The following is a 57,671-nucleotide window of genomic DNA, read 5'->3' on the forward strand; positions in this document are numbered from 1 at the left end:
GAGGTGAACGACGTCCCGGTGCGCAGCAGCCGCTCCGTGGGCGAGATCGTCCGGGCGAACGTCTTCACCCGCTTCAACGCGATCATCGGCGTGCTCTGGCTGATCATGCTGTTCGTGGCGCCGTTCCAGGACAGCCTGTTCGGTTACGTGATCATCGCCAACACCGGGATCGGCATCATCCAGGAGTGGCGGGCCAAGAAGACCCTGGACTCGCTCGCGGTCATCGGCGAGGTGAAGCCGACCGTCCGCAGGGACGGGGTCGCCGCCGAGGTCCGCGCGTCGGAGATCGTGCTCGGGGACCTCATCGAGATCGGGCCGGGCGACAAGGTCGCCGTCGACGGCAGTTGCGCGGAGGCCGACGGACTGGAGATCGACGAGTCGCTGCTCACCGGGGAGGCCGACCCCGTGGTCAAGCACGCCGGCGACCCGGTGATGTCGGGCAGCTTCGTGGTCGCGGGCAGCGGCGCCTTCACCACGACGAAGGTGGGCCGGGAGGCGTACGCGGCACAGCTGGCGGAGGAGGCCTCACGGTTCACGCTGGTCCACTCCGAGCTGCGCAGCGGTATCTCCACGATCCTCAAGTACGTGACGTGGATGATGATCCCGACCGCCATCGGCCTCGTCATCAGCCAGCTCGTCGTCAAACAGCACGGCTTCAAGGACTCCATCGCGCGAACCGTCGGCGGGATCGTGCCGATGGTCCCCGAGGGGCTGGTCCTGCTCACCTCCGTCGCCTTCGCGATCGGCGTCATCCGTCTTGGCCGGAAACAGTGCCTCGTTCAGGAACTCCCCGCCATCGAGGGCCTCGCCCGCATCGACACCGTCTGCCTCGACAAGACCGGAACCCTCACCGAGGGCGGCATGGACGTCACCGAGCTACGGCCGCTGCAGGGCGCCGACGAGTCGTATCTGCGCAGGGTCCTCGGCGCGCTCGGCGAGGCGGATCCCCGGCCGAACGCCTCCCTCCGGGCGATCATCGCCGCCTACCCGGACAGCGAGGAGTGGCGCTGCACCCAGGCACTGCCCTTTTCCTCCGCCCGCAAGTACAGCGGCGCCGGGTTCAGCGAGGGCAACGGCGAGTCCAGCACCTGGCTGCTCGGCGCTCCCGACGTGCTGCTGCCCGCCGGGGACGCGGCGCTCGCCGAGACCGAGCGGCTGAACGAGGCGGGGCTGCGGGTGCTGCTGCTCGCGAAGACCACCAAGGACCTCGACGACCCCGAAGTGGCGGAGGCCGCGCGGCCCGCCGCGCTGGTCGTGCTGGAGCAGCGGCTGCGCCCGGACGCGGCCGTCACCCTGCGCTACTTCGCCGACCAGGACGTCAAGGCCAAGGTCATCTCCGGCGACAACGCGGTGTCGGTGGGCGCGGTGGCCGGCAAGCTCGGGCTCACCGGCGAGGTCGTGGACGCGCGCCGGCTGCCCACCGAGCCTCAGGAGATGGCCGAGTCCCTGGAGAAGGGCACGGTCTTCGGGCGGGTCACCCCGCAGCAGAAGCGGGACATGGTCGGCGCCCTGCAGTCCCGCGGGCACACGGTGGCGATGACCGGCGACGGCGTGAACGACGTCCTGGCCCTGAAGGACGCCGACATCGGGGTGAGCATGGGCTCGGGGTCCGAGGCCACCCGCGCGGTGGCCCAGATCGTGCTGCTCAACAACAGCTTCTCGACACTGCCCTCGGTGGTCGGGGAGGGCCGCCGGGTCATCGGGAACATCACCCGGGTCGCGACGCTCTTCCTGGTGAAGACGGTCTACTCGGTCCTGCTGGCCGTCCTCGTGGTCTGCTGGCAGGTCGAATATCCCTTCCTGCCACGCCACTTGACCCTGCTGTCCACCCTGACGATCGGCATTCCGGCGTTCTTCCTCGCCCTCGCCCCCAACAAGGAGCGTGCCCAGCCCCACTTCGTACGGCGGGTGATGCGGTACTCGATCCCGGGCGGGGTCGTCGCGGGCGTGGCCACCTTCGTGATGTATCTGATCGCGCGCCACTACTACACAGGAGACGGCTCGCTGGAGGCGGAGACGAGCGCCGCGACGCTGACGCTCTTCCTGGTCTCGATGTGGGTGCTCGCGATCATCGCCCGGCCCTACACCTGGTGGCGGATCTGCCTCGTCGCCTCGATGGGCGGGGCGTTCCTGCTGGTGCTCGTGGTGCCGAAGCTGCAGCACTTCTTCGCGCTGAAACTGGTCGGCACGACGATGCCGTGGGTCGCGGTGCTGATCTCGGTGGTGGCGGCGACCGTCCTGGAGTTCCTGTGGAGGTGGGTCGACCGCCGCGTTCCCGCGTAGGGGCTGCTTCAGCCAGTGGAGAAGGGGCCCCTGAGGTGGTCGTTCCCTACGGCTCGTCTTCACACGGGGCCCAAGTGATGGTGGAGTCTGCCGACTCGAAAAAAGATCACCTGGGCCTACGGAAAAGTTGCAGGAGAGACGGATTCCTTGGTCGCCCCTTACCGGCGTCGCGGCGGGGTGGGGACAGACAAAGATCCCCGGCCGCCGGGCCGGGGATCTTCGGTCAACTCAACTCATGGGTCACTGCACGTCGACGTAGTCACCCGTGGCACTGACGGCCGAGGTGGTCGAGGTGCCCGCGAAGCTGTAGCGGAAGGTGCCGTCGACGGTGGCCGTCGTGGTCGTCTTCAGGTTGCCGGAGCTGTCCGTCTTGACCGTCTTGAGGGTGGTGTAGGTGCTGCTGCCCGCCTTGCGGAACTGCAGATTCACCGACTGGGTGCCGTAGCCGTAGTACTTGGCGGCGTCCCAGCTCGCGCGGGTCAGCGCGCCGGTGACCGTGATGGTCTTGCCCTTCTTGACCGGCTCCGGGGCGGCGTTGACCGTCAGCTTGGAGTAGCGCTGGAGGTTCTTGGTGCCCAGGTCGCCCTGCCACTTGACGTTGTTGGTGTTGCCGGTGGCGTCGACGGCGACCGCGCCGACCTTCCAGGCGCCGGCCTCGGCGGAGGTCAGGTCGTCGTAGTCGGCGCCGGGGACCGGACGGAACTGGATCTCGGCCGTGCACTTGAACTCGGTCGAGGTGGAGACGGTGCAGGTGCCGCCCTCGTCGCCGCCGAGGATGTCGGTCGGCGAGGTGATCGAGGTACCGCGGTAGAGCACCGGGCCCGTCTCGATGGAGCTCGGGTTGAGGCCCGACGGGTGCGTCACCGTGTAGGTCGCGCTGACCGTGACCTGCGCCGAGGCACCGACCACGATGTTCTTGCCACTGTTGATCACGACGTTGGAGAAGGTGACGCCGGACACCGGGTTGCCTGCGGCCTGCGCGGCCGGCACGGCGAGAGCGGAGAGGGCCAGGGCGCCGGTGACGGCGGCCACGGTGGCTCGTATGCGCATGTGGGGTTCCCCAAGTGGGAAAGGGGGTCCCGGCGGTGGTCGTTCCTCACGGCTCGTCGTCAGCACGGGACCCAAGTGATCAGTGAGTCTGTTGACTCATGGGTGAGATTAGTGAGAGGTGCGACTGGTTGTACGGGTGGGGTGTGGGAATCGCAGTTTTTAGGTGGGCATTGCTCGCCGATGACGAAGCACGGAGGAACGCCCGGTCCGGGCATTACCGAAGCCCTGGCTCACCCGGCCCAGGGTGAGCCCGGCCCAGGGTGTTCCCGGGACCGGGTGAGCCCGGAACCGAGCGCTCCCGGCCACCGGCGTTCCCGGGGCCGGGCAGTGCTCCTCACGGCGTTGCCCGCGTCACCTGCATGCCGGTCCTGGCCTTCGCGGTTCGCGCCGCTCGGATCGGCGTGATCAGTCGAACCAGCGGTCCCGGGCCAGTTCCTCGGTGCGGGACGGGTCCTCCAGCAGCGCCGCGACCTCGAAGCGGCGCGGCCACTGGCCCGCCGACCAGGCGAGGCCGGCGGCGACGCCCTCCACGGTGGCGGCGTGCAGCACCCCGTCCCGGGTGCGGCGCCAGTCGAGTTCGGTGCCGTCGACCACGAGCTCCTCGTGCTCGACGTACGAGGCGGGGGTCCCGGGGCCCAGCAGGACCCGTACGGACTCCGGTACGTCGTGCTCGGTGCCCTCGGAGGTCACCTCGCCGGTGACGGACTCGCTGAGCCGCCGCACCTGGAACAGCTCGGCGAGCTCGGCGGCCCGTGACGGCGGCACCGGCAGCAGCGGCACCCCGTCGGTGAACGCCAGCAGATCCGGTGAGTCCACGACCATCGCGTCGGCCGCGTCCACGACCCGCACCTCACCGTCCACGACGGCCCGCAGCTCGTCCGGCAACGTCACCCGCTCGGGGTCGAGGTCGGCCAACGCGCCGTAGAGGGCGTGCAGTTGGGTTCCGAAGACCTCGCGGTCCGGGTCGGCGAGCCGGTCGAGCAGTTCGGCGGCGCCGCCGGGCTCGTCGAGCAGGGCGGCCACGGACGTACGGACACCGAGCGCCCGCAGCACCTGTTCGTCGTCGAAGCCGGTCGCGTCGGCCTCGTCGTACAGGCCGCGCAGCAGCGGATCGCCGCCGGCCGCGCGCAGACCGGCCGGGCGGCGCCCGTCGAGCACCGGATGCCCGCGCAGCCACCAGGCCGTGTAGGGCCGGACGATCTCGTGCGTGCCGTCCGGCAGCAGGATGCGCACCTGCTGGGTGATCGCGTCCCGCAGCGGCGGCTGGGCGAGCAGGGCGAGGGCCTCGGGCCACCGCTCGTCGTCCACCAGGTCCAGATCCCGTACGGCGACGATCTCGGTCGCGACGGGCGGCACCGGCGAATCGGGCAGCCGGTCCAGAACGTCCTCGCACCACACGTCCACCGCGTCCAGCAGACCGGCGTCGTCGGGCTCGGCGAAGTCCGCGTCGCGCGGCTCCAGTTCGTCCGGATCGAGCACGATGTCGGTGGCGCGCACCAGGGCGAAGCCGGCGAGGACGCCGCAGGCGGCGAGCGGCTGCTCACCCCAGCGGTCGGCCAACTCGGAGTCGACGAAGGCGAGTTCGTCCTCGCGCATGATCCGGGCGAACGGGCTGCCGGGCAGCACGAGTTCACCGGCGGGCACGAGCTCCCCCTCGTCGTCCGGCAGGGCGAGAGCGCCGAGCCAGGGCTCGTCGCCGGGTTCGAGGGCGGCGTCACGGACCAGCGCGAGGACGGTGTCCGCGAGCTCCTCCGCGTCCGGGGTGTCCTCGTCCCACGCCCCGCCCTCGTCGTCGAGCGAGGCGGCCACCGCGGCCCGCACCTGCGGGGTGGTGAGCACCGCGCGGGGCGAGGCCGGAAGAGCGCCCAGTTTCTCCAGGAGCGGGTGGGCGGCGTCCGGGTGCGCGACCTTGAGGCCGAGGCGGGCGAGCGTGTCGGGGGCCACCAGGGTCCCCTCGGCGGTGGGCAGCAGGATCTGGCGGGGCCCGATGGTCGTACGGCCGTCGGCCAGCGGCACCGGCAGTCCGGACAGCCGGTCCGGGTCGACCCCGGCCAGGCTGTCGTACAGGCGGTGCCACCAGCCCGGGTCCTTCTCCAGACCGGCCAGCCGGTCCACGGCCTCGGTGAGCGGAACCCGGGCGACGCCCAGCGTGCGCAGTTCCACCCGCCGCTCCAGCCCGGCGGGCAGCAGGCTGGGCAGCACCTCGGCGAGCACCCGGACGGTCTCGGCGCCCGCACCCTCCACCACCTCGGCGTCGCGCGGCCGCAGCGTGGTGGGATTCTCGGCGGGGCTGCTCTCGGGCCAGTCGTCCGGGGTGTCTGCGGCCGGCATCCGGTCCGGCAGGGCCGCGGGCGGCAGGAACGCGGTGCGCGGCAGCCGGTCCAGGATCGCCTGGCGCAGCGCGCCGTCCAGCTCGCCCTTGCCGAGCGGACCGGGCACCAGGTCGATGATCCCGGTGTCCACCGGCCGCCAGGAGGCGAGGAGTTCGGCGTAGGCGTCCGCCGCGCGCTCCACCAGGAAGTCGGTCAGCGGGCCGGGGGCGGCGTGCCGCCGGGTGGTGTCGAGCGGGAGGGAGGCGATCAGGAGCGCGGGCACGCCGAGGGCTTCGTCGCTCGGCGTCGGCGCGTGCACGACGGGGCTGGTCCGCGGGCGGGCCGGGGCTCCCTCGGCGTCGACCGGGACGGCCCAGGTCACGGACCAGTGCGGACGCAGCCGCTCCTCGACCGGACGGTCGGCGAGCAGGGCGGGGTCGAGGGGGCCGTGCCGGTCGACGGTGCGGTAGCGGGTCGCGCCGTCGCGGGAGTCGTCGATGACGGCCCCGTGCTCGGCGCTGCCGCGGCGCAGGGTGCGGACCTCCGCGTCGCCGATCTCGACGACCACTTCCTCCAGGCCCGGAAGGGCGAGCAGGAGGGCGTCGTCGATGTTCCGCAGGAGGCGCTCGGCGAGATCCTCGGCCGCGGTGTCGCGCAGCGGCAGGATCACGGCGGTGTCGTACGGGTCCGGGGCGGTGCCCTCGGCCGCGAACGGCAGCCGCAGCAGGGGCACATGGCCGTCCCGGCGGCGGATCTCGTCACCGAGGCCGGGACTGTTCCCGGCGGTACCGGCGGCCAGATCGCGTGCCTCGGCGAGCGCCCAGCGGACGCCGCCCTGGCGCCCGACGACGGCGGGCTCGTCGGTGACGGCGAGGACCGCGGCGAAGCCGACACCGAAACGGCCCACGGCCGTGTCGGCCGCGTCCCGCTTCGCGGAGGCGCGGAGGGTGGCGAGCGACTCGACGCCGGCCGCGTCGAGGGGGGCGCCGGTGTTGGCGGCCACCAGGACGCCGTCGCGGAGGGTGAGGCGCAGACGGCCCGGGATACCGGCGCGGGCCGACGCGTCGGCGGCGTTCTGGGCGAGCTCCACGACGAGCCGGTCGCGGTAGCCGCCGAGGACGAGGTCCTCCTCGGCGTTGGCGTCCTCACGGAACCGGGCCGGGCTGGTCGCCCAGGCGTCCAGTACACCGCGGCGCAGGCGCGCCGTGCCGAACGGGTCCGCACCCTCGGCAGCCGGCCGCACGAACTTACTCACGGGTTCACTCTCCCTCTCGCCTGGCGCGACCGCGAATGCTGCGCCGGGTCGCGGCATGAAGGTACCGCGCGCTCTCCCCGGCTTCCGCCGCCGCCGGCCGCGGTGAGTGCGTGGCCCCCTCCGCCGGAAGACCCCTGCGGGTGCATCGCGGCTGAGCTGCAACCGCTCACGGTCCTACGGCCCCGCCCCGCCCCCTTAGGCCACGGGGGCAGGATTCAGCCCCTCCGGCGTTTGAGGAGCGGGGTCCGGGGCGGAGCCCCAGGGGTGATGGGGGTCCCCCTGGCCGAGCGAAGCCGAGACCTTGGGGGAGGGCAGGGGCGGCGGGGGCGAAAGAAGCTTGTGGCTGTGCCGAGGCGAGGTGAGACGGGTGCCCCCGGGAGAGGTAAGCCCCAGGGCGGGGAGGCCGCCAGGCAGGGACGGCCGCCGCCTCGGGGGCTACGAGTGGCCGAGCTCCGCCGTGGACTCGTCGGCGGTCGCGGGTACGGAGCCCGAGTCGGGGGACGGACGCAGCGGGAACGGATCCACCTGGGTCTCGTCGATCACCGGAAGCGGCGGCCGCGGAGGCTTCGGCATGACCGCGGCCTCGGAGTGCCCACCACACCCGTACGCGAGGGACACCACACGCCCGTCCGCCGGCGAGAACTCATTCGCACAGACACCGAACGCCTGTCCGAGCGAGCCCCCGATGCGATTCAGGAAGCCACAGCTGACGCACGACGCGGGCGCTGCCTGCGCCATCACCGTCTTGGGTCCGTACGACTCCTCCCAGCGGTCGGCCGCGACATGCAGCCCGTACCGGGAGAGCACCCGGGCCCGGCGGAGCCCCAGTTCCTCGGCCACGGCGGCGATCGAGCCCCGGCGCGGGGCCATCGGCAGGTTCGCGGGCGTACCCGCGGTCAACTCCGCGTCCTCCGCCTCCACCAGCTCGGCCATGTCCTCGGAGACCGCGGAGTTCGGCGCGGGCTCGTCCTCGCCGGAGTAGCCCGGCTCCAGCCGGAGATCCTCGGCGTCCGTGGGCAGCAGGTCCCCGGGACCCATGTCGCCCGGGCGCAGCCGCTCGCTCCACGGCACCCACTCCGGGGCCAGCAGCGCGTCCGTGCCGGGCAGCAGCACCGTCTCGTCGAGGGTGACGTTCTTCGCCCGGGAGGCGCGGGCCACGGTCGACGCCCAGCGCCAGCCGCGGTACCCGGGTTCCTTGCACTCGAAGTAGTGCGTGACAACGCGGTCCCCCTCGGAGACCAGCCCGAGGTGCTCGCCGACGATGCCCGGGTGGGCGGCTTCCTCTGCTGCCGCGCGGGCGAGGTCGACCGCCTCGGCGCACAGACGGTCCGGGGTGCGGCTTCGCGTTGTCGCTGCGCTCACAGGTATCGCTTCTCTCCTACGCCGTCTCACGGGTGCGCCATTCCTCCGGCGGGGGTGCGGACGGAGCGGACCGGTGGGCCGCGTCGACGTCCGCGCCCGATCGCACTCGGGCGCACCTACGCCATCCATTCTGCGGGATGACCGAGAGGCGCGCGGCCGAGAACAATCGCCGCAGGCGCGTTACGCACGCTACCTTCTCCTGGCCCCTGGGCCCACACCGGCGGGCGTCTTCGGCTCTCCGCGCCGGGATCTTTGCCGCTCCGCGGGCCGTTCCCCCGCCGCTCCGCGGCGATATCCCCGGCGCTCCGCGCCGAAAGTTTCCCACCCACACCCCGTCTCACTCCGCCGAAAAGTCCTCCACCCCGAACCCGACCCGTCTCGCTCCGCCGAAAAGTCCTCCGCCCCGGGTCGTCCAGGGCCGGCCCATCTCGTTCGCCGAGAAAGTGCACGCCAGGGGCCGACCCGGATCGCACCGCCGAAAAGGGGGCCGGCCGGGGCCCCCGATCGTCCTCACACGCCCCCCACTCGGCCCCCATACGCGCGGTAACCGCACTACGCACCCCGAACTCGGGGCACTATGACGGAGTGGCATCCGCAAGGTCGCCCCAGGGAGCAACCGGTATCGGTGGCGCCAAGGGGAGCAATCGGAACGGCGGATCGGGCCGGGTGACCGGGTCCGTCCGTGCGGTGGGACGTGCCCTGCACTTCCCGGTCACCCGGACGGCGCGCGGCATCCGCAAGGCGACCCACGCGCACGGAGCGGGCGAGTCGGGCCTCGGAAAACTGATCGAACTGCACGCGGTGAACGGCGCGGGCGACGTCATGATCACCGTGGCACTGGCGTCCACCGTGTTCTTCTCCGTGCCGACCGACGAGGCCCGCGGCCGGGTCGCCCTCTACCTGGGCATCACGATGGCGCCCTTCGCCCTCCTCGCCCCCGTGATCGGCCCGCTGCTCGACCGTCTGCCGCACGGCCGGCGGGCCGCGATGGCGGGCTCGATGCTCGCGCGGGCGATGCTGGCGCTGATGCTGGCGGGGGCCGTCGTCAGCGGAACCTTCGAGCTGTATCCCGCCGCGCTCGGCGTACTGGTCGCCTCCAAGGCGTACGGCGTGGTGCGCAGCGCCGTCGTCCCCCGGCTCCTGCCACCCACGTTCTCCCTGGTCAAGGCCAACTCCCGGGTCACTCTGGGCGGGCTCCTGGCCACCGGTGTGGCCGGGCCGATCGCCGCCGTGCTCCAGTCGCTGGGGGCGCGCTATCCGCTCTACGGCGCCTTCGTGATCTTCATCGCGGGCACGTTCCTGTCGTTCTCGCTGCCGCCCAAGGTCGACTCGGCCAAGGGCGAGGACAAGGCGCTGCTCGCCGCCGACCCGGAGCATCTGCACGGCCCGCATCTGAAGAAACCCCCGCGCCCCGGACTGCGGACGGTGGGGACGGCCGTCACCCACGCGCTCGGGGCCAACGCCTCGCTGCGCTGCCTGTCCGGCTTCCTGATCTTCTTCCTCGCCTTCCTGCTGCGCCAGCAGCCGCTCAGCGGCAAGAGCGCGGCGGTCTCGCTGGGCCTGGTGGTCGTCTCGGCGGGCGTGGGCAACGCGCTCGGCACGGCCGTCGGAGCTTGGCTGAAACAGCGCGCTCCGGAGATCATCATCGTGACAGTGGTGGCGTTCGTGCTGGCCGTCGCGATCGCGGCGGCGCTCTTCTACGGCACTCTGTTCGTGGCCTGTCTCGCCGCGGTCGCCGGGTTCGCGCAGGCGCTCGCCAAGCTGTCCCTGGACGCGCTGATCCAGCGCGACGTCCCCGAACTCGTCCGGAGTTCGGCCTTCGCCCGCTCCGAGACGCTGCTCCAGATGGCCTGGGTCCTCGGTGGAGCCATCGGCATCGCGATGCCGCTCAACGGCTCGCTCGGCCTCGCCGTGGCCGCCGGGATCGTCGCCGTCGGGTGGCTGACGACCGTGCGGGGACTGCTCTCCGCGGCACGGCGCGGCGGATCGGTCCGGCAGCGCGTCTCCTGAGCCGCGCGGGGGCCACACACGGCACGCCGCACCCCACGTGGGGGCACGGGTGGGCGCGCCCGATAACCTTCGGCCATGACCTCCCTGCCCCGCGGCAGAGCCGCTAATGGACAACGCGCTGCGCGCCGTCGCCGCGCCGTCGCCACGGTCGGCGCCGTTTCCGCCGGACTCCTCGCCCTGTCCGCCTGTGACAAGCCGACACCGATGGCCACCGTCACGGTCGGCGACCACTCGGTGAGCTCCGAGGCCGACTGCTACAACGACGGCAACGCCGTGAAGACCGCGGACCTGACGAGCTGCCTGCGGTCCAAGGACATCAAGTCCATCGGCGTCGACCCCGACGCGACCGTCCGGTTCGGCGTGGACCCGAAGATCGCCGACAAGGGCTGGACGATCCTGATGAACGGACAGCAGCTCCTGCCCGAGAGCACCAAGAAGACGTACCTGACCATTCCGGGCAGCGTGTTCTTCAACCAGCAGTACGGCGCCACCGGCAGCTCGACGCTCGTCTCCGTCAAGGAGGGCGACAAGACCGTCACCGGCCTGTGGTCGTTCAAGTTCAAGAAGGACTCGGACAACTGATCGCCGCCGGGCCGAAGGTGCTCGTGGCCACCGCCGTCTCCGCGGAGCGGGAAGCGGTGGCCGCGGCGTCGTCCGGCACGGCGCACGAGATACGGCTTCCGGGGGCGACGCTCCACCGGCTCGGTGGGCACGATCTGCTCGCCGCCGGTGTCGGCCCCGGCCTCGCCGCCGCCTCCGTCTCCGCCGCGTTGACCGCCGCCGCCCTGGACGGCGCGCCCTACGGCCTCGTCGTCTGCGCGGGCATCGCCGGCGGCTTCCAGCCCGGCGCGCCCGTGGGTTCGCTCGTGGTCGCCGACGACATCGTGGCGGCGGACCTGGGCGCCCAGGCGCCGGAAGGCTTCCTCCCGGTCACCGAGCTCGGCTTCGGAACCGTCAGCCATCGGCCACCGGAATCACTCGTACGAGCGGTCGCGGCCGCCACCGGTGGAAGCGTCGGAACGGTGCTCACGGTGTCGACCGTGACCGGCAGCGCCGCCCGCGCCGCCGAACTGCGCGCCCGGCATCCGCGGGCCCTCGCCGAGGCGATGGAGGGGTTCGGGGTCGCCGAGGCGGCCGGCGCGCACGGCGTACCGGTGCTGGAGATCCGCGCGGTGTCCAATCCCGTCGGCCCGCGTGACCGCGCCGCGTGGCGCATCGGCGACGCCCTCGCGGCCCTCACCGAGGCCTTCGGGAAGCTGGGGCCCGTCCTGGAGAGTTGGAACCCACATGAGCGCACCCACTGAATCCGCCGAAGCCCTGCGGATCGCCTATTCGCCCTGCCCCAACGACACCTTCGTCTTCGACGCCTGGGCACACGGCCGAATCCCCGGCGCACCCGCGCTGGACGTGACCTTCGCGGACATCGACATCACCAACGGCATGGCCGAGCGCGGCGAGTTCGACGTGCTGAAGGTGTCGTACGCCGTGCTGCCGTACGTCCTCGACAGCTACGCGCTGCTGCCGTGCGGCGGCGCGCTGGGCCGGGGCTGCGGTCCGCTCGTACTGACGAGGGAAGCGGGCGCCGGGGGCACCTCCCCGCTGGAGCCGAGCCGAGAGCCCGGGGGACTGACGGGTCGTACCGTCGCCGTGCCGAGCGAGCGGTCGACGGCGTATCTGCTGTTCCGGCTGTGGGCGGCGGACACGGTTCCCGGCGGAGTCGGCGAGATCGTGGTCATGCCGTTCCACGAGATCATGCCGGCCGTGCGGGACGGGAAGGTCGACGCGGGGCTCGTCATCCACGAGGCGCGTTTCACGTACCGCAACTACGGGCTGCACAAGCTCGCCGACCTGGGCGAGTACTGGGAGCGGACCACGGGGCTGCCGATCCCGCTGGGCGCGATCATCGCGAGGCGGTCGCTGGGGGCGGAGCGGCTCCGGGCGCTCGCCGACGCCGCCCGCACCTCGGTCCGCGCTGCCTGGGACGATCCCGAGGCCTCCCGCGGCTACGTCCTGGAACACGCCCAGGAAATGGACCCGAGCGTCGCGGACCAGCACATCGGCCTGTACGTCAACGAGTTCACGGCCGATCTGGGCGACGACGGATACGCGGCGGTCCGCGGACTGCTCACGCGCGCGGCGGCCGAGGGACTGGTGCCACCCCTCGGCCCGAACGCGCTGGACTTTCCCTGATTTCTCTCCCGGACCTCTCCGAATTCCCCTCGGTCCCCGGCCGGGGACCGCTGACGGACGGTCAGACGTCGAGCTGGTCGGCGACCGCGCGCAGCAGGCCCGCGATCTGCTTGCCGGAGGCCTTGTCGGGGTAGCGGCCCTTCTCCAGGGAAGGCGTGATGTTCTCGAGGAGGGTCGTCAGGTCCTGGACGATGGAGGCCAGTTCGTCCGGCTTGCGGCGCTGGGCGGCCGCGACCGAGGGGGCCGGCTCCAGAAGGGTCACCGAGAGCGCCTGATCGCCGCGCTGACCGGCGACGACACCGAACTCGACACGCTGGCCGGGCTTGAGGGCCTCTACTCCGGCGGGCAGGACCGAGGAATGGACGAAGACGTCGCCGCCGTCGTCACGGGAGAGAAAGCCGAAGCCCTTCTCAGTGTTGAACCACTTGACTTTGCCGGTGGGCACGTCTGTCCTCGTCCTCGTACTCGTCGGAAACTTCTCTGGGAACGGCTCGGGTGGTTGCAGGGGCAACTGCCCGTAAAACGCCTCTGGATAGCACTACAGCGGGTCAGCCGACCCGCCGGTACCAAGGCTAATGGTCCGTCGGCTCGTGACAAGACGTCGCTGGATTGTTCCTTCGCGCAGGGAACTACCCTGGTCGGGTGCGTGACAAAACCCAAGCGAATTCCCCCGAAGCCGGTGACCGGCTGATCCGTGCCGGTGCCATCGTGTTCTTCATCGGAGCGTTGGCCACACTGGTCACCGTGGCACCGCTGTTGCTCGGTACGAAACCTTTTCCGCTCTACATGTTCGGCTTGAGCATGCTCATGGGCATCGGATTCCTGCTGGCCGCGGCGGGCGTGCTCCAGTCCGCCGCGCAGGGACGCCGCCGGGCCCGCGCCGCCCGTTCCTGACGACGGCTGTTCCCGGCGACGGCTGTTCCCGATCCGTTCCCGGCAGCGGCCGTTCCGGCGGACCGGTGCCGGCTCCGCTGTGCCCTCGGCGCCCTCAGCGGTAGTTCTCCAGCCATGCCGGGAACTCCGTGAGATCGCCGAGGACGACGTCCGCGCCCGCCGCGCGCAGTTCCTCGGCGTCGCACGGCCCGGTCGCCACGGCCACGGCGTACGCCTGCGCCGTGCGCGCGCCGCGGACGTCGCCGGTGTGGTCGCCGACGTAGACGCTCGCGCCGTGCTCGCGCAGCGCCACCGCCTTCTGCTCGGCCCACAGGCTGCCGGCGAGTTCGTCCGTGTCGATGCCCAGGTGGTCCAGGTGCAGCCTGGCGTTGGGCTCCCACTTCGCGGTGACGACGACCGTGCGACCGCCCGCCGCCCGCACCGCCGCGACGGCCTCGCGCGCGCCGGGCATCGCGAGCGTGCCGGTGATGGCGTACGTGGGGTACATCCCGCGGTAGAGGTCGGCCATCGCCTGGACCTCCCCGGCCGGGAACCAGTTGGCGAGCTCCTCGTCCAGCGGCGGACCGAGCCGGGTGACCACGAGATCCGAGTCGATGTACGTCCCGGTCCGTGCCGACAGCGCCTCGAAACAGGCGTGGATGCCGGGACGGGAGTCGATCAGGGTCATGTCGAGGTCGAAGCCGACAGTCAGCGCGGTGGAAGTCATATGGGCCATTGTGCCCAGGACACCAGGTGTACGGTCCAGGCATTTTCCGGAGGCCGGTCCAGGCCGTTGCGAGCGCCGGACGTCAGCGGAGGCGCCGGACGTCAGCAGATACGCCGGACGTCAGCGGTTGCGCTGGGAGCGCCAGACCAGGTACAGGGCCGAGGTGACCGCCGCGGCGCGGACGACCCAGGGCCAGGTCTGGGCCATCGCGTCGTTCATGTGCCCCTCGGCGATGGGGGTGCCCCAGCGGCCGTTCGTACGGCCCCAGAGCCAGACGATGCCGGCCGTGGCGGACAGGCCCGGCAGGACGAGGACGGCCCACTTGGACTCCGCGGGGGTCAGCCGGCGCGAGCCGTAGGCGATCAGCCAGCCGAGGCCGAGCGCGAACCAGTTGCCGAGGACGGCGCCGGCGACGAGGAGGGCGGCGGCGAGCAGGAGCAGCGGGTTGGTGTAGCCGCTCAGCCGCGGGAGGCGGCGGCGCGGGAAGCGGCGTGCGACGGTGCCCTCGGCCACCGGCTCGCCCTCGGTGGCCGGTGCCGTTGTCTCCTTGGCCCGGTCCGCCTCTTCCTCGGCTTCGCGGTCCTTGTCCCCCGGGGGCGGCCTGAGCAGGTCGGGGACCTCCACACCGCCGACGAACCCCGGCACGCTGTCGCCGAGCCCGAAAGGGCTGTCGGTCGCGCGCCACCAGTCGGGCCGGGTCGCGCTGTCGCCCAGTTCGTGCGCGCTCGCCAGGTGGGGCGGGGACGGCGCGTCGGCCCCGGCGCTCTCGGCGGGCCGCTCCTGCGCGGGACGGGGGCGGGGGACGACGCGGCGCAGTCCCTTGGGACGCTCCTCCGGCTTGGCGGCGGCGCGCTGGGCGGGCACGGCGGCCCAGGTCCGCGTACCGGCTCCGGTACCGCTGCTGTCGGTGCCCCGTCCGGCCGCCGCGACGATCTCGTCGGGGGTGCCGAGGCGGTCGAGGATGCGGCGGACGGCGGCGGGGCTGTCGACGGTGGTCTTCGCCCGGCGGCGGTCGATCTCGCCCCGCAGTTCCGAGACCAGGCGCATCCGGGTCGCCGACGGCAACTGCCGCTGCTGGGCCAGGTCGCCGACCCGGCTCAGATAGTCGAAGACCAGCTGGTCGCTCTCGATCCCCACGAAGTCCCCTCCGGGGCCGGTGCGTTGAATACCCCGCGGTGACGAAGGTACCGGTTTTCCCGTGTGCGGGAGCGCCCCGCCCGGGGCTCGGGCAGCCGTACGACCGTCCCCGGCCGCCCCGGCCGCGCGGCCGGGGAGAGTTCCACGGGTCGGGGGCCGGGCCCGGGGAGCGTGCCACCCGCTACCGTTGACAGGATGAGCCCCGAGACGACCGCCCCGCGGTCCCTGGCGGAAGCCCTCCGCGCGCGGGACGACGCCTCGCTGTCCGCCCTCCTGCGGTCCCGGCCGGACCTGATCACCCCCGTCCCCACGGATCTCACCCAGCTGGCCACCAGGGCGGGCACCCGGGCGTCGGTCGTCCGTGCCCTGGAGCGTCTGGACCGTTTCACGCTCCAGACGGCGGAGGCGCTGGCGGTGGCGCGGGAACCGGCGACGTACGACGAACTGCTCGGGCTGCTGGCGGGCGACGACAACGACCCCACGGTCACGGCCGCCTTCCCGCACGCGCTCGGGACGCTGCGCGAGCAGGCGCTCCTCTGGGGTGGCGACGACCGCCTGCGGCTCATGCGGACGGCACGCGAGCTGCTCGCGCCGTCGCCGCAGCACCCGTCCCCGACAGGGCTCGGGCCGACGGTCGGCGAGGCCACGGCGGGCATGTCGCCGGGGCGCATCCAGGAGATCGTGGCCGCGGCGGGGTTGGCGTCCACCCATGACTCCGTGTCCGCGGTGGCGTCGCTGAGCGCCCTGTTCAGCGACCGCAGCCGGATGTCGGCGCTGCTCGACGAGGCGCCCGCCGAGGCGGTGGAGGTGCTGTCCCGGCTGGTGTGGGGGCCGCCGTACGGGCAGGTGACGGCCGAACCCGCGGCGCATCTGCGCTGGCTGATCGGACGGGGGCTGCTGCTGCCGACGGGGCCGGGCACGGTCGTACTGCCCCGGGAGGTCGCGCTGCATATGCGGGCGGGCCGCGCGCACCGGGTGACGGAGCCGCTGGCGCCCCCGGTCGAGGTCTCGGCGACACGCCGTCCACAGGCTGTGGACGCCGCCGCGGCCGGCCAGGCGTACACGACGCTGGCGACCGTCGAGGAGCTGCTGAAGGACTGGCACGAGGGCGGTCCCGCGGTGCTGCGCGCGGGCGGGCTGAGTGTGCGGGACCTGAAGCGGACGGCGGTGGCGCTCGATGTCTCCGAGCCGGTCGCCGCGTTCTGGGTGGAACTCGCCTACGCGGCGGGCCTGCTGGCGTCGGACGGCGAGACGGAGGAACGCTACGCGGCCACACCTGCCTACGACGCGTGGCTGGAGCTGCCCGCCGCGGAGCGCTGGGCGCGGCTCGCCTCGGCGTGGCTCTCGGCGACCCGCACGGCTGGTCTGGTCGGCGGACGGGACGCGAAGGACCGTACGCTCTCGGCGCTCGGCCCCGGTCTCGACCGTTCCGCGGCGCCGGAGGTCCGCCACCGCGTCCTCGCCCTCCTCGCCGAGCTTCCCGAGGGCGCCGCGCCCGCCACGGACTCCCTCCTCGCCCGGTTGTACTGGGAACGGCCCTCGCGCAGTGCCCGCCCCGCACCGGACGACCTGCGGGCCCGGCTGGCCCACTGGACGCTGTCCGAGTCCGAGCTGCTCGGGGTGACCGGCCGGGGCGCGCTGTCCGCGCAGGGGCGGGCGCTGCTGGGTCTGCCGGCGACGGCGGACACCAAGGAGGCGGAGCCGTCCGGACCGGGTGACAAGCTGCCCGCCCACAAGCGGCACCACCCCGTGACCGCCCCCGTGCCGCACTCCCCCGCCGAGCGGGCCGCGGCGGCGACACGAGCCGCGGGACTCCTCGCCCCGCTGCTGCCCGAGCCGCTCGACCACGTCCTGCTGCAGGCGGACCTGACGGCGGTCGCGCCCGGTCCCCTGGAACGCCCGCTGGCCGACACCCTCGGGGTGCTCGCGGACGTCGAGTCCAAGGGCGGGGCCACGGTCTACCGCTTCACCCCGGGCTCGGTGCGCCGGGCGCTCGACGCGGGCCGTTCGGCGTCCGACCTGCACGCCTTCCTCGCCGCCCACTCCCGTACGCCGGTCCCGCAGCCGCTGGCCTATCTGATCGACGACATGGCGCGCCGGCACGGCCATCTGCGGATCGGGGCGGCGTCGGCGTACGTCCGCTGCGACGACGAGGCGGTGCTCAACGAGATCCTCGCCGACAAGCGTTCGCAGGAGTTCGGCCTGCGGCGGATCGCGCCGACGGTGCTGGCCGCGCAGAGCGACCCGGCGGGCCTGCTCACCGGCCTCAGGGCGATGGGTTTCGCCCCGGCCGCCGAGTCGGCGGAGGGTGACGTCCTGATCAGCCGGGCGCACGCCCACCGCGCCCCGCCCCGCGCCGCCCCGGAGCCCGTCCCGGACGGCCCGCCGGTCCCCGACGCCACCCTCCTCGGCGCCGCGGTCCGCGCGATCCGGGCCGGGGACCTCGCCTCCACGGCCCCGCGCAAGGAGGACCCGGCCGCCGGCCGTCCCGTCGACGGCGGGCTGCCCCGCACCAGCTCGGCCGAGACCCTCGCGACCATGCAGGCCGCCGTCATGACGGGCGAGGCGGTGTGGATCGGCTACGTCAACGCCGAGGGCGCCGCCAGTCAGCGCGTCATCGCCCCCATCCGGGTCGAGGGCGGCTTCGTCACGGCGTACGACCACACGGCGGACGAGGTCCGCACCTATCCGCTGCACCGGGTCACGGGGGTGGCGGAGCTGGCGGACGACCAGTCGTGATCACCCGCCGGTAGGGCACACTGGACGTTTGGCCGAGCATCCGCGCCGGGTGCCGCCACGCAGAAAGGGACGCGTGTGAACGGACCGCTCATCGTCCAGTCCGACAAAACGCTTCTGCTCGAAGTCGATCATGAGCTGGCCGACGCCTGCCGTCGGGTCATCGCCCCCTTCGCCGAGCTGGAGCGGGCGCCCGAGCACATCCACACCTACCGGGTGACGCCGCTCGGCCTGTGGAACGCGCGGGCCGCCGGGCACGACGCCGAGCAGGTCGTGGACGCGCTGGTGGAGTTCAGCCGCTATCCGGTCCCGCACGCGCTGCTCGTGGACATCGCCGAGACGATGGACCGCTACGGCCGGCTCACGCTGAGCAAGCATCCGGCCCACGGACTCGTCCTCACCACCACCGACCGGCCCGTCCTCGAAGAGGTGCTGCGCTCCAAGCGGGTCGCGCCGCTCGTCGGCAACCGGATCGACCCCGACACCGTGCTCGTGCACCCCTCCGAGCGCGGTCAGATCAAGCAGACCCTGCTGAAGCTGGGCTGGCCGGCCGAGGACCTCGCCGGGTACGTCGACGGCGAGGCGCACGCCATCGAGCTCGACGAGAACGGCTGGGCACTGCGGCCCTACCAGCGGCAGGCCGTGGAGAACTTCTGGCACGGCGGGTCCGGTGTGGTCGTGCTGCCCTGTGGCGCGGGCAAGACGCTCGTCGGGGCCGGTGCCATGGCGCAGGCCAAGGCGACCACCCTCATCCTCGTCACCAACACCGTCTCCGCCCGGCAGTGGAAGCACGAGCTGGTGAAGCGGACCTCGCTGACCGAGGAGGAGATCGGCGAGTACAGCGGCACGCGCAAGGAGATCCGCCCGGTCACCATCGCCACCTACCAGGTGCTGACGACCCGGCGGAAGGGCGTCTACCCGCACCTCGAACTCTTCGACTCCCGCGACTGGGGCCTCATCCTCTACGACGAGGTCCATCTGCTGCCCGCTCCCGTCTTCAAGTTCACCGCCGACCTGCAGGCCCGGCGCCGGCTGGGGCTGACCGCCACGCTGGTACGGGAGGACGGGCGCGAGTCGGACGTCTTCTCGCTCATCGGGCCCAAGCGGTTCGATGCGCCCTGGAAGGAGATCGAGGCGCAGGGTTACATCGCGCCGGCCGACTGTGTCGAGGTGCGGGTGAACCTCACCGACTCCGAGCGGATCGCGTACGCCACCGCCGAGGCCGAGGAGAAGTACCGCTTCTGCGCCACGACGGCGACCAAGCGGAAGGTGACCGAGGCGCTGGTCCGCAGGTTCGCGGGTCAGCAGATCCTCGTGATCGGCCAGTACATCGACCAGCTCGACGAGCTGGGCGAGCATCTGAACGCGCCCGTGATCAAGGGCGAGACCAGCAACGCCCAGCGGGAGAAGCTGTTCGACGCCTTCCGGCAGGGCGAGATCAGCGTGCTCGTCGTGTCGAAGGTCGCCAACTTCTCCATCGACCTGCCGGAGGCCACGGTGGCCATCCAGGTCTCGGGCACCTTCGGCTCCCGCCAGGAGGAGGCCCAGCGTCTTGGCCGCGTCCTGCGCCCGAAGGCCGACGGCCACCAGGCCCACTTCTACTCCGTGGTCGCCCGCGACACGATCGACCAGGACTTCGCCGCCCACCGCCAGCGCTTCCTGGCGGAACAGGGCTACGCCTACCGGATCATGGACGCCGACGAACTCCTGACCGACACGGAATAGCCCCCCCGGCGGGTGGCCGGCCCACTGGCCCCGCGCGGCACGCCGCGGCAGTGAGCCTGCGGCGCCGACCCCGCCTGTGTGCTCTCGGCGTACGGTCCGCCGCGCCCGGACGGTTCCCGCCGGGAGGCGGAGGCACGGGCGCCGGCGTTCTGCGGGGATGCCCGCCCAGCGGCGCTGGGCGGGCCTGCGGGGCACCGACGCGAGGCCCCGGGGGAAGGCACCGGGGTACCGGCCGGGGTGCGGCCCAGCCGCGCTGGACGCGCCTGCGGCCACCGTCGCGAGCGCGGGACGGGCCGACTGCGTACGCGGAAACGCTGCTCACCAGCACCAGCACCAGCACCGGCGCGGGCCCGGCCTGCGGCCCACCGGCGCGAAGCCCTGGAGGCTGCCCCGAGGGGGCCTGCGGGGCATCGGCGCGAAGCACGAAACGGTCACCGGCCCACGGCGGGAGTACGGTTCAGCCGCGCCGGACGGCCTACGGCCCAGACACGCGGCCGCAGGGGCCCCGAAGGCACGCGAGGCATCGATGCGAAGCACGAAACGGTCACCGGCGTGCGGCAAAGTGCGGCCCGTCGGCGCCGGACGAGCCCGCGGCCGACCAGCTCAACCAGCGCGCGATCCGAAACACGCGGACCGGTCCCCGGTACGGCGGGGTGCGGCCCAGCGGTGGGCCGGGCTCCCGCAAGGGGCCTGGAGGACATCGGCGCGAGGCGTGGACGTCCGGGGCCGCGTATCCCCGGGTGCCGGGCACCCGGGGAAAAGGAGCGGGCGTACGCGTCAGCGGCGGCGGACGCCTGCTTCTTCGCCGTATTCGCCGAGCAGGACGACCCCGAGGGCCGCGCGTGCGAACACCTTGACGGCGCGCACGGCGTCGCCGAGGAGATGACGGTGGTTGACGGAGGTGACGGCCGTCGCGCCGCGCGCGACAGGCCCGGGATGGGCAGGACCTTGGGTGAAAGTGGCTGCACTCATATCTCCATGGTGCGCACCGTTGCTCCGAATGGCGTCGGTCTTCGGACCGAACCTCGCCCACCCCCTGGTACGGCTCCGGGCCACCCTGCCTACGCCTCACGACGGACACCGCCCCCTAGGGTTCCCGGGTCCCGACCCTGACAGGCCGGTCAGGTACCGGGAAAACCATTGGCCCCGGCATCCATCCCTGGCCTAGAATCTTCGCTCTTGCCCGCCTCCCTTCACGGAGTGCCGCCGCCCGGACGGAAACCGGACGGCACCTGGAATCACACCGGATTCCGCACGGATTCCGGACAGATTCCCAACGAAATCCGCAGAGATCCACGATCTGCATCACTCCTGAAGCACTCCCGAAGCACTTCCGCAGCAGGTTTCCCCGGAGGCAATTCCCCGTGTCCACCCTGTCCGACGGTCCGTCCGGCGCCCCGTCCGAGTCCGACGATCCCCTGTCCCGCGAGCGCGCCCACCTCGCCCACTCCCGTTCGGCGCTCCGCGCGATGCGCGAGGACGCGGAGAACCTCGACATCCGCGATGTCACCGCGAACTGGGTGAACGCCGAGGTACTGCACCGGCAGATCGGCGAGCGCATCAAGGCCCTCGCCGACCTCAGCCACACCCCGCTGTTCTTCGGACGGCTCGACTACCTGCACGCTCCCGGCTCCGACCTGGCCGAGGGCGCCGAGGGCGAGCGGTTCTACATCGGTCGCCGGCACGTCCACGACGCCGGCGGCGACCCGATGGTCATCGACTGGCGCGCGCCGGTGTCCCAGCCGTTCTACCGGGCCTCGAAGAAGGACCCGATGGACGTCGGCCTGCGCCGCCGCTTCGGCTACACCGGCGGCGACCTCACGGCGTACGAGGACGAGCACCTCTCCGACCCGGCCGAGGCCGCGGCCACCAGCAAACTGCTCCAGCAGGAGATCGAGCGCCCGCGCGTCGGTCCGATGCGCGACATCGTGGCGACCATCCAGCCGGAGCAGGACGAGATCGTACGGTCCGGGCTGTCCGGTTCGGTCTGTGTGCAGGGAGGCCCCGGCACCGGGAAGACCGCCGTCGGCCTGCACCGGGTCGCGTATCTGCTCTACGCGCACCGGGAGCGGCTCGCCCGCACCGGCACCCTGGTCATCGGGCCGAACAAGTCCTTCCTGCACTACATCGAGCAAGTCCTGCCCGCCCTGGGCGAGTTGGAGGTCAGGCAGGCGACCGTCGACGATCTGGTCGCGCATGTCGAGGTGCGCGGCAGCGACGACTCGGTGGCGGCCGTGCTCAAGGGCGACGCCCGGATGGCCCAGGTGCTGCGCCGGGCCGTCCGCTCGCACGTGACCATCCCGACCGAGCCCGTGGTGGTGGTCAGAGGATCACGGCGCTGGCGCGTCCCGGCGTACGAACTGGAGGAGATCGTGCGCGAGTTGCTCGAACGCGACATCCGGTACGGCGCCGCCCACCAGGCCCTTCCGCAGCGGATCGCGCACGCCGTGCTGGTCCAGATGGAGCGCTCGGGCGAGGCGCCGGACGACCGGGTGCAGGACGCCGTGGCCCGCAACGCCGCCGTGAAGGCCGCCGTCAAGGCGATCTGGCCGCCCGTCGACCCCGCGAAACTCGTGCTCCGGCTGCTGACCGACGCGGAGTTCCTCGCCGCGCACGCGGAGGGGCTGTTCGACGAGGGCGAGCAGAAGGAGATCCTCTGGGCGAAGCCGGTGCGCAGCGTGAAGGCCGCCAAGTGGTCGGCCGCCGACGCCGTGCTGATCGACGAGACCACGGACCTGGTCCAGCGCACGCACTCCCTCGGGCACGTGGTGCTCGACGAGGCGCAGGACCTGTCGCCGATGCAGTACCGAGCGGTGGGGCGGCGCTGCACGACGGGTTCGGCGACCGTGCTCGGGGACCTGGCGCAGGGGACGACCCCGTGGGCGACCCGGAGCTGGGAGGAGGCCCTCGGCCATCTGGGCAAGGGGGACGCGGTCGTCGAGGAGCTGACGGCGGGTTTCCGCGTCCCCACGGACGTCATCACCTACGCGTCCCGGCTGCTGCCGTACATCGCGCCCGGCCTCACACCGGTCGCGTCGGTGCGGGAGAACCCGGGTTTCTTCGAGGTGCGCCCGAGCGCGGCGGACGCCGAAGTCCTGGGCGCGGTGGAGGAGTTGCTGGGTCACGAGGGGTCGGTCGGGCTGATCGCCGCCGACGCCCGGATCCCGGTGCTCGCCGAGGCGCTGACGGCGGCCGGGCGGACGTATCTCGGTCCGGGCGAGGAGACGACGGCCGAGACCCGGCTGACCCTGGTGCCGGCCTCGCTCGCCAAGGGCCTGGAGTACGACTACGTGGTCCTGGACGAGCCGGGGGCCGTCGTCGACGGCGAGCCGGACGAGCGCACCGGCCTGCGCCGCCTGTACGTGGCGCTGACCCGTGCGGTCTCGGGTCTGGTCGTGACCCACGCGGCACCGCTCCCGGCCGAACTGGGCTGACCGGGCGGCGGCACCCGGCACGGACGCCGACGGCCCCTGGCATGGATGCCGGGGGCCGTGAACCGCGTTACATGAGGCGCTAACGGAATTCATTCACAGTGCATCGGCCTTCAGTCCGGTGGTGAAGCGAATCTGATGGCTGCGGCATGGAGTGTCACGGATGTTGTCCTGCGGAGCAGGAGAGCGTAAGCCTCACCACAGCTGGCGCGGAGTTTCACGGGGCTCGATCCGGCGAAGCCAGGTGACACCTCACCCCCTTCGGCCCGTTCCGCTCCCCGGTTCAAGAGGGAGTACCAGTAGGGCATACGTTCCCCCTGGTGGCGGGAGGCGCGCGTTCGTACGATCACCGCATGCAGCTTCGCTACGCCTTCAAGCTGTACCCGCAGCCTCGCCAACGTCTCGCGCTGACCAGGGCGTTCGGGTGCGCACGGGTCGTGTACAACGATGCCGTGCGCGCCCGCGAGGACGCCCGTGCGTCGGGCGGGCCGTTCCCGAAGGCCGCGGAACTGTCCCGGAAATTGATCACCGAGGCCAAGCGGACACCCGGACGGTCCTGGCTGGGTGAGGTCTCCGCGGTCGTCCTCCAGCAGTCCCTGCGCGACGCGGAATCCGCGTACCGGAACTTCTTCGCCTCCCTCAAGGGCGAGCGTAAGGGGGCGAAGAATGGTGCGCCTCGCTTCAAGTCCCGCAAGGACAACCGTCAGTCGATCCGTTTCACGGCCAATGCCTGCTGGTCGATCACCGGCTCCGGGAAACTGAACCTTCCCAAGGTCGGGGCGGTGAAGGTGAAGTGGTCGCGCGCCCTGCCCACACGGCCCTCCTCGGTCACCGTGATCAAGGACGCGGCCGGACGGTACTTCGCCTCCTTCGTCATCGACACCGACCCGGCCGCCGACTCCGCCCGCATGCCCGACACCGACCGGACGGTCGGCATCGACCTCGGCCTGACCTCCTTCGCCGTCCTCTCCGACGGCACGAAGATCGACTCCCCGCGGTTCCTGCGCCGGGCGGAGAAGAAACTGAAGAAAACCCAGCGGGAGCTGTCCCGCAAACAGAAAGGATCCAGGAACCGCGAGAAGGCCCGCCTCAAGGTCGCCCGCGCCCACGCGAAAGTGGCCGACGCCCGCCACGAATTCCACCACCAGCTCTCCACGAAACTGATCCGCGACAACCAAGCGATCGGCATGGAGAACCTGGCGGTGAAGGGACTGGCGCGCACCAGGCTGGCCAAGAGCGTGCATGACGCGGGCTGGGCACAGTTCGTACGCATGCTGGAGTACAAGGCCGCCCGGTACGGGCGCACCCTGGTCAAGATCGGCAGGTTCGAGCCGACCTCACAGACCTGCTCCACCTGCGGTGTCAAGGACGGCCCCAAACCTCTGCACATCCGGGAATGGACCTGCACCGCCTGCGGCACCCTCCACGACCGGGACCACAATGCCGCGATCAACATCAGAACGGCCGCCGGACTGGCGGTGACAGCCTGCGGAGCGCCGGTAAGACCAGGACTCGTCCCGGCACAGCGCGAAGAAACAGGAAGCCACGGAAGCTCGCTCGACCCCTGTGCCGCTATGCGGCACAGGGGTCGAGCGAGCAGGCCAGAATCCCCCTCCCTTCAGGAGCGAGAGCAAGTCAATTGAACTTCCTGCTGGTGGCCAGGTAGACCTGCTTGGCGTTCTCGCCGAGGCGCGGCCCGGTGATGAACGTCTTGCGGTCGCTCAGGGAGTTGTTGGAGACCAGGTAGGTCCGGCCGTTGTGGGTCATGAACCAGGGGCCGCCGGAGGCGCCGCCGTTCATGGTGCAGCCGATCATGAACTGGGCGGGCACGTTGCTCGCGAGCACGAACCGCTTCGTGGCGCCGTGGCAGTCGTACATCTTCGAACCGTCGTAGGGCGCCTCGGCCGGGTAGCCGCGGACCTTCATGGTCTTCACCTTGTTGGCGGCCGGGGCGCCGAACCACACCGGCAGAGCCGAACCGAGCTGCTCCTGAAGGGACTTGCCGCCCTTCTCGGGCTTGACGTGGAGCACGGCGTAGTCGTACCCGGAGGCCGCGTTGCCCGTGTGGGCGCCGCCCTTCATCCACTGGGACGAGGTGGTGGCCCAGTCGGCCCACCAGATGCCGTACGGGGAGACGGCCTTGGCGCGCGGGTCGGTGATCTGGCGGTTGCTCAGATTCGCGCCGTTGTTGAACGAGGGGACGAAGGCGATGTTGCGGTACCAGCCGCCGCCCTTGCCGGCGTGCACACAATGGCCCGCGGTCCACACCAGGTTGGACTTGCCGGGGTGCGCCGGGTCGGTGACGACGGCGGCCGAGCAGACCATGCTGCCCTCGGGCGAGGAGAAGAACAGCTTGCCGACCGGCGCCGCGTAGTGGTGGTAGGTCCCCTTGACCTTGGCGGCGGTCTGCTTCTTGACCTTGCCGTCGGGCAGGTAGGAGGTGGCGCCGCTGCCCGAGCCCGAACTGGTGCTGCCCGCCTGGGCGACCGGGATGTTCGCCTTGGCCTCGGCCATCTTCTCGGGCGTCCAGAAGTCCTTGATGTACGGGTTGGCGAAGTCCTGCGCCTTGGACGCCCAGTCGCTGTAGTCCTTCCACCCCCCGTTCTTCCACTTGTCCAGGGCGGCGCCGCTGAGGTCGGTGGGGATGCCGGCGGGCAGTTTGTAGCCGCCGATCGAGGTGGAGCCGTCGTCCTGACCGGTGTCGACACCCTTGCCGGCCTGGGTGGACGACGAGGGCCGGGCGGAGGCCCCGCCGTCGTCCTTCTTGCCGTCACAGGCCGTGGTGGTGATCATGACGGCCGCGATCACGGCCGCGGCTGCCGCGAGCGTGCGGCTGCGTATGGATGGCATGGAGCCTTGTCCCCCTGATGCTGCTGTGCTGCTGTGCCTCTCTCGCCGGCACGCACATCCGTGTGATTGTCATGCCCCGGCCGATCGGGGCATGACCAAATATGCACGCACGAGGTCGGTGCGTGATCGTCACGTGACTCTCACAACACAACAACTACCTGGCGGAGACGCATCCGTGACCTGCCGGACCGGCCGCGCACGACCGGACGTCGGTACGAGGGGACGGCGCCCCACGCGTCGAGAGCGGCGGCGTCCCGCACGTCACGGGGAGCCGGTGACCTACGCGTCGAGAGGAGCGGGGTCCCACGCGTCACGGGGAGCCGGTGACCTACGCGTCGAGGGGAGCCGGCTCCCTACGCGTCGAGAGCGGTCCGCCATTCCCGTACCGCCTCCGCCGAGACCGGTCCCGTCCAGCCTCCCGGACGTGCCGCACCGCCGATGTGGAAGGCGTCGAGGCCCGCGGCGCGCAGCCCCGGCACATGGTCGAGACGCAGGCCGCCGCCGACCATGATCCGCGGCTCGTATCCAGGTTCACCGCGACGGGCGGACTCGGACGCGAGGACGGAGAGCCCGTCGTCGACGCCCGTAGCGGATCCGGCGGTCAGATAGGCGTCGAGGCCGGGCAGGTCCGCGAGCTGCTTGCGCAGGGCGTCACGGTCGGCGGCGCGGTCGATCGCACGGTGGAACGTCCAGCGGCAGCCGTCCAGTCCGTCGACGATCCGCTCCACGGCGGCCAGGTCGGGACCGCCGTGCTCGTCCAGGAAACCGAGTACGAACTCGTCCGCGCCCGCGTCCCGCATGGCACCCGCGACCCGCACGAGCGTGTCGACACCCTGCGTGCCGCCCGCCGCGAAGCCGTCCGACAGGCGCAGCATCACGCGCAGTGCGATGTCGACGGAGGCACGGATCCCGGCGAAGGTCTCCACCGACGGGGTCAACCCGTCGGCCGCCATGTCGGCGACCAGCTCCAGCCGGTCCGCACCGCCGGCCTGAGCGGCGACCGCGTCCTCCACGCCGAGGGCGATCACCTCCAGGACTGCGCTCTTCCGCTCGCTCATCGGACCTCTTCCCTTGGGCCGCTATAGGTCTAGTCCAATCCAAGAGTACGCGGGCGGGAGCGGGGGCGCGAGAAGATCACGGCGAGTGGGGGGCCGTCGAGGGATTTCCCTCCGGCCCCTCCCTGTCCCACCGTTCACCCCGACGGATTCGGCTCTTCGGTTCATCCGGGCAGATTCAGCTCCGCCCATTCCCCGGACGGATTCGGTTTCCTCCGTTCACCGGAACAGATTCAGCTCTTCCTCCCGAGCCCCCACCAGCTCGTACGCCGTCGTCTTCGCGACCGGCCGGCCCGAGCAGAGCCGTACGAGGGTCACGGCGCCGCCGATGTAACGGGCCGGGGGCCGGTCGCCGGGGACGCCGCCCAGGCGCAGGGGGTCGTCGAGATCGTCGAGATCCGCGTGCAGCGGCACATGGTCGCGTTCGCGGCTGACGCGGACCAGGAGCGTGAGGGCGTGCGGGAGTCCCGCTCCCTCGTAGGCGCCCGGTTCCCCGAACGCCTCGCGCACGTCCCCGGCATGGACCCACTCGCCGAGCGCGACCGCGTCGAGAACACCGCCGGCCCGGGCGATCACCGGCCCCGCCTCGGTCATCCCGCGTTCCAGCTCGTCGACGACCCGTGCCGTCGGCCAGTCGACGCGCTCGGCGATGTCGCGGTCGTTGGCTTCCGGCGAGAACACCCCGGGTTCGAACCGGCTCTCGACGACCCGCGTCAGCACGGCCGAGCAGTGCGCCAGCACGTCCCGCACCGTCCACGCCGGACACCCGGCCGTCGGACGCGCGAAGTCGCCCTCGGGCCTGACCCGCAGCAGCGGGATCAGCGCGTCGCGCTCGGTGCGCAGGAGCAGACCGGGCAGTTCCGGGTCCCGTACATCGTGTGCGTCTCCAGGAATCATGACTCCACGCTAAGGGCTGTCCCGTAATCCCCGGCGGGCGCACGACGACAGCTACGGCACCTCGCCGCGTTGTCGGATCGCCCGAATACGCCCAGTATGAGGACGACCCTCCGCCTTGCGATGCACCGCATCTGACGCCGCGCGCTGATCCACCGGGGATTACGGGACAGCCCTTAGGGGCTGCCGTTCGGATAAGGCTGCGGGACGGGGATCGGGCCGCCCCGAGTCAGAGGTGAGCCCGTCAACGGCGCAGTTCGAAGGAGATGTGCCCGGACAGCGCGCGGAGGAAGTCGGGGGCGTCGAAGATCTCGCCGGCGGAGGCGACACCCACCGTCCTGGTGCGTCCCGTGAGGATGCGGTCGACCGCTTCCACCACGAGCGGCGCGGTGACGGCGTAGATGTCCCGGCCCATCGCCACGGCCCGGCGTTCGGCGCCCTGGGAGCGCACGACGACATCGACGACGAAGGTCTGCTCCGAACGCCCGCGCTCGTCGGCCGCACGCGGCGCCGGGGTGTCCGGGGCCGACAGTTCCCCGGCCGCCTCGACGGTCATGTAGGTGCGCACCTCGGGTACGGCGAGGTGGCTGGGTACGGTGACCACGTCGGCCATCGAGAACTCGCCGATGACGGCCCGCGGACCCATCGGGTCCGGGAACGGCCACTCCAGGGTGGGCGGGGCGTCCTGGCGGTACTCCAACTGCCCGCCTGTGTAACGGACGCGCCGGCCGCCGCGCCGCTCCCGGGAGACCACGCCCGCGGCGCGCGTCCCGGCGGTGGGGTGCCAGCCGCTCAGCCCGTACGCGATGTGCGCCTCGTCGGCCGACGTCCACTCGCCCATCGCCGCGGTGGCCAGCAGATCGCCGAAGCCGCCGTAGAAGGCCATGGCGGGGACGATCACGGTTCCCGCGGCGCGGGCGCGCTCCGAGAAGTGCGTGAACGTGTCGAGGTTGGCCTCGATCTCGGCCGCCACGTCCACGTACGGGATTCCGGCGCGCAGGGCCGCCTCGATCACGGGGGCGGCCGTCACGGCGAAGGGCCCGGCGCAGTTGATCACGGCCGCCGCACCGGTCAGCGCGTGGTCGAGCGAGGCCGGATCGCCGACCGACGCCGGGCGGACGTCGAGTCCGGGGTGCGAGGCCGCCAGTTCCTTCAGCTTCTCGGCGTCGCGGCCGGAGAGGACCGGGACGAACCCGCGCTCCAGCAGTTCCGCCACCACGAACCGTCCCGTGTGTCCGTACGCGCCGAACACCGTCACTGCCTGTCCCGACTTCATGGTGATCCCCCGTGCTCGAAGTGAACTGCCTTGATCCGTCACGGACATCCTGTCGAGGGCGGGCGTACCGCACGAGTGTCCGGAACGCCATGCCCCGTACAATTCCGGACATGACCTCTGTCGCCCTGGCCGTCACCGACGGGATGCTGCACTTCGAACTGGCCCTGGCCTGCGAGGTCTTCGGCTCCGCCCCGGCCGCCGTGACGGGCCCGTGGTACGACCTCGCGCTGTGCGGGCCGAAGGCCGTGCGGGCCGGCCGTTTCCGGCTGGAGCCCGACCACGGCCTCGACGAACTCCCGCACGCCGACACCGTGATCGTCCCGGGCTGGGCCGACATCGACCAGGAGCCGCCCGCCGACCTGGTCGACGCGGTGCGGGCGGCGCACGAGGCGGGCGCACGCGTGGCCTCCCTCTGCACCGGCGCGTTCGTCCTGGCCGCCGCCGGCCTGCTGGACGGCAGGCGCGCGACCACGCACTGGGCGCACACCCGGGCCCTGGCCGCCCGCCATCCCCGGGTGACGGTGGACCCGGACGTCCTCTACGTGGACAACGGCAGCGTGCTCACCTCCGCCGGCAAGGCCGCCGCCATGGACCTGTGCCTGCACCTCGTCCGCCTCGACCACGGCTCGTCGGTCGCCAACACCGTCGCCCGCCACCTGGTCGTGTCCCCGCACCGGGACGGCGGCCAGGCCCAGTTCGTCACCACCCCGGTGCCCGCCCCGGACCATCACCCGCTCGCCGACCTGTTCCCCTGGGTGATCAAGCGGCTGGACCGTCCGCTCACCGTCGAGGACCTGGCCCGCCAGGCGCGGATGAGCTCGCGCAACCTGGGCCGCCACTTCAGGTCGGTGACCGGCACCACCCCGCTGCAATGGCTGCTGACCCAACGGATCCGGCACGCCCAGGAGTTGCTGGAGACCACCGACGCCGGTGTCGACACCATCGCGGCGGCCACCGGCATGGGCACCGCCACGACGCTGCGCCGGCACTTCAACCGCACGGTCGGCGTGCCTCCGGACGCCTACCGCCGCACGTTCCGCTCACGAACCCGCCCCGGCCCGGACGACAGCGGGCAACACCACCGCGGGCGCCCCTGAACCGGCATCGGCAAGCCCGTCCCCTTGCCGCCCCCGGCGACCCGAGCAGCCCCACCAGCAGCCCGCAGCCCGCGGACGGTCGCGTACGGACGCGGGGCCCGCCCCGCTGCGGGGACAATGACCCCATGGCAGCAGAGAGCAACCGCCACCCGGCCCACGCCGAGCTGACGAAGCGCTGGGCGGACACCGTGCTGGCCGCGCGTGACGGCGACGGCGGGTCCGGCCCGGCACCGGGGCCCTACGCGGCGAACCTCCTGGACCGCTGGGCCGAACCCCGGCGCCGGTACCACACCACCGACCATCTCCTCGCGGTCCTCGACCACATCGACGTACTGGAGGCGCACGGCGAGCGTGCCGGGGATCCGGCCGCCGTGCGCCTGGCGGCCTGGTTCCACGACGCCGTGTACCTCCCGGACCGCTCGGAGAACGAGGAGCGCTCGGCCCGGCTCGCCGAACGCGCGCTGGCCGAGCTGGGGATCGGCCCGGAGCGTACGGCCGAGGTCGCCCGGCTCGTCCGGCTCACCGTCTCCCACGACCCGGCCGACGACGACACCGACGGCGCCGTCCTGTGCGACGCCGACCTGGCGGTCCTGGCGTCGCCGCCGGCCGCGTACGCCGCCTACACCGCCGCCGTCCGCGAGGAGTACGGGTTCGTCCCCGACGCCGCCTTCCGCGTGGGCCGGGCGGCCGTACTGCGCCAACTCCTCGACCTGCCACGGCTGTTCAGGACGTCGTACGGGGAGCGTGTGTGGGCGGAACCGGCGCGCCGGAACATGGCGGACGAACTGGCGGCACTGACCCGGACGTGAGATCCGCCCGGCCGGCAGCACGTCGGACCCCGGTGACCAACCGTCGCCGGTCCGGGATCCGGGAAACAGGTTCGACGGCGGGCGCCGGACCACGTACCAAGGAGGCATGCCCCCGAGCCGCGGCCCCCTGAAGCCGGACATACCAGCCCCCGCCGGTGCCCGCCCCCGCATGCCCCTGTCCGTCTACATCCTCGCCCTCTCCGTCTTCGCCCTCGGCACCAGCGAGTTCATGCTGTCCGGGCTGCTGCCGCCCATCGCGGACGACATGGGCGTGAGCATCCCGCGGGCGGGCCTGCTGATCTCGGCGTTCGCGATCGGCATGGTCGTCGGTGCGCCACTGCTCGCCGTGGCCACGCTCCGCCTGCCCAGGCGGACCACCCTCGTCGCCCTGATCGCGGTCTTCGGGCTCGGCCAGGTGGCCGGCGCCCTCGCGCCGGGCTACGCCGTGCTCTTCGCGTCACGTGTCGTCAGCGCCCTGGCCTGCGCGGGCTTCTGGGCGGTCGGCGCCTCCGTGGCCATCGCGATGGTGCCGGTGACCTCGCGGGCGCGGGCGCTGGCCGTGATGATCGGCGGGCTCTCGATCGCGAACGTGCTGGGCGTACCCGCGGGCGCCTTCCTCGGCGAGGGTCTCGGCTGGCGGTCCGCCTTCTGGGCCGTAGGGGCAGCCTCCGCCGTCGCGCTCGTCGGCATCGTGACCCTCGTCCCGCCCATTCCGCCCCCGGCCGAGCGCCCGCGGCTCGGCCGGGAACTGCTCGTCTACCGGGACCGGCAGGTCTGGCTGTCCATCGGCACCATCGCCCTCACCGCGGCCGGTGTCTTCTGCGCCTTCAGCTATCTCGCCCCGCTGCTCACCGACGTCGCCCACCTCGACAAGGGCTGGGTCCCGACCGTGCTGGCGCTGTTCGGCGCGGGCGCGCTCATCGGAACGACGGTCGGCGGCCGGTTCTCCGACGCGCACCTGTTCGGGGTGCTGATCAGCGGCATGGTGGCGGACACCGTCGTCCTCGTCGCGTTCGCCCTCCTCGGGCGGTACGCCGTCGCGGCAGTCCTGCTCTCCTTCCTCCTCGGGATCGCCTGCTTCAGCACCGCCCCGGCCCTGAACGCCCGGATGTTCCATGTCGCCGCGGCGGCCCCCACGCTGGCCGGCGCCACCACCACCGCCGCCTTCAACCTGGGCAACACCGCCGGTCCCTGGCTCGGCGGCGCCATCATCGACGCCGGGCTCGGGTACCCGGCCACCGCCTGGGCGGGCGCGGCCCTGAACGCGGCCGCCATCTGCCTCGCCCTCGTGTCCCTGCGGCCGAACCGCCGTACGCCGGGCTCACGGGTCGCGGGCAGGGCGGACTCGACAGACCAGGCAGACCAGGCAGACCAGGCAGACCAGGCAGACCAGGCGAACAATCCCGTACGTTCCGACGCGTGATCCGTCCTATTCTCGGCCGCATGACAGACATGGGTGGGGACCAGGTGGAGGAAGCCGTCGCGAGCTGTGCGGCGCTGCTGCGGGCGGCGGCCGGGCGGGACTGGGACGGCGTACGGGCGGGTCGGCTGGAGTGGAGCTGCCGACGGACCGCCGAGCACATCGCCAGTGATCTCATCACGTACGCCGGGCAGTTGGCCGGGCGGGCCACCACGGCGTACGTGCCGTTCGACATCGCGCTGGACGAGGGCACCGGCAACGCGGGGGTCGTCGACGTGATCGAGGCGACCGGCGGGCTGCTCGCCGCCGCCGTCAGGACGACGCCGCGCGAGGTGCGCGCCTTCCATCCGTACCCGTTCCAAAGCGCGAACCGCGAGGGCTTCGCCGCGATGGGGGTCACCGAGGTCCTGCTGCACACGCACGACATCGCCGAGGGACTCGGTCTGCCGTACAGCCCGCCGGACGAACTGTGCGCCTCGGTCCTCACCCGGATCTTCCCGCACGTCCGGCCCGAACCCGACGCCCCGTGGAGCACGCTCCTGTGGGCCACCGGGCGCGGTGACCTGCCCGGCCGGGAATTGCTCACCCAGTGGCGCTGGAGCAACAACCTGGTGATCGAAGCCGACCGGCTCACACTGCAGGGGGTCACCCCCGCCGCCGCCGCCGATCTGCGCGCGGGCGGCACGGGCGGCTTCGAGTGGATCGAGGGCGGCCCGTTCGAGGGCACCCGGGACGCCGCCGGGATGATCGTCAGCGCGTACGAGGAAGGGGCGCACCGGCCGGAGTGGGGGATGTTCGTGCTCGTGCGGCGCGAGGACGGGCGGGCGGTCGGCGGGATCGGCTTCCACGGCGTGCCCGACGAGGAGGGACGCGCCGAGGTCGGCTACGACCTCGCGGAGAACGCCCGAGGCCGGGGCTACGCGACCGAGGCCCTGTGCGCCCTCTCCGAACAGGCCCTGGCCCGCGACGACGTCAAGCTCCTGTTCGCCGCCATCGACCGGGACAACGCCCCCTCCCAGCGGGTGATCGCCCGCGCCGGATTCACCCGCGTGAGCGAGGACCTGGAGAAGGAGGCCCGCGAACTGCACGGCATGGAGGCGTCATTGCGGCTGTACGCCCGCGAGAGCTGAGCACCCCACGAGGAGGTCCCGCCCGAGCACCCCGAGCCAGGCCCCGCCCGAGCACCCCCGAAAGGTCCCGCCCGGTCACCCAGCCCGGTCACCCCGCGCGCTTACGGCGGCGCAAACCCGCCCCGTGCAGCAGTCGTACGACCTCGCGGCTGCTGACCTCCACCGCTCCCGCGGCGACCGCGTCGGAGTAGCGGTGCGAGGGGATGTCGTAGTGGTCGCGCTCGAAGGCGCGCGGGGGTGCGCCCAACTCCTCGGCGAAAGCGTGGAGTTCGCCGTAGGAGACATCGCTGATCAGGTGGGACCACACCCGGCCGTGCCCCGGCCAGGTGGGCGGATCGATGTAGACGGTCACGAGGGTGGGTTTCCGCCGGTCGCCGAGGCGAGGGAGCCCACCGGGGACACTTTCACGCCCGCCTGGTGGCACACCCAGTGCGGGTCGGGCCCCAACTCGGGCTCGACTTCGAGGGCGTGCGGGTCGCCGGTGGCGCACACCGGGCAGAGCGGCCACCGTCCGTACCGCTCCAGGAGCGCGTCCTGCACGTCCTGGGCGACCAGCCCGGCGACGAATCCGGCGCCCTCCGGCCACTGCTCGACCCACCAGCGGCGCTGCACCACCGAGTCCTCGACCAGGGAGACGACGTCCGCCTCGGCGACCTGGCCCGCGATCAGGTCGGCGAGCACACGGGCGCGCGCCGCGTGCAACGCCTGTTCCAGGGGGCTGAGGGGGTTGTCGGTGGGGTCCATCCCTCAATCTTCGCAGGGAATCCTGACCTTCGGGCAGGGCGGGACCGTGGTCCTCGCCGTCAGTGGTGCTGGGTCATGTGGGTGAGGATCTGTGTGGCGCCGTCGGGGGAGAAGGCGCCGTTGATGCCTTCCGCGGCTCCTTCGGCTGCCTGGATGGAGCGGGGCCGCAGGACGGTTTCGTAGGCGCGGATGGCGTCGTCGATGGTGGGGCTTTCGATGAGGGCGTGGGCGAGGTCGGCTCCGTCGAGCATGGCGAGGTTGGCGCCCATGCCGGAGAAGGGGGACATGAGGTGGGCGGCGTCGCCGAGGAGGGTGACGCCGGGGGTGTGGGTCCAGGTGTGGGGGACGGGCAGGGCGAACAGGGGCCGGTTGGTGTAGCCGGTGTCGGTGGCGGTGATGAGGCCGAGCAGGTCGGGGCTCCAGCCGGTGAACTTCTTCAGGAGGGCCTCGCGGACGGCGGCGGTGTCGGTCAGGTCGAGGCCTGCCTGCTGATGCCAGTCCTGTGCGGTGCGCATGCCGATGTAGACGCGGATGTGTCCGCCGCTGTTGCGCTGGGCGACGAAGCCCTGGTTGTCGTCGAGGGCCATCATGGTGCCGTTGCCGGTGAGTGCGGCGAGGCGGGGGTGGCGGGCGTCGGCGTCGTCGAGTCCGGTCTCGACGAAGGTGACGCCTGTGTAGAGGGGCGTCGCGTCGGACAGGAGGGGGCGGACCCGGGACCATGCGCCGTCGGCTCCGATGACGAGGTCGGCGTCGGTGCTGGTGCCGTCCGCGAAGCGCAGGCGGTGGGTGCCGTCGCCGAGGGCTTCGGTGCGGGTGAGTTTGTGTCCCCAGCGCACGGTGTCGGGTTTGAGTGAGTCGAGGAGGATGTCGCGGAGCTGTCCGCGGTCGATCTCGGGGTTGCCTTCGGCGCCGTCGGCCTCGGGCGGGATCGCGTCGAACAGGATGCGGCCGTCGCGGCCGACCAGGCGCATCTGCTGGCCTTCGGGGCGGGCTCGGGCAAGGAAGTCGTCCCAGAGGCCGGCCGCGCGCAGGGCGTGCTGACCGGAGTCGGGGTGCATGTCGAGGGTGCCGCCCTGGTCGCGGGCGGTGGGGGAAGTGTCCAGGTCGTGGACGGCTGCGGTGATGCCGTGTTGCTGCAGGATGCGGGCGCAGGTCAGGCCGCCGGGGCCGGCGCCGATGATCGCGATGCGGTGGGTGGGCATGGCTGGTCACGCCTTTCGGGCAGAGGGGAGCATGCGGAACGGGCCGGGCTGTGCCACGCGGCGCCGCCGCTCCAGAAGAGCACACCAACTCAATAAGTGCAACGGCACAACTTTTGAAGTTGGGCAATCAAATGTGTAGGGTCGTGGCATGACCAACGCGACGGCCGGCACCCCGGCACCGGCCCCGGCAGGGCGCCGCGAACGCAAGAAGGCCGCCACCCGCCGAGCCCTGGCCGACGCCGCCCTGCGCCTCTTCGTCGAGCGGGGATACGAGCAGGTCGGCATCCGTGAGATCGCGGACGCCGCCGACGTGTCCACCACCACGCTGTTCAAGCACTTCCCGGTCAAGGAAGCCCTCGTCTTCGACGAGGACGCCGACCAGGAAGCCCGTCTGCTCGCCGCCGTACACGAGCGGCCCCAAGGCCGGTCCATCCCCGCGGCCCTGTGCGAGCACGCCCTGCGCCACCGCGCCGCAGCCGTGGACGACGACGCCGGTTTCACCGCGTTCATCGAACTGGTGGACAACACCCCGGCGTTGCGGGACTACGCCCAGCGCATGTGGTTGCGCCACGAAACCGCCCTCGCTCGTGCCATTGCCGAGGAGAGCGGACTTCCGGCCGACGACCCGGCCTGTGCCGCCCTCGCCCACTTCGCCCTCGAAGCACCCCGGATCGCCCGCGGCAGCCAGGATCCCCGCCAGGCCGTCACGCGCGCCTTCGACCTCCTGGAGAAGGGCTGGGGCACGGCCGTCTCCAGAGGGTGAGCGCCTGACGCCCTGTGCGCACCCTTGACCGATACCCCGACGGAAAATATCTTTCATAATGTGACCCATGACGTGAAGGAAATTTTCGCGGGTGAGGCACCGCCCGCCCCCGCCGCCCTCGCGGCCAAGGTGCGCACCCTCGCCCCCTCCATGACGCGCTCCATGCAGCGGGTCGCCGAGGCCGTCGCCGGTGACCCGGCCGGCTGCGCGGCCCTCACGGTCACCGGACTCGCCGAGCTCACCGGCACCAGCGAGGCCACGGTCGTGCGCACGGCCCGCCTCCTCGGCTACCCCGGATACCGGGACCTGCGTCTCGCACTCGCCGGGCTCGCCGCCCAGCAGCAGTCGGGCCGGGCCCCCGCCGTCACCGCCGACATCGCGGTCGACGACCCGATCGCGGACGTCGTGGCGAAGCTCGCGTACGACGAGCAGCAGACCCTCGCGGACACGGCCGCCGCGCTCGACACGGTCCAGCTCGGCCATGCCGTCGCCGCCATAGCCACCGCCCGCCGCATCGACATCTACGGAGTCGGCGCGTCCGGGCTCGTCGCCCAGGATCTCCTGCAGAAGCTCATGCGGATCGGGCTCATAGTCCACGCGCACAGCGACCCGCACCTCGCGGTGACCAACGCGGTGCAGCTGCGCGCCAAGGACGTGGCGATAGCCATCACGCACTCCGGCTCGACCGGCGACGTCATCGAACCGCTCCGGGTCGCCTTCGAGCACGGGGCGACGACGGTGGCGATCACCGGCCGGCCCGGCGGACCGGTCGCGCAGTACGCCGACCACATCCTCACCACCTCGACCGCCCGCGAGAGCGAGCTGCGCCCGGCGGCCATGTCGTCGCGCACCAGTCAGCTCCTGGTGGTGGACTGTCTGTTCGTGGGGGTCGCCCAGCGCACCTACGAGACGGCGGCACCCGCGCTGTCCGCCTCGTACGAGGCCCTGGCGCACCGCCACTCCCCGCGCAGCGGCCGCTAGCCGCGCCGCGCGAACAGACCGGCCGCGCGAACAGACCGGCCTCGCGAACAGACCGGCCTCGCGAACGGACCGGGGACTTGATCCATCGGGGAGACTGCGGTCCGTGGGCGGCTGGTCGCGCCCGCGCGGCGGTGCCGCACGTCGTCCCGGCCCGCACCCCGCCTCCGGGGCGCGGTACGACACCTCACCGGAAAGAGCCGCTCCTCCCATGACCTCCATGCCCAACTACGGCGATCTTCGAGCAGAGTTGGAGACGCTGACCACCGAGGCGTTCCGTCCTGAACTGTCCGAGATCGACCGGTTGCCCACGCTGGAGATCGCGCGGCTCATGAACGGGGAGGACGCGACGGTACCGACGGCCGTCGCGGCGCAGCTCCCGCTCATCGCCGCCGCGATCGACGACATCGCGGAGCGCATGTCCCGCGGCGGGCGCCTCATCTACGCGGGCGCCGGCACCGCCGGCCGCCTCGGCGTCCTGGACGCCTCCGAGTGCCCGCCCACCTTCAACACCGACCCCTCCCAGGTCGTCGGCATGATCGCGGGCGGCCCGAGCGCCATGGTCACCTCGATCGAGGGCGCCGAGGACTCCAGGGAGCTGGCGGCGGCCGACCTGGACGCACTCGCCGTGACGGCCGACGACACGGTGGTCGGTGTCTCCGCCTCGGGCCGCACCCCGTACGCCGTGGGCGCGGTCGAGCACGCCCGCAAGCAGGGCGCGCTCACGGTCGGCCTGTCCTGCAACGCGCACAGCGCGCTCGCGGCCGCCGCCGACCACGGCATCGAGGTCGTGGTCGGCCCCGAACTGCTCACCGGCTCCACCCGTCTGAAGTCCGGCACCGCGCAGAAGCTCGTCCTGAACATGCTCTCGACGATCACGATGATCCGGCTCGGCAAGACGTACGGGAACCTGATGGTCGACGTACGCGCCTCGAACGAGAAGCTGCGGGCCCGCTCCCGCCGGATCGTCGCGCTCGCCACCGGCGCCTCCGACGAGGAGATCGAACGCGCGCTCTCCACCACGGACGGCGAGGTGAAGAACGCCATCCTGACCATCCTGAGCGGTGTGGACGGGCCCACCGCCGCCCGCCTTCTGGAGGAGTCCGAGGGCCATCTGCGCGCCGCGCTGGCGAAGGCGTCCGACTGACCAGCACGCTCGGGGAGTGCGCACACCGGACTCCACCACAGCAGCGGCGATCCTCCCCCTCGTGGGCGGCCCCGCGAACGTCCTGACCGTCGCCCACTGCATGACCCGGCTCCGGCTGGGTCTGCGGGACCCGAGCCTGGTGGACGGGGGCGCCCTGCGGGCCCTGCCCGCCGTCCTCGGCCTGGTCGCGGACGGCGACACCTGCCAGATCGTGCTGGGCCCCGGCACCGTCGCCCGGGTGACGCCGGAGTTCGAGGCGCTGCTGACGACCACGGCCGACCGGCTCGCCCCGCACGACGCCGAAACCACCACGGCGGACCTGCTCGCCCTGCGCGGCGCCGAGCTGAAGGCCGCCCGGACCCGCCGCAACGCCACCCCCCTCAAGCTGCTCCTGCGGCGGATCTCGGACATCTTCGTGCCGCTGATCCCCGCCCTGATCGGCTGCGGGGTGGTCGCGGGCCTCAACGGCCTGCTGGTCAACCTCGGCGTGCTGCCGGGCCTCACCCCGGCCCTGACCGCCATCGCCGCCGGATTCATGGCGCTGATCGCCGTCTTCGTCGGCTACAACACGGCCAAGGAGTTCGGCGGCACCCCGGTCCTGGGCGGCGCGGTGGCCTCGGTCGTCGTCTACGCGGGGGTCTCCAAGGTGACGGTCCTCGGCGTGACGCTCGCCCCCGGCCAGGGCGGTGTCCTGGGCGCCCTGGCCGCGGCGCTCCTCGGGACGTATGTGGAGAAGTGGTGCCGCCGCTGGGTCCCGCCGACCCTGGACGTCCTGGTCACCCCCACCCTCACCGTGCTGCTGACCGGCCTGGTGACGCTGTATGCGCTGATGTACGCGGCCGGTGAGCTCTCCTCCGCCATCGGCACGGCCGCCGCCTGGCTGCTCTCCACCACGGGCGCCTTCGCCGGGCTCGTCCTCGGCGCCCTGTTCCTCCCTCTGGTGATGCTGGGCCTGCACCAGGCCCTCATCCCCATCCACACCACGCTCATCGAGCAGCAGGGCTACACCGTCCTGCTGCCCGTCCTGGCCATGGCGGGCGCGGGCCAGGTCGGCGCCGCCCTCGCGGTCTACGTCCGGCTGCGCCACGACACCTCGCTGCGGACGACGATCAGATCGGCGCTCCCGGCCGGTCTCCTCGGCGTCGGCGAACCCCTGATCTACGGCGTCTCCCTGCCCCTCGGCCGCCCCTTCGTCACCGCCTGCGCGGGCGGAGCGGCGGGCGGCGCCTTCATCGGCTTCTTCTCGATGCTGGGCGACCAGGTCGGCTCGACGGCCATCGGGCCCTCCGGCCTGGCCCTGTTCCCGCTGCTGTCCGGCAACCGGAGCCTCGCCCTCACCGCGGCGATCTACGCGGGCGGCCTGATCACCGGGTACGTCGTCGGGTTCGCGGCCACCTATTTCCTCGGCCTCGGCGGCGTGGCACCGGTCCGCCGGGCGGAACAGGCCGCGGAACAGGCCGCCGCCGTTTAGGACCTGTCCCGGCCGGACTGTCGGTGGCGCGTGCGAGGCTGGGACCATGAACCACGCACAGCTGACCGCCCTCGGCCGCGCCCTGCGGCTGCTCGGGGAGCACGGTGACGCCCTGAACACCGACAGCCCCGACGCCAAGCTGCACGAGGTCAAGGCGGACCTGAAGCGGGCCCTGGACCTGCTCGACGAGACGGTGACGACGACGGCGCCGACCACCCGCTGCTCCGAGCATCCGAACGGCCCGGTGGACGAGAGCGCCCCGGACCGCTGCCTGCTCTGCGAGACCCGCCGCCGCACCGCCCGCCGCACCGAGGTGAACGACGCGTACGGGCACGGCCGGGCGCCCGCCCCGGACGAGCTGCCCGACCGCACGATGACCCGCTACGGGGTCCGCGGCGACCGCCCCCAGCCCCAGCAGCGCTGGCTCCCGGAGGTCTGGAGCGGCCAGGAGTGGCACCTGTGCGGCACCCCCCGGCGCGACCGCCAGGAAGCCGAGCGCTACCTCGCCGCCGAGCGCCGGACCCCCCGCCCCGGCATGGCCTACCGCCTCGTCCACGAGTTCACCGACTACGAGGTGCTCCGCATCTGGGGGACACCCGTGAAGGTGGACATCGAGCCGATGGGGAACTTGTAGGAGGGCAGTCCGGGCTTGCAGGAGGGCAGTCCGGGAGGGACGGAGCCCGTCGGCAGGTCCGCCGGGGAGGGCCCGTCCGGGACTCCAAGAATCCGCTCGGGCCGGTGATCACCCTCGGCGCCGCCGCCTGGGGCACCTTCGTCGGTCACCTCGGCGCCACCGGCTGATCAAAAGAGGGGCGGCACCCGCAGTACAGCGGGTGCCGCCCCTCCAGGTCAGGTCGGCTCAGGTCAGCTGAGCGAACCCAGGGCCGCCGCGTCGTACGGGGCCAGGTCGTCGAAGCGGCCGGCCAGGATCTTCGCGGCCCACTCGGGGTCCTGGAGCAGCGCGCGGCCGACGGCGACGAGGTCGAACTCGTCGCGCTCCATGCGGTCGAGGAGGTCGTCGATGCCCTTGACCGGGGAGCCCTCGCCCGCGAAGGCCTTGATGAAGTCGCCGTCCAGGCCGACCGAGCCGACGGTGATGCTGGGCTTGCCCGTCAGCTTCTTCGTCCAGCCGGCGAGGTTGAGGTCGGAACCGTCGAACTCGGGCACCCAGTAGCGGCGCGTGGAGGCGTGGAAGGAGTCCACTCCGGCGGCGGCGAGCGGGGCGAGGATCGCCTCCAGCTCCTCCGGGGTCTCGGCGATCCGGGCGTCGTAGGCCTGCTGCTTCCACTGCGAGTAGCGGAAGATGACGGGGAACTCGGGCGAGACCGCGGCGCGCACCGCGGCGACGATCTCCGCCGAGAACTTCGTACGGGCCACCGGGTCGCCGCCGTACGCGTCCTCGCGGCGGTTGGTGCCCGCCCAGTGGAACTGGTCGAGCAGGTAGCCGTGGGCGCCGTGCAGTTCGACACCGTCGAAGCCGATGCGCTCGGCGTCCGCGGCGGCCTTGGCGAACGCCTCGATGACGTCGTCGAGGTCCTGCTGGGTCATGCTCTTGCCGGTGACCTCGGCGCCCTCCTTGTAGAGGCCGGAGGGGCCGACGGGCGGGGCGTCCGCGAAGGGCGGCTCGCCCGCCTTGCGGACCATGCCTATGTGCCAGAGCTGCGGGACGATCGTGCCGCCCGCCGCGTGCACGGCGTCGGCGACCTTCGCCCATCCGGCCAGCTGGTCCTCGCCGTGGAAGCGCGGCACCGCGTCGCTCTGTCCGGCCGAGTCGTGGCCGACGTAGGTGCCCTCGGTGACGATCAGGCCGACGCCCGCGGCGGCGCGGCGGGAGTAGTAGCCGACGACGTCCTCCCCCGGTACACCGCCCGGCGAGAACATCCGGGTCATCGGGGCCATGGCGATCCGGTTCGGGACGGTCAGGCCGTTGATCGAGACGGGACGGGAAAGGATCTCGGCTGCGCGGGACGCGGCGTCAGCGGTCACGTGGGGGCTCCTCGAACAGGTGGTCGGTATGACGTCGAGTGGTCGGCGAGGCAGGAGATTCCGTGCGGTATGTGCACATGCATCGACTGCTCTTCAGCGTCAACCGCCGCACCGGGCACGGCATTCCGCGGCGCCGGGAACTGCCGCTGTGATCCGGGCCACGCTCCTTAGGAGGGGACGGGCCACAAGGGACGCCGAAACGCCCGAGGGCGGCACCCCCCGCCGTAGCAGGGAGTGCCGCCCTCGGTAAGGACGCAGATCAACCAGAGGTCGATCAGAAGTCCATGTCACCGCCCGGCATGCCGCCCGGAGCGGCCGCGGAGGCCTTCTCCGGCTTGTCGGCGATGACGGCCTCGGTGGTCAGGAACAGCGCGGCGATGGAGGCGGCGTTCTGCAGAGCAGAGCGGGTCACCTTCGCCGGGTCGATGATGCCTTCGGCGATCATGTCGACGTACTCACCGGTCGCGGCGTTCAGGCCGTGACCGACGGGCAGGTTGCGCACCTTCTCGACGATGACGCCACCCTCGAGACCACCGTTGACGGCGATCTGCTTGAGCGGGGCCTCCAGGGCGAGCCGCACGGCGTTGGCGCCGGTCGCCTCGTCACCCGTGAGCTCGAGCTTCTCGAAGACCGAGGCAGCCTGGAGCAGAGCCACGCCACCACCGGCGACGATGCCCTCCTCGACGGCCGCCTTCGCGTTGCGAACGGCGTCCTCGATGCGGTGCTTGCGCTCCTTGAGCTCGACCTCGGTGGCGGCACCGGCCTTGATGACGGCCACGCCGCCGGCCAGCTTCGCCAGACGCTCCTGGAGCTTCTCGCGGTCGTAGTCCGAGTCCGAGTTCTCGATCTCGGCACGGATCTGGTTCACCCGGCCGGCGACCTGGTCGGCAGCGCCGGAGCCGTCGACGATCGTGGTCTCGTCCTTGGTGATGACGACCTTGCGGGCACGGCCCAGCAGGTCCAGACCCGCGTTCTCCAGCTTGAGGCCGACCTCCTCGGAGATGACCTCGCCGCCCGTGAGGATGGCGATGTCGCCGAGCATGGCCTTGCGGCGGTCACCGAAGCCCGGAGCCTTGACGGCGACGGACTTGAAGGTGCCACGGATCTTGTTGACGACCAGGGTCGACAGGGCCTCGCCCTCGACGTCCTCGGCGATGATCAGCAGCGGCTTGCCGCCCTGCATGACCTTCTCGAGGAGCGGGAGCAGGTCCTTAACGTTCGCGATCTTGGAGTTCGCGATCAGGATGTACGGGTCGTCGAGGACGGCCTCCATACGCTCCATGTCGGTGGCGAAGTACGCCGAGATGTAGCCCTTGTCGAAGCGCATACCCTCGGTGAGCTCCAGCTCCAGACCGAAGGTCTGGGACTCCTCGACGGTGATGACGCCTTCCTTGCCGACCTTGTCCATCGCCTCGGCGATGAGCTCGCCGATCTGGGTGTCGGCGGCGGAGATGGAGGCCGTGGAAGCGATCTGCTCCTTGGTCTCGACATCCTTGGCCTGCTCGAGGAGGGCACCGGAGACGGCCTCGACGGCCTTCTCGATACCGCGCTTGAGAGCCATCGGGTTGGCGCCGGCGGCGACGTTGCGCAGACCCTCGCGCACGAGCGCCTGGGCCAGCACGGTCGCCGTGGTCGTACCGTCGCCGGCGACGTCGTCCGTCTTCTTGGCGACTTCCTTGACCAGCTCGGCGCCGATCTTCTCGTACGGGTCCTCGAGCTCGATCTCCTTGGCGATGGAAACACCATCGTTGGTGATCGTGGGCGCGCCCCACTTCTTCTCGAGGACGACGTTGCGGCCCTTGGGGCCGAGGGTGACCTTGACGGCGTCGGCGAGCTGGTTCATCCCGCGCTCGAGACCGCGCCGTGCCTCCTCGTCGAACGCGATGATCTTGGCCATGTGAAGTGGTCCTCCCGGACGGGGTGGATTTCTCCGGATCGTGCCCGCGCCCGCGACGGACGGCCTGCAAGCCTTGTGGTTCCTTGCCCCACAGGCCTGCGGGCCTCGCTGACCCGATCCAAGTTCTGTCACTCTCACTGGGAGAGTGCTAACGCCAATGATTAGCACTCGACCCCGTCGAGTGCAAGGTGTGCTCGCGAAGCGAGCTCGTTGAGGGGTGGTGGTCGGGTGACGGGCGGGCGCAAGCGCCTCTCGTGAAAACGGGCCCTACGAGCAGCCTCCACACGGATGCTGGGCGTAGGCCCCGCACGGGGCACTCTCGTGCGCGCGGGCGCGCACGAGACAGGGGAACGCCGCCCGGGACGCACGAGGGGCCCGCATCCCTGGTGGGATGCGGGCCCCTCGGCGTGAGTGCGTCGGTGGCCGTTCGCGCCCGGATCAGACGGCGAGTTTGACCATGTCCGCCTGCGGACCCTTCTGGCCCTGCGAGATTTCGAACTCCACTCGCTGACCCTCTTCAAGGGTGCGGTAGCCGTCCATCTGAATCGCGCTGTAGTGCACGAAGACGTCCGCACCACCGTCGACCGCGATGAAGCCGTACCCCTTCTCCGCGTTGAACCACTTGACGGTGCCCTGAGCCATGCCTAACTCCCCTATTACTGGCCCTTGCACAGATCCACACTTCGCGGATCCGGGTCAGACCTCACCCCCCAACGGTTGGGGGTGTGCGCCGGAACGCGTCGACCGCGGCTGAATGTATCTGTCCAACTGCCGTCTGCAACAGGTCAATCGGACGAGAATTCTGGGCATGGCTGATCAACGATATGCGGAGAATCCGCAAGGATCCAGGGCAAGTCGGGCCCCGTAAATGCCATAAACGGCCCATAAAGGGGAGGCGGTTTGGCTACTTCTTGTCGGCCGCCGAACGGGTACTCATATGCGTCCGGCATGAAACCAACATCGAAATCGAAGTCGCTTCCCCAACTGTAGCGCCCTCAACCATACAGAATTGCCCCCTCCGTTTCTCTCACGGAGGGGGCAATTCGATGAACTCAGCGTGTTCGGCATTACCGAGGGTAACGATCAGCCTCCGGCGACCGCCGGAATGATCGAGACGCCCACACCGTCCGGGGTCGCCGTCTCCAGACCCTGCTCGAACCGCACGTCGTCGTCGTTGACGTACACGTTGACGAAGCGGCGCAGCTTGCCCTGGTCGTCCAGAACGCGCGCGGCGATGCCCGTGTGGTTCTTCTCCAGGTCGGTGATGACCTCGGCGAGGGTCGTGCCCTCGGCCGTCACCTCGGCGGCACCACCGGTGTAGGTGCGCAGGATGGTGGGGATGCGGACGTTGACGCTCATGATGCGAGGCCAGCCTCTCGGAAGGAGTCGAGGTTCGGGCGGATGGTCGCGGTCAGTCCGGTGTCGGAGGCCACCGCGTCCAGAGTCTTGAGGCCGTCGCCGGTGTTCAGCACGACCGTGGTGAGGGTCGGGTCGAGGAGACCGTTCTCGATCAGCTTGCGGGTGACACCGACGGTCACGCCGCCGGCCGTCTCCGCGAAGATGCCCTCGGTGCGCGCGAGCAGCTTGATCGCGTCGACGATCTGCTCGTCGTTCACGTCCTCCACCGCACCACCGGTGCGCCGCGCGATGTCGAGCACGTACGGCCCGTCCGCGGGGTTGCCGATGGCGAGCGACTTGGCGATGGTGTCCGGCTTCTGCGGCCGGACGACGTCGTGACCGGCCTTGTAGGCGACGGACACCGGGGAGCAGCCCTCGGCTTGGGCGCCGAAGATCTTGTAGGGCCTGTCCTCGACGAGCCCGAGCTTGATCAGCTCCTGCAGACCCTTGTCGACCTTCGTGAGCTGGGAGCCGGAGGCGATCGGCACGACCAGCTGGTCGGGGAGCTTCCACCCGAGCTGCTCGCAGATCTCGTACGCCAGCGTCTTGGAGCCCTCGGCGTAGTACGGCCGCAGGTTGACGTTGACGAAGCCCCAGCCCTCGCCGGCCGGGTCGCCGATCAGCTCGGAGCAGAAGCGGTTCACGTCGTCGTAGTTGCCCTCGATACCGATGAGCTCGCCGCCGTAGACCGCGGCCATGACGACCTTGCCCTGCTCCAGGTCGTGCGGGATGAACACGCAGGAGCGGAAGCCGGCGCGGGCCGCCGCGGCGCCCACGGCGCCGGCGAGGTTGCCGGTGGAGGAGCAGGAGAGGGTGGTGAAGCCGAAGGCGCGGGCGGCTTCGATGGCCTGGGCGACGACACGGTCCTTGAAGGAGTGCGTCGGGTTGCCGGAGTCGTCCTTGACGAAGAGCTTTCCGGCGTCGACACCGAGCTCGCGGGCCAGGTTGTCGGCCTGGACGAGCTTGGTCCAGCCCGGGTTGATGTTCGGCTTGTCCGCGACGTCCGCGGGGACGGGCAGGAGGGGCGCGTAGCGCCAGATGTTCGCGGGTCCCGCTTCGATGCGCTTACGGAGCTCTTCGGTTTCGTAGGCCGAGAAGTCGTAGGCGATCTCCAGCGGGCCGAAACACTCCTCGCAGGCGAAGACCGGGCCGAGCGGGACACGCTGTCCGCACTCGCGGCAGGAAAGCGCCGCGGCCGGGCCGAGGTCCACCGCTTCGGCGGAGTTCGTGGTACTTGCAACTGTCTGCGCAGCCATGGAGGCGAGGCCCTTTCCTCATCTTCCTCACGACGCACTTCGCCGTGAGACGGATTTGGCACCTTCCCGAGCCGGGAGCCTCGCGACGCGATCGACATCGATCGGTACGAGACCGGCTGGAGGGTTGCCGGGGCTTCATCGGGCCGTATCCCTCTGCCCCTCTGGATGAGCGGTATTTGATTGTTGAACTGTTGAACACGATACGTGCCGATGATCCAGGACATGCGATGGTCATCCGCGTTGTTCAAGACTGTAACCGAAGGCCAGGACAGTTGAGATAGTCGTCCGAACCGCGAGACGACGGCAATCGATCTGCCGCTGGCCGCAGCGGGCACGCCGATGAGAGCGTGTGATCAGACAGTGAGGAGCCGCAGACCGTGCTGAAAGAAGTCGAAAACTGGCTGAGCACACGCTCCTGGTCCGTGACCGACCGCCCGCTCCACAGGCTCATGGCCGCGAAACGCCTCACCGGGTCGACGGTCAGTGTCGTGCTGCCCGCGCTCAACGAGGAGGAGACGGTCGGCGAGATCGTCGCGATCATCCGCCACGACCTGATGCAGCAGGTGCCCCTCGTCGACGAGATCGTCGTCGTCGACTCGGGCTCGACGGACCGCACCTCCGCGGTCGCCGCCGCCGCGGGCGCGCGTGTCGTGCACCGTGACGACATCCTCCCGCGGATTCCGGCCGTGCCCGGCAAGGGCGAGGTGCTGTGGCGGTCGCTGCTCGTGACGAGCGGGGACATCGTCTGTTTCATCGACGCGGACCTCAAGGAGTTCTCGTCCGACTTCGTCTCCGGAATCGTGGGCCCGCTGCTCACCGATCCCGGTGTCGATCTGGTCAAGGCCATGTACGACCGTCCGCTGGGCGGCGCCACCGGCCAGGGCGGCCGGGTCACCGAGCTGATGGCCCGCCCCCTGCTGAACATGCACTGGCCCCAGCTCGCGGGCTTCGTCCAGCCGCTCGGCGGCGAGTACGCGGCCCGCCGTTCGCTGCTCGAACAACTCCCGTTCCCCGTCGGCTACGGCGTCGAACTGGGCATGCTCGTCGACGCCCTGCACCTGGTGGGCCTGGACGCCCTCGCCCAGGTCGACGTCGGGGTCCGCAAACACCGTCACCAGGACGGCCAGGCGCTGGGCCGGATGGCCGCCGCGATCTACCGCACCGCCCAGCTCCGGCTGGCGCGCGGCCACCTGATCCGCCCGGCCCTCACCCAGTTCGAGCGCGGCCGGGACGGTTTCCAGCCGCGCACGTACTCGGTGGACACGGAGGAAAGGCCACCGATGGCCGATATCTCCGAGTACCAGCGGCGCAGGGCCGCGTAGACCAGCCCGACGGGCCGGCGATCGCATACGGCCGAAGGGAACGTTTGAGCGTTTCGACACGGGGCTAGGTTTCGAGGCATGGCTTCAACGCACGGTGCCCACCGGATTCTGGTCGCGTCCAACCGCGGTCCGATCACCTACGAGGTACGGGAGGACGACTCGCTGCACGCCCGGCGCGGCGGCGGCGGTCTCGTCTCCGGACTCTCGGCGATCGGGCCGGACGCGGGCGCCCTCTGGGTGTGCTCGGCCCTCGGCGACGGCGACCGGGAGGCCGTCGCGCGCGGAGTCGGCGAGGACGGCGTGCGGATGCTGGCCATCGACGCCGAGGTGCACGCCGACGCGTACAACGGCATCGCCAACTCCGTGCTGTGGTTCGTCCACCACATGCTCTACCAGACCCCGCTGGAGCCGGTCTTCGACGCGGAGTTCCGGCGCCGGTGGGCGTCGTACCGCACCTACAACCACGCCTTCGCCGAGGCGCTGGCCGAGGAGGCCGCCGAGGGCGCCTCGGTGCTGGTCCAGGACTACCACCTGTGCCTGGTGCCGGGGATGCTCCGCGAGCTGCGCCCCGATCTGCGCATCGGCCACTTCTCCCACACCCCGTGGGCGCCCGAGGACTACTTCCGGATGCTGCCCGACGACATCCGCGCGGAGCTGCTGGACGGCATGCTCGGCGCCGACCGGGTGGCGTTCCTGACCTGGCGGTGGGCGACGGCCTTCATGCGGTGCGCGGGCGAGACCGACCCCGAGCGCTACCGCGTGACCTCGCCCTCGGACACGCCGCCGGCGGTCGAGCACCTGGACGGCGCCCCGCCCCGCCGGACCCTCGTCGGTGTGCACGGCCTCGGCGCGGACGCCGAGTTCCTGCGCGAGCGCTCGCACCGGGCGGACGTCGAGGAGCGGATGGCCGCGCTGCGCGCGGAGATCGGCGAGGGCCGCAGGACCGTCGTGCGCGTCGACCGCACCGAGCTGTCCAAGAACATCGTGCGGGGGCTGCTGGCCTACCGGCAGCTGCTCGACGAGCACCCGGAGTGGCGCGAGCGGGTCGTCCACGTGGCGTTCGCCTATCCCTCGCGGCAGGACCTCGCGGTGTACCGGGACTACACGGCCGAGGTGCAGCGTGTCGCCGACGAGATCAACTCCCGGTACGGGACGCCTGATTGGACCCCGGTGGTGCTGCACGTCAAGGACGACTTCGCGCGCTCGCTCGCCGCGTACCGGCTGGCCGACGTCGCCCTCGTCAACCCCATCAGGGACGGCATGAACCTCGTCGCCAAGGAGGTCCCGGTCGTCTCCGACGAGGGCTGCGTGCTGGTGCTCTCGCGGGAGGCCGGGGCGTACGAGGAACTGGGCGAGGACGCGATCTCCGTGAACCCGTACGACGTGATCGGTACGGCGCGGGCGCTGCACGAGGCGCTGACCATGCAGCCGGGCGAACGGGCCGAGCGCACCAAGCGGCTGGCCGCCGCGGCCACCGCCCTGCCCCCTGCCCAGTGGTTCCTGGACCAGCTGCGCGAGCTGGAGGGCTGAACGACCGGCTGCCGCACGCCGGTTCACCCGCGCGCGGCCGGTGCGATGCCCCGGAGGCCGGTCCCGCTTCGGGTTCGGTCAGTCGAGCCGGGCCGCGAGGGCGGCGAGCAGGCGTACGACTCCGGAGGGACCGTCGACCACCAGGTCGGCGCGTTCGGCGAGTTCGCCGACCTCGGAGCTGCCGCTGCACACCAGGAGTCCGGGGACCCCGTCGGAACGGAGCTTGTCGACGGCGGCGAAGGCGGGCAGGTCGCCCAGGTCGTCACCCGCGTAGAGGACCGCTTCGGCGCCGATCTCCCGGACGTACTCCATGAGGGCGACGCCCTTGTCCATGCCCGGCGGGCGCAGCTCCAGGACCATACGGCCCGGCTCGACGATCAGGCCGTGCCGGCCGGCCAGTTCGGCCAGTGGCTCCCGGAGCGCCTCGAAGGCGGCCTGGGGGTCCTCGGCGCGGCGCGTGTGCACGGCGACCGCGCGGCCCTTCTCCTCGATCCAGGTGCCCTGCCAGGCGCCGATCCGGTCGAGGAACCCCGGCAGTTCGGCGCGGACGGCGGCCACCCCGGGGTGCGGTGCGGGGGCGGTGACCGTGCCGCTCACCGCGTCCCAGCGCTCGGCGCCGTAGTGGCCGAGGACGACGAGGTGCTCCAGTCCGGGGACGCCCGCGAAGCCTCCGTGGCGCACGGCCACACCGGCCGGGCGACCGGTCACCACGGCGACGGAGGCGACCTTGGGGGCGAGTGCCGCGAGGGCGGGGACCGCGTCGGGGTGCGCGCGGGCCCGGTCGGGGTCGGGGACGATGGGGGCGAGGGTTCCGTCGAAGTCGAGTGCGACGACCGTCCGGGTGGGGCGGGTGAGGATCGCTTCCAGAGCGTCGCGCCCGGCGGGGGTCACCGGGGCCGGCGAGAAGTCCTTGGATTCGGGGTGGCTGCCCATGGGGCGACCCTATCCGGGTAGGGGCGGCCGCACCCCTGACTCATGGCCGAGCGGGGGACCCACCGGCCGGAATGCCCCGATCTCACCGCTAGTCCTCGCTTCTGGCCCGTACCTCTGGCCCGCGCCCCTGTCCGCACCGCGCGTACGCACCGCTCGCCCTCACCCCTCGTACGCACCGCGCGTACGCACCGCTCGCCCTCACCCCTCGTACGCACCGCGCGTACGCACCGCGCGTACGCGTTCCTCGTCCGCACCGCCCGCCCTCACCGCTCGTCCCGGCGGGACTCCCGTACCCGGCGCAGTCTGTTCACCGTCACCGGGTCGTGCGCCAGGGCCCTCGGGTCGTTCAGCAGCGCGTTGAGCAGCTGGTAGTAGCGGACCGGGGCGAGGCCCAGCTGTTCGCGTATGGCGCGCTCCTTGGCGCCGGGTCCGGGGAAGCCGCGGCGCTCCAGGGCGAGAATGCTCCGTTCGCGCGCGGGCAGCTCTTCCATGGACAGCACGGTAGTCCCCGGCACCGACAAGCGCCGGGGACGGGCACCGGAACAGGGACCGTGCCCGCGGCGGTCGCATCCTTCTCGGAATGCGGACATAAGGTCTGCACCACGCGAGTGGACTAGACCTCTCCAGGGGTAAAGGGCGACACTGTCCCCCGTGAGACATGTCATCGCCCTCGATGTGGGCGGCACCGGGATGAAGGCAGCCCTCGTCGGGGTGGACGCCGAGCCTTCGACGGGCCGCCCCGACGTGCCGCCGCCGCGGACCCCCGGGCACCCCGCGCTGCTGTACCAGGCCCGCCGGGCGACCGGCCGCGAGCGCGGGCCCGACGCCGTCGTCGAGGACATCCTCGACTTCGCCGCCGAGCTGCGCGCCTACGGCGAGGAGCACTTCGGCGAGAGCGCCCTGGCCGCCGGCGTCGCCGTCCCCGGCATCGTCGACGCCAAGAACGGCATCGCCGTCTACGCCGCCAACCTCGGCTGGCGCGATGTCCCGCTGCGCCGGCTGCTCGGCGAACGGCTCGGCGTCGTGCCCGTAGCGCTCGGGCACGACGTGCGCACCGGCGGGCTCGCGGAGGGCCGGATCGGCGCCGGACAGGGAGCGGACCGCTTCCTCTTCGTCCCGCTGGGCACCGGCATCGCGGGCGCCATCGGCATCGACGGCGTCGTCGAGGAGGGCGCGCACGGCTTCGCGGGCGAGATCGGCCACATCGTCGTACGGCCCGGCGGCACCCCGTGTCCCTGCGGGCAGCGCGGCTGCCTCGAACGGTTCGCCTCCGCGGCGGCCGTCAGCCAGGCCTGGGCCGAGGCGTCCGGCGACCCGGAGGCGGACGCGGCGGACTGCGCCAAGGCCGTCGAGTCGGGCGACCCGAGGGCGCGGGCCGTCTGGCAGGAGGCCGTCGACGCGCTCGCCGACGGCCTGGTCACCGCGCTCACCCTCCTGGACCCGCGCACGCTGATCATCGGTGGCGGGCTCGCCGAGGCGGGGGAAACCTTGTTCACACCCCTGCGGGCCGCGGTCGAGCGACGCGTCACCTTCCAGAAGCTGCCGTCGATCGTCCCCGCGGCCCTCGGGGACACCGCCGGTTGCCTAGGTGCCGGGCTCCTCGCCCGGGACCTCCTGAACACCACTTCTACGACTTCCCGGAGGTAACCACCCGATGGCCCCTAGCAAGGTTCTCGCCGGCGCCCGGGTGGTACTGCCCACCGGGATCGTGCACGACGGCCGCGTGATCATCGACGGTCCGCGGATCGCCGACGCGGGTGCCCCCTCGGCACACCCTGCCGGAGTCCTTGGGGCAGCCCCCGCGGACACGCCCGTGACCGACCTGTCCGGCCACTGGGTGGTTCCCGGCTTCGTCGACATCCACAACCACGGCGGTGGCGGCGCCTCCTTCACCTCGGGAACGGCCGAGGAGGTCCTGCGGGGCATCCACACCCACCGGCTGCACGGCACCACGACCGTCGTCGCCTCGACCGTCACCGGAGACATGCACGGCCTCGCCGAGCGCGCCGGGATGCTCTCCGAGCTGGCCGAACAGGGCGACATCGCGGGCATCCACTTCGAGGGCCCGTTCATCTCGCCGTGCCGCAAGGGCGCGCACTCAGAGGAACTGCTGCGCGACCCGGACCCGGCGGAGGTCCGCAAGCTGATCGACGCGGCGCGCGGCCGGGCCAGCATGGTCACGCTCGCCCCCGAACTGCCGGGCGGCCTCGACTCCGTACGTCTGCTCGCCGAACACGGGGTGATCGCCGCGATCGGGCACACCGACGCGACGTACGAGCAGACGCAGGCGGCCATCGACGCGGGCGCGACCGTGGCGACGCACCTGTTCAACGCGATGCCGGCGCTCGGACACCGCGCGCCGGGCCCCATCGCCGCCCTCCTTGAGGACGAGCGGATCACCGTCGAGCTGATCAACGACGGCACGCATCTGCACCCCGCCTCGCTGGAGCTGGCGTTCCATCACGCGGGTCCCGGCCGGGTCGCGTTCATCACCGACGCGATGGACGCGGCGGGCTTCGGCGACGGCCGCTACATGCTCGGCCCGCTGGAGGTCGAGGTCGCGGACGGCGTCGCCCGGCTGGTGGAGGGCGGTTCGATCGCGGGCTCCACGCTCACCCTCGACCGCGCCTTCCAGCGCGCCGTCACGATCGACAGGCTGCCGGTCGAGCACGTCGTGGCGGCCCTCTGCGTCAATCCCGCCCGTCTGCTCGGCCGGTACGACCGGGTGGGCTCCCTGGAACCGGGCAAGGACGCGGACCTCGTGGTCCTCGACGCCGACTTCGCGCTCAAGGGCGTGATGCGCGGCGGCGAATGGGTGGTCGATCCCCGACTGGGGTGATTCATACCTTTGTTGCCTACGGCGGTCGGCCCGGGGGGACTGGGCCGACCGCCGTTGTGTTTGACATGATCGAGCCTCCGGAAGCACCGGCGGGCGTCCGACCGGCGTCCACATCACACAACTCTTCGGGGGAGGTCGGCCCAGGTGATCCTCACGGTCACGCTGAACACCGCTCTCGACATCACCTATCGGGTGCGGGCACTGCGGCCGCACAGCTCGCACCGGGTGTCCGAGGTCAGCGAACGTCCGGGCGGCAAGGGCCTGAACGTGGGGCGGGTGCTCGCCGCCCTCGGCCACGAGGTGACGGTCACCGGTTTCACGGGCGGCGCCACCGGCCGCACCGTGCGGGACCAACTGGCCGGGACCGCGGGGGTGGTGGACGCGCTCGTCCCGGTGGAGGGACCGACGCGCCGCACGATAGCCGTGGTCGACACTACGACCGGTGACACGACTCAGCTCAACGAACCGGGTCCGGCGATAACCGCCGCCGAGTGGTCGGCCTTCCAGGAGACGTACGAGCATCTGCTGCGCTCCGCCTCGGCGGTGGCCCTGTGCGGCAGCCTGCCACCGGGGGTCCCGGTCGGCGCCTACGCCCAACTCGTCCGCACCGCACGCACCCTGGCCGTCCCGGTACTGCTGGACACCAGCGGCGAGCCGCTGCGCCGTGGAGTCGCCGCCCGCCCCGACATCGTCAAGCCGAACGCCGACGAACTCGCCGAACTCACCGGCTCCCACGAACCACTGCAGGCCACCCGGAACGCCCGGCGGCGCGGCGCCCACGCGGTGGTCGCCTCCCTCGGCGCGGACGGGCTGCTCGCCCACACACCCGAAGGCCACTGGCGCGCCACCCCGCCCGTACGCGCCCACGGCAACCCGGCCGGCGCGGGCGACTCGGCCGTCGCGGGCCTGCTGTCGGGCCTGGTCGAGAAGCTTCCCTGGCCGGCCCGCCTGGCCCGCGCCGTCGCCCTGTCGACGGCGACCGTGGCGGCGCCGACGGCGGGCGAGTTCGACCGCACGCTGTACGAGAGCCTGCTCGACCGGGTCACAGTGACGGCGGAGTCCGCCGCGGCGTAGTCCCCGGGACAGCAGGAAGGCGGCGCCCGGAGCGCGTTCGTGCGCGCCGGTCACCGCCTCGCAGCCGATGGAGCACCAGGAGCCGCAGGGGCCCCGTCCGAGCCCCTGGAAGCCCCGCAGGGCCCTCACGGGGGCTAGTGCTTGACCTGCCCCTTCTTCAGCGAGAACTGGTCGAGCAGCACGTTGCAGCTGTCGCCGTCCCCGCAGGAGAGGGTGACCGTGTTGGTGCCCTTGTTCAGGGAGGGCCAGGCGTAGGTCTTCGTCCAGCCCTTGGCGAAGTCGCCGTCGGCGGCGTGCGCGTAGTTGTCCATGCTCAGCTTGGAGCCGAAGACCTTGCCGTTGACGGTGAGCGTCATCGACTGGTCGGCTCCGGCCGCGCTGTAGCGCGCGAACAGGGTGTAGGCGCCGTCCTCGGGGATCCCGCTGAACGTCCAGGTCACCGAGGAGCCCGGATTGTTCAGGCCCGCCACGTAGACCCCGCCGTCGGACTGGGCGCCCTGGACGTCGGAGGCCGTCGTCACGCCGGTGCCCAGGTTCAGCGCCTTCGCGTCGATCTTGGGGAGCTCCGCGGTCTCGCCGGGTGCCGCCGTCGCCGTCTCGCTCGGGGACGCGCTCTGGGAGGCCGACGGGGTCGAGCCCGCCTGGTCGTCGCCCTTGTTGTCGTCCCCGCCGCCCAGCATGGCGACGCTGATGCCGATCACGACGGCGGCGACCACCGCGATCGCACCGATGAGGAGGCCCTTGGTGTTCGGACCGCGGCCGCGGCCGCCGCCGTCACCGTGACCGGGCATCGGCGTCCGCGCCGTCTGCGCGCCGCCGGGAACGGTCTCGGGGGCTCCGTAGTGCGTGTTCGGCTGGCCGTAGCCGGCCTGCTGCGGCACCTGGCCGTACGGGGTGGTTGCCTGCTGGCCGTAGGTGCTCTGAGCGGTCTGCTGGCCGTACTTGCGCTCGCCGACCGCCCGCACCCGGTTGACCGAGCCCGGGTAGCCGTAGCCGCCGCCTCCAGAGGGCGGCGTGGCTCCGTTGGCCTGACCGTCGGCGTAGAGATAGCCGAACGGGTCGTCGTCCTCGGGCGTGCTCGCGCCGTTGTTGCCGGGCGTCATCCCTTGGTCTCCTCAGCGGGTGCGGTTCTGATGCGGTACACGAATGAATGGCGAGCCTACCCGGTTTCGCTCGACCGAACGGGGGGCCTTCACCGCATCGACCTACTGACCTGCCACTTATCCCGCGCGCCTGTGCTGTTTGGGACGAGAACGTTTCTCGACGTACATCCGTTCGTCAGCGGATTTCAACACCTCGTCCGCCGTCATGCCGCAGTGGGCCCAGCCGATGCCGAAACTCGCGCCCACGCGGACGGCCCGCCCATCGACCCTGATGGGAGGGATGATCGCGTTCCGCAGGCGTACCGCGAGGTCCTGGGCGTCCGCCCGGCCGAGACCGTCGGCGAGCACCACGAACTCGTCGCCGCCGAGCCGGGCCACCGTGTCGCCGTCCCGGACCCCGTGGGTGAGGCGGCGGGCGACCTCGATGAGAACCTCGTCACCCGCGTTGTGCCCGAACCGGTCGTTGATCGACTTGAAGCCGTCGAGGTCGCAGAAGAGCACCGCGAGCCCCTTGGCGCCGTCGTCCGTCTCACCCTCCGGGGCACTGGTGTGCACATGGTGGTCGAAGGCGTCGAACGCCTCGACGCCGGCGCGGAAGTCGAAGCCGTGCCCGTTCCCGTCGTAGGCGGGGTGGCCGTTGTCGTCGTACTCGCAGGACGTCAGCTCCGCGAAGTCCCCGTGTCCGTACGCCGCGTCCAGCGAGGCGACCGCGCCGGGCGGCAGGGACTGCGGGCGCTGACAGAGCCGGGCGCCGAGCCGGGAGCGCAGCTCGGCGGAGTTGGGCAGGCCGGTGAGGGCGTCGTGCGAGGCGCGGTGCGCGAGCTGGAGCTCACGGCGCTTGCGGTCCTCTATGTCCTCGACGTGGGTGAGCAGGAAGCGGGGGCCGTCGGCGGCGTCCGCGACGACGGAGTTGCGCAGGTGGACCCAGACGTAGGTGCCGTCGCGGCGCCCGAGCCGCAGCTCGGCCCGGCCGCCCTCGGCGGAGGTCCGCAGCAGCGTGCCGATGTCCTCGGGGTGCACGAGGTCGGAGAAGGAGTAGCGGCGCATCGCGGAGGCGGGCCGGCCGAGGAGCCGGCACAGGGCGTCGTTGGTGCGCAGGATGCGGCCGTGCTGGTCGCCGCCCATCTCGGCGATCGCCATGCCGGAGGGGGCGTACTCGAAGGCCTGCCGGAAGGACTCCTCGCTGGCGCGCAGGGCCTGCTGCTCACGCTCCAGACGGACCAGGGCGCGCTGCATATTCGCGCGTAGACGTGCGTTGCTGATCGCGATGGCGGCCTGGAACGCGTACATCTGGAGCGCCTCGCGGCCCCAGGCGCCCGGCCTGCGGCCGTTGCGCGGCCGGTCCACGGACAGCACGCCGATCAGCTCGCCGTGGCCACTGCCGCCGCTGTTGCCGCCGCCGGAGACGCTCGGGGTGTACATCGGCGCGAAGAGGCGGTCGGAGGGGTGCCACTCGTCCTCGAAGCGGGGCGCGGGACCGTCGGTGTACCACTGCGGTACGTCGTCCTCGTCGAGGACCCAGCCCTCGGTGTGCGGTATGAACCGCAGGTCGCCCCAGGCCTCGCCCATGGTCAGCCGCCGGTCCCAGGAGGCACGGGAGCCGACGCGGCCGGTGATGAGGGCTTCGGCGGCGGAGTTCCCGGCGAGGGCGGCGACGACGAGGTCGCCGTCGGGGCGTACGAGATTGACGCATGCCAGCTCGTAGCCGAGCCCGGTGACCACGCCGTCGGCGACGGTCTGCAGCGTGTCGGCCAGGCTGCGGGCGGTGTTCATGTCCGCCATCACCTGGTGCAGTTGCCGCAGGGTCGCAAGACGGACGTAGGGCTCCGACTCGGTCTCCATTCGCCCTCCCCTCGAGACCTCGCAGCAACTCCAGGGTTCTCTCGGCGTACTAGGTGCTCTTCCGATTCCGTGCTGACTGCTCGGCGCTTCCCGTGAACCGCTCCCGTGAACCGCTTCACGCCGTACTGCTTGGTAGCTTCCTGCGTAACGCCCCCGCCACTGAATCACAGCGCGCTCCCCACTCGGTACACAGGGTCAACAAAAAATGGCCCCTGTGACTCAAGTCACAACAGAACATGAGCAATTGAGTGGAGTTTCTGCATTTCAGTGTGCGTTTACCGAATGCATTATTGGACGACTGTGCAGAACCTGTGCACTCTTGCGCCCACTGAATGAGTACGCATGAGAGTACGGCCCTCCCGTCTCCGCTTCCGTCCACCCCGCCCCGGCCCGGTTCCCGGTTCCCCTCCGTCCCCGGACCTAGGTCCAGGTTCGGGCCGAGGTCCGATGCGCCGCCACCGGAGCGGAGACTAGCGTTTCGGCGTGCTCACGACTTCCCCTGCCCTTCCCGTCACCCCGTCCGTGCATGCTGAGGGGGTGAGCAACGACGAGTTCCGCGCCGCC

Annotated in this window: 48 protein-coding genes and 1 riboswitch (1 of these 49 only partly in view); of the genes, 25 read left to right on the forward strand and 23 right to left on the reverse strand. The window is 71.8% G+C overall.

The annotated features are described in order from the left end of the window. On the forward strand, positions 1-2,283 hold the 3' portion of the coding sequence (locus tag N4G66_RS00495) for a cation-translocating P-type ATPase (protein ID WP_261701847.1). 117 nt of this gene lie to the left of the window's left edge; 2,283 of the gene's 2,400 nt are visible here — the last part of the coding sequence; its start codon lies off the left edge, out of view; it ends in the stop codon at positions 2,281-2,283. 240 nt (positions 2,284-2,523) lie between these two features. Here the strand turns inward: N4G66_RS00495 and N4G66_RS00500 are convergent, their stop codons facing one another. From N4G66_RS00500 to N4G66_RS00510, 3 genes are all read right to left on the reverse strand, one after another. Beyond that, positions 2,524-3,333, reverse strand: a complete 810-nt coding sequence (locus N4G66_RS00500; RefSeq protein ID WP_261701848.1) for a hypothetical protein — start codon at positions 3,331-3,333, stop codon at positions 2,524-2,526. Between the two features lie 405 nt (positions 3,334-3,738). Next, entirely contained in the window at positions 3,739-6,900 is a 3,162-nt protein-coding gene (locus N4G66_RS00505; protein WP_261701849.1) for a sacsin N-terminal ATP-binding-like domain-containing protein, read from the reverse strand. Positions 6,901-7,335: 435 nt separating this feature from the next. Next, positions 7,336-8,262: a DUF3027 domain-containing protein gene (locus N4G66_RS00510; RefSeq protein ID WP_261701850.1), complete on the reverse strand. Its 927-nt coding sequence runs from the start codon at positions 8,260-8,262 to the stop codon at positions 7,336-7,338. Positions 8,263-8,847: 585 nt separating this feature from the next. Between N4G66_RS00510 and N4G66_RS00515 the strand changes: the two genes are divergently transcribed. The 4 genes from N4G66_RS00515 to N4G66_RS00530 all read left to right on the forward strand — a co-directional run bounded on the left by N4G66_RS00515 (position 8,848) and on the right by N4G66_RS00530 (position 12,462). Then, the gene (locus N4G66_RS00515; protein ID WP_261701851.1) at positions 8,848-10,272 is read left to right on the forward strand and encodes an MFS transporter; all 1,425 of its coding nucleotides are present in this window, start codon (positions 8,848-8,850) and stop codon (positions 10,270-10,272) included. A gap of 75 nt (positions 10,273-10,347) precedes the next feature. Continuing rightward, entirely contained in the window at positions 10,348-10,854 is a 507-nt protein-coding gene (locus N4G66_RS00520) for a DUF2771 domain-containing protein (RefSeq protein ID WP_261701852.1), read from the forward strand. Between the two features lie 23 nt (positions 10,855-10,877). Continuing rightward, on the forward strand, positions 10,878-11,576 hold the full coding sequence (locus tag N4G66_RS00525) for a futalosine hydrolase (RefSeq protein ID WP_261701853.1): 699 nt from the start codon (positions 10,878-10,880) through the stop codon (positions 11,574-11,576). Beyond that, a complete protein-coding gene (locus N4G66_RS00530) occupies positions 11,560-12,462 on the forward strand; it encodes a 1,4-dihydroxy-6-naphthoate synthase (RefSeq protein WP_261701854.1) in 903 nt (300 codons plus the stop codon). The genes N4G66_RS00525 and N4G66_RS00530 overlap by 17 nt, the downstream gene beginning before the upstream one ends. A 61-nt stretch (positions 12,463-12,523) precedes the next feature. On the opposite strand, the gene N4G66_RS45590 is transcribed toward N4G66_RS00530, so the two are convergent. After that, positions 12,524-12,907 (reverse strand): cold-shock protein, encoded by a 384-nt coding sequence (locus N4G66_RS45590; protein WP_315903596.1) that lies wholly within the window; start codon positions 12,905-12,907, stop codon positions 12,524-12,526. 197 nt (positions 12,908-13,104) lie between these two features. On the opposite strand from N4G66_RS45590, the gene N4G66_RS00540 reads away from it, so the two are divergent. Next, on the forward strand, positions 13,105-13,356 hold the full coding sequence (locus N4G66_RS00540; RefSeq protein ID WP_261701855.1) for a hypothetical protein: 252 nt from the start codon (positions 13,105-13,107) through the stop codon (positions 13,354-13,356). Between the two features lie 94 nt (positions 13,357-13,450). On the opposite strand, the gene N4G66_RS00545 is transcribed toward N4G66_RS00540, so the two are convergent. Both N4G66_RS00545 and N4G66_RS00550 read right to left on the reverse strand, forming a co-directional pair. Further along, positions 13,451-14,071, reverse strand: a complete 621-nt coding sequence (locus N4G66_RS00545) for an HAD family hydrolase (protein WP_391858728.1) — start codon at positions 14,069-14,071, stop codon at positions 13,451-13,453. 111 nt (positions 14,072-14,182) lie between these two features. Beyond that, complete coding sequence (locus N4G66_RS00550) at positions 14,183-15,199, reverse strand: hypothetical protein (RefSeq protein WP_261701857.1); 1,017 nt, start codon at positions 15,197-15,199, stop codon at positions 14,183-14,185. Between the two features lie 195 nt (positions 15,200-15,394). Between N4G66_RS00550 and N4G66_RS00555 the strand changes: the two genes are divergently transcribed. Both N4G66_RS00555 and N4G66_RS00560 read left to right on the forward strand, forming a co-directional pair. Then, positions 15,395-17,938 (forward strand): helicase C-terminal domain-containing protein, encoded by a 2,544-nt coding sequence (locus N4G66_RS00555; protein ID WP_261701858.1) that lies wholly within the window; start codon positions 15,395-15,397, stop codon positions 17,936-17,938. Positions 17,939-18,013: 75 nt separating this feature from the next. After that, entirely contained in the window at positions 18,014-19,660 is a 1,647-nt protein-coding gene (locus tag N4G66_RS00560; protein ID WP_261701859.1) for a DNA repair helicase XPB, read from the forward strand. Positions 19,661-20,437: 777 nt separating this feature from the next. Here the strand turns inward: N4G66_RS00560 and N4G66_RS00565 are convergent. Next, positions 20,438-20,632: a hypothetical protein gene (locus N4G66_RS00565; RefSeq protein ID WP_261701860.1), complete on the reverse strand. Its 195-nt coding sequence runs from the start codon at positions 20,630-20,632 to the stop codon at positions 20,438-20,440. 392 nt (positions 20,633-21,024) lie between these two features. Between N4G66_RS00565 and N4G66_RS00570 the strand changes: the two genes are divergently transcribed. Next, a complete protein-coding gene (locus N4G66_RS00570) occupies positions 21,025-23,094 on the forward strand; it encodes a HelD family protein (RefSeq protein WP_261701861.1) in 2,070 nt (689 codons plus the stop codon). 350 nt (positions 23,095-23,444) lie between these two features. Further along, a complete protein-coding gene (locus N4G66_RS00575) occupies positions 23,445-24,734 on the forward strand; it encodes an RNA-guided endonuclease InsQ/TnpB family protein (RefSeq protein WP_261701862.1) in 1,290 nt (429 codons plus the stop codon). Here the strand turns inward: N4G66_RS00575 and N4G66_RS00580 are convergent. The 4 genes from N4G66_RS00580 to N4G66_RS00595 form a co-directional block, all read right to left on the reverse strand. After that, positions 24,727-25,941 carry a hypothetical protein gene (locus N4G66_RS00580; protein ID WP_261701863.1) on the reverse strand — a complete coding sequence of 405 codons (1,215 nt, stop codon included), beginning with the start codon at positions 25,939-25,941 and terminating at the stop codon, positions 24,727-24,729. The genes N4G66_RS00575 and N4G66_RS00580 overlap by 8 nt on opposite strands. A gap of 353 nt (positions 25,942-26,294) precedes the next feature. Beyond that, positions 26,295-26,999, reverse strand: coding sequence for a copper homeostasis protein CutC (locus tag N4G66_RS00585; RefSeq protein WP_261701864.1), 705 nt, complete (start codon positions 26,997-26,999; stop codon positions 26,295-26,297). A 216-nt stretch (positions 27,000-27,215) separates the two neighbouring features. After that, on the reverse strand, positions 27,216-27,893 hold the full coding sequence (locus N4G66_RS00590) for a maleylpyruvate isomerase family mycothiol-dependent enzyme (protein WP_261701865.1): 678 nt from the start codon (positions 27,891-27,893) through the stop codon (positions 27,216-27,218). Between the two features lie 241 nt (positions 27,894-28,134). Next, entirely contained in the window at positions 28,135-29,166 is a 1,032-nt protein-coding gene (locus N4G66_RS00595; protein ID WP_261701866.1) for a saccharopine dehydrogenase family protein, read from the reverse strand. Positions 29,167-29,276: 110 nt separating this feature from the next. On the opposite strand from N4G66_RS00595, the gene N4G66_RS00600 reads away from it, so the two are divergent. The 4 genes from N4G66_RS00600 (at position 29,277) to N4G66_RS00615 (ending at position 33,622) form a co-directional block, all read left to right on the forward strand. Beyond that, a complete protein-coding gene (locus N4G66_RS00600) occupies positions 29,277-30,263 on the forward strand; it encodes a helix-turn-helix domain-containing protein (RefSeq protein WP_261701867.1) in 987 nt (328 codons plus the stop codon). Between the two features lie 125 nt (positions 30,264-30,388). Then, complete coding sequence (locus N4G66_RS00605; protein WP_261701868.1) at positions 30,389-31,072, forward strand: HD domain-containing protein; 684 nt, start codon at positions 30,389-30,391, stop codon at positions 31,070-31,072. A 169-nt stretch (positions 31,073-31,241) separates the two neighbouring features. Beyond that, complete coding sequence (locus tag N4G66_RS00610; RefSeq protein ID WP_261702140.1) at positions 31,242-32,495, forward strand: Cmx/CmrA family chloramphenicol efflux MFS transporter; 1,254 nt, start codon at positions 31,242-31,244, stop codon at positions 32,493-32,495. A 20-nt stretch (positions 32,496-32,515) separates the two neighbouring features. Beyond that, on the forward strand, positions 32,516-33,622 hold the full coding sequence (locus N4G66_RS00615) for a GNAT family N-acetyltransferase (protein WP_261701869.1): 1,107 nt from the start codon (positions 32,516-32,518) through the stop codon (positions 33,620-33,622). Between the two features lie 88 nt (positions 33,623-33,710). On the opposite strand, the gene N4G66_RS00620 is transcribed toward N4G66_RS00615, so the two are convergent. Genes N4G66_RS00620 through N4G66_RS00630 form a run of 3 tightly spaced genes read right to left on the reverse strand, consistent with a single transcriptional unit; the run spans position 33,711 to position 35,568 of the window. Further along, positions 33,711-33,974, reverse strand: a complete 264-nt coding sequence (locus N4G66_RS00620; RefSeq protein ID WP_261701870.1) for a DUF4031 domain-containing protein — start codon at positions 33,972-33,974, stop codon at positions 33,711-33,713. After that, positions 33,971-34,366, reverse strand: coding sequence for a hypothetical protein (locus N4G66_RS00625; protein ID WP_261701871.1), 396 nt, complete (start codon positions 34,364-34,366; stop codon positions 33,971-33,973). Before N4G66_RS00625 ends, N4G66_RS00620 begins: the two co-directional genes overlap by 4 nt. Positions 34,367-34,425: 59 nt before the next feature. Continuing rightward, positions 34,426-35,568 carry an FAD-dependent oxidoreductase gene (locus tag N4G66_RS00630; protein ID WP_261701872.1) on the reverse strand — a complete coding sequence of 381 codons (1,143 nt, stop codon included), beginning with the start codon at positions 35,566-35,568 and terminating at the stop codon, positions 34,426-34,428. A 148-nt stretch (positions 35,569-35,716) separates the two neighbouring features. Between N4G66_RS00630 and N4G66_RS00635 the strand changes: the two genes are divergently transcribed. The 6 genes from N4G66_RS00635 to N4G66_RS45825 all read left to right on the forward strand — a co-directional run bounded on the left by N4G66_RS00635 (position 35,717) and on the right by N4G66_RS45825 (position 40,728). Beyond that, on the forward strand, positions 35,717-36,331 hold the full coding sequence (locus N4G66_RS00635; RefSeq protein ID WP_261701873.1) for a TetR/AcrR family transcriptional regulator: 615 nt from the start codon (positions 35,717-35,719) through the stop codon (positions 36,329-36,331). 60 nt (positions 36,332-36,391) lie between these two features. Then, a complete protein-coding gene (locus tag N4G66_RS00640; RefSeq protein ID WP_261701874.1) occupies positions 36,392-37,312 on the forward strand; it encodes a MurR/RpiR family transcriptional regulator in 921 nt (306 codons plus the stop codon). A 208-nt stretch (positions 37,313-37,520) separates the two neighbouring features. Beyond that, the gene (gene murQ, locus N4G66_RS00645; protein WP_261701875.1) at positions 37,521-38,456 is read left to right on the forward strand and encodes an N-acetylmuramic acid 6-phosphate etherase; all 936 of its coding nucleotides are present in this window, start codon (positions 37,521-37,523) and stop codon (positions 38,454-38,456) included. Between the two features lie 16 nt (positions 38,457-38,472). Continuing rightward, on the forward strand, positions 38,473-39,927 hold the full coding sequence (locus N4G66_RS00650; protein WP_261701876.1) for a PTS transporter subunit EIIC: 1,455 nt from the start codon (positions 38,473-38,475) through the stop codon (positions 39,925-39,927). 46 nt (positions 39,928-39,973) lie between these two features. Next, entirely contained in the window at positions 39,974-40,561 is a 588-nt protein-coding gene (locus tag N4G66_RS00655) for a hypothetical protein (RefSeq protein WP_261701877.1), read from the forward strand. After that, a complete protein-coding gene (locus N4G66_RS45825; protein ID WP_391858734.1) occupies positions 40,513-40,728 on the forward strand; it encodes a DUF397 domain-containing protein in 216 nt (71 codons plus the stop codon). Before N4G66_RS00655 ends, N4G66_RS45825 begins: the two co-directional genes overlap by 49 nt. Positions 40,729-40,791: 63 nt before the next feature. Here N4G66_RS45825 and N4G66_RS00660 read toward each other — a convergent pair whose 3' ends face one another. The 5 genes from N4G66_RS00660 to thrC form a co-directional block, all read right to left on the reverse strand. After that, positions 40,792-41,913, reverse strand: coding sequence for an NADH:flavin oxidoreductase (locus N4G66_RS00660; RefSeq protein ID WP_261701878.1), 1,122 nt, complete (start codon positions 41,911-41,913; stop codon positions 40,792-40,794). Positions 41,914-42,187: 274 nt separating this feature from the next. Then, positions 42,188-43,810, reverse strand: a complete 1,623-nt coding sequence (groL, locus tag N4G66_RS00665; protein WP_261701879.1) for a chaperonin GroEL — start codon at positions 43,808-43,810, stop codon at positions 42,188-42,190. Between the two features lie 438 nt (positions 43,811-44,248). Continuing rightward, complete coding sequence (locus N4G66_RS00670; RefSeq protein WP_005315736.1) at positions 44,249-44,452, reverse strand: cold-shock protein; 204 nt, start codon at positions 44,450-44,452, stop codon at positions 44,249-44,251. Between the two features lie 441 nt (positions 44,453-44,893). Beyond that, positions 44,894-45,169, reverse strand: coding sequence for a MoaD/ThiS family protein (locus tag N4G66_RS00675; RefSeq protein ID WP_261701880.1), 276 nt, complete (start codon positions 45,167-45,169; stop codon positions 44,894-44,896). Then, on the reverse strand, positions 45,166-46,464 hold the full coding sequence (gene thrC / locus N4G66_RS00680) for a threonine synthase (RefSeq protein WP_261701881.1): 1,299 nt from the start codon (positions 46,462-46,464) through the stop codon (positions 45,166-45,168). Before thrC ends, N4G66_RS00675 begins: the two co-directional genes overlap by 4 nt. A gap of 15 nt (positions 46,465-46,479) precedes the next feature. After that, a riboswitch (SAM riboswitch) is annotated at positions 46,480-46,636 on the reverse strand. 205 nt (positions 46,637-46,841) lie between these two features. Here thrC and N4G66_RS00685 point away from each other — a divergent pair. Then, complete coding sequence (locus tag N4G66_RS00685; RefSeq protein WP_261701882.1) at positions 46,842-47,786, forward strand: glucosyl-3-phosphoglycerate synthase; 945 nt, start codon at positions 46,842-46,844, stop codon at positions 47,784-47,786. A 78-nt stretch (positions 47,787-47,864) separates the two neighbouring features. Continuing rightward, positions 47,865-49,316: an alpha,alpha-trehalose-phosphate synthase (UDP-forming) gene (locus N4G66_RS00690; RefSeq protein WP_261701883.1), complete on the forward strand. Its 1,452-nt coding sequence runs from the start codon at positions 47,865-47,867 to the stop codon at positions 49,314-49,316. Between the two features lie 78 nt (positions 49,317-49,394). Here the strand turns inward: N4G66_RS00690 and otsB are convergent, their stop codons facing one another. Together otsB and N4G66_RS00700 are read right to left on the reverse strand one after the other, a co-directional pair. Continuing rightward, positions 49,395-50,249 (reverse strand): trehalose-phosphatase, encoded by an 855-nt coding sequence (otsB, locus tag N4G66_RS00695; RefSeq protein ID WP_261701884.1) that lies wholly within the window; start codon positions 50,247-50,249, stop codon positions 49,395-49,397. Positions 50,250-50,512: 263 nt separating this feature from the next. Further along, complete coding sequence (locus tag N4G66_RS00700; RefSeq protein ID WP_261701885.1) at positions 50,513-50,740, reverse strand: DUF3263 domain-containing protein; 228 nt, start codon at positions 50,738-50,740, stop codon at positions 50,513-50,515. A gap of 160 nt (positions 50,741-50,900) precedes the next feature. Between N4G66_RS00700 and N4G66_RS00705 the strand changes: the two genes are divergently transcribed. The 3 genes from N4G66_RS00705 to N4G66_RS00715 all read left to right on the forward strand — a co-directional run bounded on the left by N4G66_RS00705 (position 50,901) and on the right by N4G66_RS00715 (position 54,162). Then, positions 50,901-51,896, forward strand: a complete 996-nt coding sequence (locus N4G66_RS00705) for an ROK family protein (protein ID WP_261701886.1) — start codon at positions 50,901-50,903, stop codon at positions 51,894-51,896. Between the two features lie 7 nt (positions 51,897-51,903). After that, the gene (gene nagA, locus N4G66_RS00710) at positions 51,904-53,088 is read left to right on the forward strand and encodes an N-acetylglucosamine-6-phosphate deacetylase (protein WP_261701887.1); all 1,185 of its coding nucleotides are present in this window, start codon (positions 51,904-51,906) and stop codon (positions 53,086-53,088) included. Positions 53,089-53,232: 144 nt separating this feature from the next. Further along, positions 53,233-54,162: a 1-phosphofructokinase family hexose kinase gene (locus N4G66_RS00715; RefSeq protein ID WP_261701888.1), complete on the forward strand. Its 930-nt coding sequence runs from the start codon at positions 53,233-53,235 to the stop codon at positions 54,160-54,162. 134 nt (positions 54,163-54,296) lie between these two features. Here N4G66_RS00715 and N4G66_RS00720 read toward each other — a convergent pair whose 3' ends face one another. Together N4G66_RS00720 and cdgB are read right to left on the reverse strand one after the other, a co-directional pair. Then, positions 54,297-55,265 carry a carbohydrate-binding protein gene (locus N4G66_RS00720; protein ID WP_261701889.1) on the reverse strand — a complete coding sequence of 323 codons (969 nt, stop codon included), beginning with the start codon at positions 55,263-55,265 and terminating at the stop codon, positions 54,297-54,299. A gap of 117 nt (positions 55,266-55,382) precedes the next feature. Then, the gene (cdgB, locus tag N4G66_RS00725; RefSeq protein WP_261701890.1) at positions 55,383-57,107 is read right to left on the reverse strand and encodes a diguanylate cyclase CdgB; all 1,725 of its coding nucleotides are present in this window, start codon (positions 57,105-57,107) and stop codon (positions 55,383-55,385) included. Positions 57,108-57,671 lie beyond the last annotated feature (564 nt).

The organism is Streptomyces rhizosphaerihabitans, assembly GCF_025399795.1.
Taxonomy (GTDB): Bacteria; Actinomycetota; Actinomycetes; order Streptomycetales; family Streptomycetaceae; genus Streptomyces; species Streptomyces rhizosphaerihabitans.

Bases quoted from the DNA above. Each gene is read 5' to 3' on its own strand.
- N4G66_RS00635 (WP_261701873.1), top strand. From the start codon at position 35,717: ATGACCAACGCGACGGCCGGCACCCCGGCACCGGCCCCGGCAGGGCGC.
- N4G66_RS00605 (WP_261701868.1), top strand. From the start codon at position 30,389: ATGGCAGCAGAGAGCAACCGCCACCCGGCCCACGCCGAGCTGACGAAG.
- N4G66_RS00600 (WP_261701867.1), top strand. From the start codon at position 29,277: ATGACCTCTGTCGCCCTGGCCGTCACCGACGGGATGCTGCACTTCGAA.
- N4G66_RS00625 (WP_261701871.1), bottom strand. From the start codon at position 34,366: ATGGACCCCACCGACAACCCCCTCAGCCCCCTGGAACAGGCGTTGCAC.
- cdgB (WP_261701890.1), bottom strand. From the start codon at position 57,107: ATGGAGACCGAGTCGGAGCCCTACGTCCGTCTTGCGACCCTGCGGCAA.
- N4G66_RS00590 (WP_261701865.1), bottom strand. From the start codon at position 27,893: ATGATTCCTGGAGACGCACACGATGTACGGGACCCGGAACTGCCCGGT.
- N4G66_RS00565 (WP_261701860.1), bottom strand. From the start codon at position 20,632: ATGAGTGCAGCCACTTTCACCCAAGGTCCTGCCCATCCCGGGCCTGTC.
- N4G66_RS00700 (WP_261701885.1), bottom strand. From the start codon at position 50,740: ATGGAAGAGCTGCCCGCGCGCGAACGGAGCATTCTCGCCCTGGAGCGC.
- N4G66_RS00675 (WP_261701880.1), bottom strand. From the start codon at position 45,169: ATGAGCGTCAACGTCCGCATCCCCACCATCCTGCGCACCTACACCGGT.
- N4G66_RS00655 (WP_261701877.1), top strand. From the start codon at position 39,974: ATGAACCACGCACAGCTGACCGCCCTCGGCCGCGCCCTGCGGCTGCTC.
- N4G66_RS00595 (WP_261701866.1), bottom strand. From the start codon at position 29,166: ATGAAGTCGGGACAGGCAGTGACGGTGTTCGGCGCGTACGGACACACG.
- N4G66_RS00690 (WP_261701883.1), top strand. From the start codon at position 47,865: ATGGCTTCAACGCACGGTGCCCACCGGATTCTGGTCGCGTCCAACCGC.
- thrC (WP_261701881.1), bottom strand. From the start codon at position 46,464: ATGGCTGCGCAGACAGTTGCAAGTACCACGAACTCCGCCGAAGCGGTG.
- N4G66_RS00545 (WP_391858728.1), bottom strand. From the start codon at position 14,071: ATGGCCCATATGACTTCCACCGCGCTGACTGTCGGCTTCGACCTCGAC.
- N4G66_RS00500 (WP_261701848.1), bottom strand. From the start codon at position 3,333: ATGCGCATACGAGCCACCGTGGCCGCCGTCACCGGCGCCCTGGCCCTC.
- N4G66_RS00580 (WP_261701863.1), bottom strand. From the start codon at position 25,941: ATGCCATCCATACGCAGCCGCACGCTCGCGGCAGCCGCGGCCGTGATC.
- N4G66_RS00720 (WP_261701889.1), bottom strand. From the start codon at position 55,265: ATGACGCCCGGCAACAACGGCGCGAGCACGCCCGAGGACGACGACCCG.
- murQ (WP_261701875.1), top strand. From the start codon at position 37,521: ATGACCTCCATGCCCAACTACGGCGATCTTCGAGCAGAGTTGGAGACG.
- N4G66_RS00610 (WP_261702140.1), top strand. From the start codon at position 31,242: ATGCCCCTGTCCGTCTACATCCTCGCCCTCTCCGTCTTCGCCCTCGGC.
- groL (WP_261701879.1), bottom strand. From the start codon at position 43,810: ATGGCCAAGATCATCGCGTTCGACGAGGAGGCACGGCGCGGTCTCGAG.
- N4G66_RS00670 (WP_005315736.1), bottom strand. From the start codon at position 44,452: ATGGCTCAGGGCACCGTCAAGTGGTTCAACGCGGAGAAGGGGTACGGC.
- N4G66_RS00630 (WP_261701872.1), bottom strand. From the start codon at position 35,568: ATGCCCACCCACCGCATCGCGATCATCGGCGCCGGCCCCGGCGGCCTG.
- N4G66_RS00530 (WP_261701854.1), top strand. From the start codon at position 11,560: ATGAGCGCACCCACTGAATCCGCCGAAGCCCTGCGGATCGCCTATTCG.
- nagA (WP_261701887.1), top strand. From the start codon at position 51,904: ATGGCCCCTAGCAAGGTTCTCGCCGGCGCCCGGGTGGTACTGCCCACC.
- N4G66_RS00555 (WP_261701858.1), top strand. From the start codon at position 15,395: ATGAGCCCCGAGACGACCGCCCCGCGGTCCCTGGCGGAAGCCCTCCGC.
- otsB (WP_261701884.1), bottom strand. From the start codon at position 50,249: ATGGGCAGCCACCCCGAATCCAAGGACTTCTCGCCGGCCCCGGTGACC.
- N4G66_RS00615 (WP_261701869.1), top strand. From the start codon at position 32,516: ATGACAGACATGGGTGGGGACCAGGTGGAGGAAGCCGTCGCGAGCTGT.
- N4G66_RS00520 (WP_261701852.1), top strand. From the start codon at position 10,348: ATGACCTCCCTGCCCCGCGGCAGAGCCGCTAATGGACAACGCGCTGCG.
- N4G66_RS00585 (WP_261701864.1), bottom strand. From the start codon at position 26,999: ATGAGCGAGCGGAAGAGCGCAGTCCTGGAGGTGATCGCCCTCGGCGTG.
- N4G66_RS00575 (WP_261701862.1), top strand. From the start codon at position 23,445: ATGCAGCTTCGCTACGCCTTCAAGCTGTACCCGCAGCCTCGCCAACGT.